Here is a 55,820-nt window from a genome sequence, read left to right on the forward strand (position 1 = left end):
GGCGGAGTAGAGCCATGGCCGCAAAGCTCGGTACGCACTCCGGATCGCCGCTCAAGCGCGGCGACCAGGGCGATCTCGACGTCACCCATGAGATCAACGTCACGCCGTTCATCGACGTGATCCTGGTGCTGCTGATCATCTTCATGGTGGCCGCCCCGCTCGCCACCGTCGATATCGGCGTCGAGCTGCCGGCAACTGCGGCCGAGCCGGCGCCGCGACCGGACAAACCGGTCTTCCTCACCGTCAAGCCGGACCTGTCCGTCGCGGTCGGCGAAGACGTCGTACCCCGCGACGCGCTCGGCACCTCGCTCGATGCCGCCACCAAGGGCCGTAAGGACGAACGCATCTATCTGCGTGCCGACAAGGCGGTCTCCTATGGCGACCTGATGGAGGTGATGAACGCCTTGCGCAACGCCGGCTATCTCAAGGTCGCGCTGGTCGGCCTCGACGGACGCAGCTGATGGCCGCGAACGCCTTCGCCCTGCACGATCCGCTCGCCGAGCGCGAAGCGGCGCGTTGGGGCATGTCGGCGGGAGCGATCGTGGTGCTCCATGTGGCTGCCGCGCTGCTCGCGATGAATTGGCAGAGGTCGCAGCCGGAGCAGGGCGTCAGCCTGCCGGCAATCATGGTCGATATGGCGCCGCTGACCTCGGCGCCGCGGTCGACGCAGGATGACATCGCACCTGGGCCGGTGATGCAAGAAGCCGATGCCTCGCCCCCGGAGCCCGTGCAGCAGCAGGCCGTCGAGGAGACGATCGTGCCGACGCCGCCTCAGGATAAGCCTGACGTCGTGGCGCCGCCGGAGCAAAAGCTCGAGCCGACACCGGCCAAGCCGGAACCCGCGAAGATCGTGCCGGTCGAAAAGCCGGCGCCCGCAAAGCCGAAGGTGGTTCGCCGCGAGGCGAAAAAGCCGTCGGAGGCGACGCCTGCGCCGCGCACCAGCGCAGCCCCGCGCGCCGAGCGAGAGGCGCCGATGGCATCGGCCCAGAGCGCCGGGGCGGTGGCCGCCGCGATCGCGTCGTACAACCAACGCGTCCGTGCGCATCTGATGCGCTTTCACTCCTATCCTGCCGGTGGTGGCGGCCAGCGCGGCGTCGCCAGGCTGAGCTTCACCGTCAGCCGCAGCGGGCAAGTGACATCCAGCCGCCTCGCCGGTTCATCCGGCGTTGCTGTCTTCGACGCCCAGGCTACGTCGATGGTCCGCCAGGCCTCGCCGTTTCCCCCCATACCCGACGAGATCAAGAACGGCACGATGAGTTTTACGATTCCTGTGGAATTTACTGTGAGGTGAGGGGGCGCGTCTCCACAAACTCCGGCCGTCGTCCCGGACCAGCGCAAGCGCAGGTCCGGGACCCATAACCACAGGATCGAGTTTGACGAAGGCTCGTCATCGCCATCTCGTGCCACGACTCCGGTTTGGGGTTATGGGCCCCTACGTTCGGGACGACAGTGGAGTGTATGGCGGCCGAAGAGAATCGCTCTGCTACTTCGCCTTCAGAAAATCCGCGACCTCCAGCAGCACGAACTCGTCGTCGTCGGCCTTGTTGGGATCGCGGCTGGAGGAGAACGGCAGGTTGTTGTCGTTGCCGACGATGATGTGGGTGTCGTCGACCCGATCGACGTTCTCGATGGTGAAGAACGGGAAGGTGTAGGCGCCGTCGTTCAGCGGCTTCCGTGCTTTCTTGTCGGGATCCCGGATCTTCATGAGGTCGATATAGCCGATCTTGCGCGCGGGCTTGCCGACATTGGCGTGGGTCAGCTCGATCTTGTAGACGCGCTTGAACTTGGCGAGATCCGGGAAGCAGTTCTCGCCGCGGGTACCTTGCGGGCAAGCCTTGTCGGCGGTGCCTTCGCCGTTGTCGCGCTCGATGACGAGGCCGGAGGCCGGGTCGATCATGTTGAAGTCGCCGATGGCATTGCCGTTCTGCTCGAACACATAGTGCCAATAGCGGCCGGTGAATTTCTCTGCGGCGACGTCGAATTCGAGGATGCGCGAGGCTTCCTTGCCGTCGACCTTCTCCCAGTCCTTCTTCTCGGCGTCCCACAGCGGACCCTCGAGCAGGCCGTAGAGGAATTTGCCGTCCTTGGAGGACGCAAAGCCTTCATAACCCTTGGAGCGGCGGAGATTGACATTGGTGTAGGTCGCGCCCGGCGCGCCCGGCGTTGCCACCGCCCAATTGTCGGGCGACCGCACCGGCTTGCCGTCGGCGACGGTCTCGAACACGCCGAGGATCTTGCCCGATTTGTCGGCCTTCAGGATGTAGGGGCCGAACTCGTCGCCGATCCAGAAGACATCGCCGATGATCTGAAAACCCTCGGTGTCGAAGTCGGAGCCGGTGAGATAGCGCTTCTGGGTGTCCTCGTGCACGATGCGGAAGGGCACCTTCTTGTCGGGGTCGTGCAGGAAGATGGTCTCCAGCCGCTCGATCTTGCCGCCCGCCCAATCCAACTTGTGAAGCCGGGCCAAACGCCGCAGCGGGATCTACTCCTTCACCGCGCCGGTCAGCGAAGACACGTAGTAATCCACGAACAGCGAGTAGAACACCGCGACCGGCAGCGATCCCAGCAGCGATCCCGCCATCAGCGCCCCCCACTGATAGACGTCGCCGGTGACGAGCTCGGTCAGGATCGCGACCGGCACGGTCTTGTTGGCGCCGCTCTGGATGAAGGCGAGCGCGTAGATGAACTCGTTCCAGGACAGCGTGAAGGAGAAGATGCCGGCCGAGATCAGCCCGGGCACCGCCAGCGGCAGCGTGATCCGGCGCAGGATCTGCAGGCGCGTCGCGCCGTCGACCAGCGCGCATTCCTCGAGCTCGTAGGGGATCGACTTGAAATAGCCGATCAGGAGCCAGGTGCAGAACGGCACCAGGAAGGTCGGGTAGACCAGGATCAGCGCCAGCGGCGAGTCGAACAGGCCGAACTGCACCACGACGGTGGCGAGCGGGATGAACAGGATCGACGGCGGCACGAGATAGGCGAGATAGATGCCGAGGCCGACATAGGGGCTGCCGCGGAAACGCAGGCGTTCGATGGCGTAGGCGGCGAGCGTCGAGGCGACCAGGGACAGCGTGGTCGAGCCGATCGCGACCAGCATCGTCGTCTTCAGCCAGCGTGGATAGGAGGTATCGAACAACAGATGCTTGATATGGGCGAGCGTCGGCGAGGAGATCCAGAACGGGTTGTGATCCCGGTAGTTCATCAGCTCCGCGTTCGGCTTGAACGAGGTGATCGCCATCCAGTAGAACGGAAACAGCAGGATCAGCACGAAGCAGCCGAGCGGCAAGTAGATCATCATCAGCCGCCGCAGCCCGGAATCCCAGGCCATGGTGTCGGGTGCGGCCTTGGCGTCCGCGACGCCGGTTTGCGCGACGGTATCAGTCATTGGCCTCTCCCTGCTGCCATTTGCGGCGCGCCAGGCCGAAATAAGAGAACAGCGTCGCGAACACCAGGAACGGTATCATCGACACCGCGATCGCCGCACCTTCGCCGAGCTCGCCGCCGGCGATGCCGCGCTGAAATGCCAGCGTCGCCAGCAGGTGGGTCGAGTTGACGGGCCCGCCGCGGGTGATGGCGTAGACCAGCTGGAAGTCGGTGAAGGTGAAGATGATCGAGAAGGTCATGACGATGGCGAGGATCGGCATCATCATCGGGAAGGTGATGTAGCGGAAGCGTTGCCAGGCGCTGGCGCCATCGAGCATCGCGGCCTCGTAGAGCGAGGGTGAGATGGTCTGCAGGCCCGCCAGCAGCGAGATCGCGACGAAGGGAATGCCGCGCCAGACGTTCGCCGCGATCAGCGAGAAGCGCGCCGGCCAGGGCGAGCCGAGGAAGTCGACATTGCTCGACCGCCAGTGCAGCACGTCGACGAGCAGATAGGAGATGATCGAGAATTGCGGGTCGTAGATCCACCAGAACGCCAGCGCCGAAAGCACCGTCGGCACGATCCAGGGCAAGAGGATGATGGCACGCAAGAGGCTCTTGAACGGAAAATGGTTGTTGAGCAGCAGCGCGAGCCAGAAGCCGAGCGCGAACTTCCCGAAGGTCGCGATTCCCGTATAGACCACGCTGTAGAACACCGCGTTCCACCACAAGGGATCGGTGAGCAGATACTGGAAGTTCTCGAAACCGACGAAAATGCCGCGCCGGCCGATCGTGGTGTCGGTGAAGGCGAGCCAGATGCCGAGGCCAAGTGGATAGGTGAGGAATACCGAGAGCAGCCCGATCGCGGGCGCGAGGCACATCACGATGAGGAACGGCTTGTAGTCGAACAATCGCACCAGCCAGGAGGGCTGCCGATGCGCCAGGGCGGTGGAGGAGAGTGTCGTCACGGACATCAGTGTGTTGTCCCGTCTTTGAAGACCACCACGGCCGTCATTGCGAAGAGCCCGTGACAAAATTGCGGAGCAATTTTGCACTGGTGCGACGAAGCAATCCGGACCATCTCCGCGGAGGGGACCTTGGATTGCTTCGCTGCGCTCGCAATGACGACGCTTCTATCCGGCGCTACTTCTGCCGCCGGAAGTACCGCTTGCAGCGCTGCTCCGCTTCGGCGGCCGCGGCCTCCGGCGTGGCCGCGCCGGTGGCGACAGATGCGCACATCTGAATCAGCACGTAATCGGCGCTGACGGCGCCGGTCGCCGTCGAGATCGGCCCCTTGTAGCCGTCATAATAGGTGCTGTTCATCGTGTCCTTGAACAGCTTCACCTTGGGATCCTGCGACCACACGGCGGCCTCGGCATAGGCGGCCAGCGGCTGCGACCAGTAGCCGGAATTGGCGTTGAGCCACGGCTCGTACTGGTCCTTTTCCAGCATGTATTGCAGGAAGGCCTTGGCGGCGTTGGGGTAGGGGCTGTGCTTGAACACCATGGCGTTCAGCGTCAGGCCGGCCATCGGAGAGACCTTGGCGAGGCCTTTGGGCAGCAGCTGGTGCTCGCTGTCCTCGGCGATCGCCTTGGTCGCCGGGTCGTTCTTCAGCGAGAAGTACAGCGAGACGCCGTTGGCGGTCAGCGAGATCTCCTGCGAGGAATAGGCGCGATTGTTACTGACGTCGTTCCACGATGGCGTGCCCGCGATGAAGGTGGGGTAGATCTCCTTGACCCAGTTCAGCGCGGCGATCGTCTCCTTGCTGTTGATGACGACATTGCCTTCCTCGTCGAGCAGGGACGCGTTGTGCGACCACAGAGCCCAGTTGGCGAAGCCGTTGCCGTCGCCCTTGGCATTGCCGAGCGCGAAGCCGGCCGGCTTGCCGGCCTTGTGCAGCTTGCGGCAGAGGTCGAGGATTCCGGCATGGTCTTCCGGCACCTTGTCGAAGCCGACCGATTGCAGGATCGACTTGCGGTAGATCAGGGGCCCCGCGGTGGCGCCGAACGGCAAGCCGATCCAGACGTCGCTCTTGTTCTTCTTGCCATAGCGCTGCGCCAGCGGCAGCCAGCCGCCATAGCGCTTGCCCACATAGTCGGCGACGTCGGTGAGCTCGATCAGCTTGTCGACGTAGATGTGGGGGGCGTCGGAGAAGCCGATGATGATGTCGGGGCCCGCACCGGAGTTCGAGGTGACCGCGGTCTGCTGGTTGATGTCCTCCCAGCCGACGAAGTCGACCTTGACCTCGACGCCGGTCTCCTTGGTGAACTTCGCCGCATTGGCGCGGAACACATCCTCGTCGGCCTGGACGAAACGCACCGGGCGCAGCATGCGCAAGGACGCGCCCTTCTCGATCTCGCGCTTGGGCGCCGCCACGTCGGCGGCCTTGATCGTGGATGTTTGCGCTGCAGCACCGGTGGCCGCGAGCGTTGCAGCGGATAGGCCCAGCGCCAAGGCATCACGACGTGTGATGTCGTTCCTCATCAGTACCTCCCTATGATGTTCCCCTCCCGGCGTTGATCGCCGGTGAAGGGTCGTTTCGGTCGTAGGCGCCTTTGCGCCGGCCGCCTAGCTGTTCGGCCCGCGATCCATGCTGACGGGTTGCCAGCGGCGGAGCGAGGTGGTCTGCAGCACCGACGGATTGACGCAGCTTACCGGCCACATGCCCTGCAGCACCAGTGACAATTCGTAGCCCACCCGGCGCTTGCGCGCCTCGTCAAACCGTGCCGAGGCCGAGGCGACGTGGGCCGTCAGCGTCACGTTCTCCATGCCGAGCAGGGGATTGTTGTGCGAGGGCGGCTCCTTCTCCAGCACGTCGAGGGCGGCGTGCGCGATCCAGCCCTCCTGCAGCGCCTTGATCAGGCTCTCCTCGTCCACGGTGGCGCCGCGCCCGGTGTTGATGAAGATCGAGCCCTTCTTCATCTGCCGAAAGTGCTTCTCGGTCAGCATGTGATGCACCTCGGGCCTTGCCGGAGCATGCATCGAGACGAAGTCGGATTGCGACAGCACCTCGTTCAGCGTCGCCGGGATCACGCCGTGATCGTACATCAGCGTTTCCTGGATGAAGGGATCGTAGGCCATCATGCGCAGGCCGAACGGCGCCGCACGCTTCGCAACCGCACGCGCGACGCGGCCGAACGAGACGAAGCCGAGCGTCTGGCCCATCAACCTGGGAACCTTGAGCAGCGCCGGTCGGCCCTCGGCCCAGCGGCCATCGCGCACCATGCGGTCCTGCTCGACCAGGCGGCGGAAGCCGGCAAGCAGCAGCATCATGGCGTGGTCAGCAACTTCCTCGATGAAGGTGTCGGGGATGTTGGTCACCGGGATTCCACGGGCCGTGGCGGCCTTGACGTCGACGCTGTCGACGCCGACCGAGCCGAGCGTGATGACCTTGCAAGTCTCCAAGCTGTCGATGATCGACTTGGTGATGGGGATGCCCTTGGCATAGATGGCGTCGGCGTTCTTCGCGGCGGCGATGAACCCGGCCTCGTCGGCGGGGGCCTCGACGATCTCGGCATCGATCGGATCGAGCGCTTCGCGCTCGTAGGAATAGTCGCTGCCAGCGACCGTGAAGCTCGCGCCCTTCGGCGTCACCACCCTGTATTTCGGCATTGTCTTGCTCCCGATTTGGTTTGTCGGTTCTTGTTGTGACCCGTCTCCGCGGGCGGGCCTTTGCGTCTTTTACGCGAAATCGGGGTGATCACGTACAATTCCCGGTTGTCGGCCTGCAGATAAATCGCCATTTTTCGCGGCTCCGTCCGGGCTTCTACGGAGGCACGTAAGTAACTTGCTAAGGGGTGTCCCACTAAAGGTTGATTCAAATCAAAGAGGTCTGCGGTGCGTCCGCACCATTCGAGGAGCCCACGGTGAAGTTGAGCAATCTGAAGATCGCCCCGAAGCTCGGCATCCTTGTCGGCGTCACCTTGTTTGGCCTTTGCATCTCCGGCGTCCTCGCCGGCTATTTGATGAAGCGCGAGATGGTGAATGCGCGCATCGAGCAGGCTAAGGCCATCGTCGAGATGGGACGCAATTACGCCGTGGCGCTGAAGAAGCGCGTCGATGCTGGCGAGATGACGAAGGACGCTGCTATGGCTGACCTTCGCCGCTACGGCAATGCGATGACCTATGACAAGGGTGCCGGCTACCTGTTCGGTACGTCCTACGACGGCATCACCCAGTTGGCGCCGGACCCCAAGCAGATCGGTACCAACCGTATGGAGGTCGTGACCAACGGCCGCAAGCTGTCCTGGGAGCTGATGAACGGCGCGAAAGCCAACGGTTCGATCCTGCTGACATACGAATACGCAAAGCCGGGTCAGGAAGGCTTGATCCGGAAGATGGGCTACGCGGTAGCCGTTCCCGAGCTCGAGATGTATCTCGGCACCGGCGCCTATCTCGATGACATCGACGCCAAGATGGGCCCAGTCTACTGGATGCTCGGCCTCGCCATGCTTGGCATCGTCATCGTCGCCGGCGGCGTCGCCTGGTTGATCGGCCGCGGCATCAGCCGTCCTTTGGCGCTGCTCGGCGCCCGCATGAAAGACCTCGCCGACGGCAAGCTCGATGGCGATATTCCAGGCGTCGGTCGCGGCGACGAGATCGGCGCGATGGCAGCCACCGTCCAGATCTTCAAGGACAATGCCGTCCGCATCCGCGACCTCGAGAAGACCGAAGCCGATGCCAAGGAACGCGTCGCGGCGGAACGCCGCAGCGCGATGGAGGGGATCGCCAACGATTTCGAACGCAGCGTCAACGGCATCGTCCGCTCGGTCTCTTCGGCCGCGGCCGGCATGCAGACCACGGCGCAGTCGATGACCGCGACCGCCAGCGACGCCTCGTCGCGCGCGGCAACGGTCGGTGCGGCCTCGCAAAAGGCTTCCGGCAATGTCGGCACGGTCGCGGCGGCCGCCGAAGAGCTGTCGAGCTCCGTTGCGGAAATCTCCCGCCAGGTGACGCGTTCGACGGAAGTGGCGAGCCGCGCCGTCAGCGACGCCGAGCGCACCAATGCCACGGTGCAGGAGCTCTCCACCGGTGCCGAGAAGATCGGCGAGGTGGTCAAGCTGATCCACTCGATCGCGGCACAAACCAATCTGCTCGCGCTCAACGCCACCATCGAGGCGGCCCGCGCTGGCGAGTCCGGCCGCGGCTTCGCCGTGGTCGCCTCCGAGGTCAAGGCGCTCGCCAACCAGACCGCCAAGGCCACCGAGGAAATCTCCGCCCAGGTTGCGGCGATGCAGACCTCGACCAGCGATGCGGTGGCGGCGATCGGCGGCATCACGCAGACGATCGCAGAGATGAGCGAGATCACGGCAGGCATTTCCGCCTCGATCGAGCAGCAGGGCGAGGCCACCCGCGAGATCGCCCGCAACATCCAGTCGGTCGCGGCCGGATCGAGCGAGATCAACGCCCATATCGGCAGCGTTACCTCGGCCGCGGAAGCGACCGGCACGGCGGCAGGCGATGTGCTGACCAACGCCCGCGAGCTGGACAACCAGTCCGGCGCGCTGCGCAGCGCCGTCGACAGCTTCCTCGCCAAGGTGCGCGCGGCGTAAGCCGGCGCTCGAGCGTTACCATCAACTACGACGTCATGCCCGGGCTTGTCCCGGGCATCCGCGTTCTTGGACATCGAACACGCCGTTGGGCGTGGATGGCCGGGACAAGCCCGACACTGACGGAAAATGCGGAGAGCGCAGCGCGCGCAAGCGCTCCTACTGCTTCTCGATCTTCGCGTTGGTGATCAGCTTCTCCCACAGCACCAACTGCTCGTTGACGAACTTGCCGAGATCTTCCGGCGTGCCGGAAAATGCGTCCATGCCGAGCGTGGCGAGCTGGGCCTTGATTTCCGGCTTCTCGACGATCTTCCTGATCTCGGCGTTGAGCCGCGTCACGATCTCCTTGGGCATGCCGGCCGGGCCGAAATAGCCCTGCCATGAGGTGATGTCGAAATCAGGCACGCCGGCCTCCTGCATCGAGGGCAGGTGCGGCACCAGCGGCGAGCGCTCCTTGGTGGTGACGGCGAGCGCGCGCAGCGCGTTGCCGTTGACGTGCGGAAGGCCGGTCAGGATGTCGACGAACATCATCGAGACGCGGCCGCCCATGACGTCGTTGAGCGCCGGCGGCGAGCTCTTGTAGGGCACGTGCAAGAGGTCGAGCCCGGCATTGTGCGCAAAGGTCGCGCCCGACACGATCGCCGAGGATGATCCCGAGGCGTAGCTCAGCTTGCCCGGATTGGCCTTGCCATAGGCGACAAGCTCGCCGACGGTCTTGGCCGGCACCTCCGGATTGACGACCAGCATGAAGGGCAGGTCGCCCGTGCGCGCGATCGGCGTGAAGTCCTTGACGGGATCGTATGTGAGGGTCTTGAGCAGATAGGGATTGGCCGAATGCGTGGTGTTGGTGGTCACCAGCAGCGTGTAGCCGTCGGGGGCGGCCTTCGCGACATAGCTTGCGGCGAGCATGCCGTTGGCGCCCGCCTTGTTCTCGATCACGATGCCGACGCCGAGCGCCTGCGACAGATGCTGCGAGATCAGCCGCGTCGTCGTGTCCGTGCCGCTGCCGGCCGCGAACGGCAAGACTAGCGTGATATTGCGGCTGGGATAATTGTCGGCTTGGGCAGCGGATGCGGCGGCAACACACAATGCGGCCGTCGCGACGGCGCGCAGGTTTCGAATCAGCCCTGAAATCATCTTGAGACGTTCCCTCTTTTTGGTTGGCGGGGAACCTATCTTGTCTGGACAGAAATCAAAAGACGCGAGTTGACTCGGTCTCGTGCCCCGGACGCAGCGCAGCGCTTCTTCAGCGATGCGCGACACGAGACCCGTCGTGTGTCCGCCGCGCGGAATTATTTCACGGCCGAACCCTGGCGCGAGGCGATCACGACGCCGGCGAGCACCAGCACGTAGCCGGTCAAGTGAAACGGCTGGAGCTTCTCGCCGAGCAGCAGGATCGCCATCGCCGAGCCGAACACCGGCACCAGATGGAAGAACGGGGCCGCCCGGTTCGGCCCGATCAGCGCCACCCCGCGGTTGAAGAAGAGGTAGGCCAGCGTCGACGGAAAGATCAGGATGTAGCCCAGCGTCGCCAGCGTCATCCCGTCGAGCTGCAGGACGCGGCCGCTTGCCGCCTCCCAGACCGCTGTCGGCAGCAGCATCGTCGCGCCGCAGCAGGTGGTGAAGGACAGGAAGGACAGCTGATGGATCTTTGGCCGGCGCGGGATGAAGGCGGAGTAGATCCCGAACGCCACCAGCGAGGAGGCGAACATGATGTCGCCCCTGTTGAAGCTGATGCTCGCGAGCGCGGCGAGATCGCCGCGCAGGATGATGATCAGCACGCCGAGAAGCGAGATCGCGATGCCGGCGAATTGCGCACCCGTCAGCCGCACGCCGAACAGCACCAGCGACCACAGCGCCACGAACAGGGGACCTGCCGACTGGATCAGCAGGGCGTTCAGCGCCTCCGTATATTGCATCGCCCAGTACGAGATTGCGTTGTTGAAGGCGAAGCCGACCAGCGACAGGAACAGCATCAAGGGCAGGCTGCGCCGCAAGGCCGGCCAGTCCCGCTTCAGGTGCGGCCAGGCGAACGGCAGCAGGATCAGGAATACGCCGAACCAGCGGATCGTGGTCACCGTCAGCGGCGGCACATGCGCGCCGACATGACGTGCGAGCACGATGTTGCCCGCCCAGAACAGCGAGCTCAGGCTGAGCAGCAGATAAGGCTGGTTGTTGAGCCAACTGGCCGGATTGGCGGCCTTTGGCGCGGGCGAAGCGATCGTCATTGGCGTTGGACGGGAGCTTGCGCCGGATTGGCGTTGGGGCACAAGTCACAGGGCCGCAATGCTACAATGCAGGCAAACCCCGAGGAGGTGCGATTGGCGGTTAATATGTTGAACGTCGAGGGCCTGGAGCAGCTCGATCCGCAGGCGCCGGTGGTGATGCTGAACCTGATGCGTTTCCACGCGCGCTCGCGCGACGGTGACGGGTCCGGCTGGGACGCCTATTTGCGCTACAGCGCCGTCACGGTGCCGATGATCAAGGCCCGCGGCGGCACCTTGCTCTGGACCGGCGAGGCCAAGGCTGTCGCGCTAGGACCGCACGCGGGCCATGACTGGGATTTCGTCGCGCTGGTCTATTACCCGTCCGTTGCGGCCTTCCTCGACATGATGACGTCGCACGCCTACGAGCGTGAAGCCGATCCGCATCGCGTCAACGGCTGCGCCGAGCACGTCATCATCGCGACGCGCGAGGCCTACAGCAAGTTCACCCCGCCCGGCTCGCGGCCTTGATCTTGATCAATGGTCCGTCACCGCTTGCCAGCAAGGAATCGGGGTCAGCCTCCCGCGCGCCATCGGAGAATCCCATGCATCGTCTTGCCCTGGTCAGTCTGTCCGCCCTTGTCCTGTCGTGCGCCGCGGGGACCACCCCGGCCCATGCGGCGCGCTATTGCCTACAGGGGGATCAATGGGGCTATCCGGGAAATTGCAGCTTCAATACTTATGAGCAGTGCCGGGTCACGGCGTCCGGCACGCGTGCCTCCTGCGGCATCAATCCGAAATACGCGCACAGAAAAAAGGTCTCGTATTGAGGCGTCAGCTCGCCTGCTTCCGTGACGCCACGAACACGCCCGACAGCACCAGCGCAAATCCGACGAAGTGAAACACCTGCGGGTGTTCGCCCAGGAACGCCATCGCCATGATCGAGCCGAACACCGGCACGACGTGGAAGAACGGCGCGGCGCGGTTGGCGCCGATCAGGCGCACGCCGCGATTGAAGCACAGATAGGCGAGCGTCGAAGGGAACACCGCGACGTAGAACAGCGTCAGGAGGTTCGGCCCGTCGAGCTTCATCACGGGACGCGCGGACAATTCCCATATCTCCAGCGGAATGAGGCAGGCCGCGCCGACCCCGAAGGTGAAGGCGAGGAACGACAGGCCATGCATTGGCGGCCGCTTCAGGGTCAGCACCGAGTAGAGCGCGAAGATGACGAGCGCGACGATGAAGATGAGGTCGCCCTTGTTGAATTCGATGTTCGACAGCGTGGTGAAATCGCCATGCAGCAGGATCGTGAGCACGCCGCACATCGACAGCAGCACGCCGAACGCCTGCCCCGCGGTGAGGCGGATGCCGAGGATGGCCAGCGACCACAGCGCCACGACCAGGGGCGCAGCTGATTGCAGCAACAGCGTGTTGAGGGCCTGGGTATGCTCCAGCGCCCAATATTGCAGCGTGTTGAAGGCGCCGATGCCGGTGATCGAGAGCGTGACCATCAGGCCGAGCTTGCTGCGGATCGCGGGCCAGTCCTGGGCGAGATGCTTCCAGGCGAACGGCAGCACCAGCAGGAAGGCGAAGAACCAGCGCAGGAACGATAGGGTGACCGGCGGGATGTGGCCGGCGGCGAGCCGCCCGACGATGGCGTTGCCGGCCCAGCACAGTGCAGTGATGCTCAGCAGCAGGTATGGCTGGTTGGTGATCCAGCTCGGACCGGATGTTTCCGCGCTCGTGGTCTGACCGGTGGCGGACATTGTGATTGATATGGCCCCGCATGCACCGGGGCTTCCGGCCCGGCGGGATCCGGGCCGGCTGATCGCCCGGCGATACCCAAAGACACGGAAATCGGGGCTGCATCAACGGGGGGCGGACGCATCGCGACCATGCAGCGGGTCAAATCGGTCTCACGCTTTGGTCGAAGCCTGCCGAGCCGCCCTGGAACGTTTCTGGATTTTCCGGGGATATCAAAGGCTTAAACTGCCTCTTGAGCCCCGAAAAACCCCCGTTCTTGCTTGCCTAGAGCGGCCGCTTCCTTTATCCGGTTGGCTGCCTTGCGTGCGAACGGCTTCCCGGCCGTCAGCTGGGCTGGCGCATCTAAAATCTTCGAAGGATTACCCGCGAATGGCCAATGTTGTCGTCGTCGGCGCCCAGTGGGGCGACGAGGGGAAGGGCAAGATCGTCGACTGGTTGTCGGAGCAGGCGGACATCGTCGTCCGCTTCCAAGGCGGTCATAACGCCGGCCATACGCTGGTGATCAACGGCAAGACTTACAAGCTTGCGCTGCTGCCCTCCGGCGTGCTGCGCGAAGGCAAGCTGTCGGTGATCGGCAATGGCGTGGTGTTCGATCCCGCCGCCTTCCTCGACGAGGTCACCAAGTTGCGCTCGCAGGGCGTCGCGGTCTCTCCGGACAATCTGCGCGTGGCGGAGAACGTCACCCTGATCCTGCCGCTGCACCGCGAGCTCGATGCGCACCGCGAATCCGCCAATGCGGCGACGGCGATCGGCACCACCCGCCGCGGCATCGGCCCGGCCTATGAGGACAAGGTCGGCCGCCGCGCCATCCGCCTGATGGACCTCGCCGACCTCGACACGCTCCCGCACAAGATCGACCGGCTGCTGGCCCACCACAATGCGCTGCGCCGCGGCCTCAACCTGCCGGAGTTCGACGGCAAGGATATCCTGAAGGAACTGACCGGGCTGGCGCCTCAGCTTCTTCCTTATGCCGAGACCGTGTGGCGGCTGCTCGACATCAAGCGCCGCGAAGGCAAGCGCATGCTGTTCGAGGGCGCGCAAGGCGCGCTGCTCGACGTCGACCACGGCACCTATCCGTACGTCACCTCGTCCAACACGGTGGCGGCGCAGGCCGCGACCGGTGCCGGCCTCGGGCCGGGCGCGGTCGGCTACGTGCTCGGCCTGTGCAAGGCCTACACGACCCGCGTCGGCCAGGGCCCGTTCCCGACCGAGCAGGACAACGAGACCGGCCGCAAGATCGGCGAGCGTGGCCGAGAGTTCGGCACCAACACCGCCCGTCCCCGCCGCTGCGGGTGGTTCGACGCGGTGCTGGTCCGCCAGGCCGTCCGGACTTGCGGCATCAACGGGCTGGCGCTCACAAAACTCGACATCCTCGACGGCTTCGACACGATCGAGGTTTGCACCGGCTATAAGCTCGACGGCAAGGAGATCGACCATTTCCCGGCCGGCGAGGGCGCCCAGGCCCGGGTCGAGCCGATCTACGAGACCATCGAGGGCTGGAAGGAGCCGACCGCCAGTGCGCGGTCCTGGGCCGACCTGCCGGCCCAGGCCATCAAATATGTCCGGCGGATCGAGGAATTGGTGGGGTGCCCGGTCGCACTGCTTTCCACCAGCCCCGAACGCGAGGATACTATCCTGGTGCAAAACCCGTTTGAGGCTTAACGATCTCTTACCAGGACGCGGGTATAGTTGAGTTGAAATGGCTGATTACTATCCGCTGATCGCCCGCGCTATTGCCGCCCTGGACCCCAACGCTCCCGGCGAGAGCCGTCGCGCGCTTTATGAGCGGGCGCGCACGGCCCTGATCGCGCAGTTGCGCAGCGTGCAGCCGCCGCTCTCCGAATCCGAGATCACCCGCGAGAGGTTGTCGCTGGAGGAGGCCGTCCGCAAGGTCGAATCGGAGGCGGCCCAGCGCGCCCGCGAGGCCTCGCGCCCCGGTGGCGGCGGGCGCAGCGGCGGCAGCGGCGATGCGTTTCGCCGCGCCAGTACAAGAGCCACCGAAGGCAATGCGGCTGCAGCCGCGCCGTCCCAACCGCGGGCGCGTCCGGCTCCGCCGCCGCCACGGGCCGACCGTCCGTCCTTCAATGTCGACGACCAGGGCGATACCCAGCGTCCGCCGCGCGCGCCCCGCTTTGACGCTTCGCGCCAACCGGCACCGTCTGCGCCGCCACCGATGCCGGAGCCGCCGGCGGCCGGACGCGATCGCGCCGGTGGGCGCCGTCCTCCTGATGTGGGACCTCCGCCATCGCTGCCGCCGGCACCGGGCGTGCGCGGCTTCCGTGACATCACGGCCGATGCCAATGATCTCGGCGGCGCGGCCGCGCAGGCCAGCCGCGCCGCGCGCCGTACCTACGCCAACGTGCCTTCGCCTTCGCCGGAATTCGACCGGCTCGAGCCGAGCCTGGAAAACCGCGCCGGCGAGCAGGACGCACCCTATTCCTACGACGAGTCGGTCGAGGAGGCGGAGCGCTACGCGCCGCAACCGCCTTCGCCGCGTCCGCGCATCGCGCCCGAGCGCGACGCCAAGAAGCGCGTGCGCACCGGCTCCGCCTTCCCGTTCAAGAGCGCGATCGCCGTCGGCATCGTGCTGATCCTGGTCGGTGCTGGCATCCTCTGGGGCAAGCCGCTGCTCCAGATCGCGACCAACCTGATCAAGTCCTCGCCGACCCAGGTGGTGGAGGCGCCGAACAATCCCGCGCAGCCGCAGAGCAAGCCGAAGATCCCCGATCGGGTCGGTCAGCCTTCGGCCAGCGACCAGCCGGTCGCGCCGGTGGCGCAGAAGGTCGTGCTCTACGACGAGGATCCGTCCGATCCGAAGGGCAAGCAATATGTCGGCTCGGTGGTGTGGCGGCTGGAGCCGATCAAGGCCTCGGGCGCCCAGAAGGCCGACGTCGCCGTGCGCGCCGACATCGAGATTCCCGATCGCAAGTTCAAGATGACGATGTCGTTCCGCCGTAACACCGATTCCTCGCTGCCGGCGAGCCACACGGCGGAGCTGACCTTCATCCTGCCGCCGGACTTTCCGGGCGGCAGCGTCTCCAACGTGCCGGGCATCCTGATGAAGTCGAACGAGCAGGCGCGCGGCACGCCGCTCGCAGGCCTCGCGGTGAAGGTGACCGACGGCTTCTTCCTGGTCGGCCTGTCCAACGTCGATGCCGACCGCGCCCGCAACGTCCAGCTCCTGAAGGAGCGCTCGTGGTTCGACGTGCCGCTGGTCTACGCCAACCAGCGCCGCGCCATCATCGCCATCGAGAAGGGCGCCCCCGGCGAGCGCGCCTTCAACGACGCCTTCGCGCAGTGGGGCGATTAGGTCAGGTGCGCAATTGCGCACCTGAGAATCCATTTCCACGAATACCGTGCAGCACGATGGATTCCGGGCTCGACGCTGACGCGTCGCCCCGGAATGACGAGTGCAGCTACTGCGCCGCCGCTTCCCGCTTGCGCGATGCGGTGCCGGCAGCCGCTTCGCGGTCCATCACGGCGCGGCAGCCGGGGCTGACCTGCGCCTTGTTCCGCACCATGCAGGCTCTGACCCGCGGGATATCAGGGATTTCACTGGAGCACAGCCGCATCGCATCGCCCGTGCACATCTGCTGCGCTTCGGACGAAAAGGCGAGGCCGGGTGAGGTCTGGAGCGCGATGGCGGTGGTTGCGACGGCCAACAGCGAAGCGGTGGTCTTCAACAGCGAAGCGATGGTCTGAGTGCGTGTCATGCAGAATGGGTCCCCGATATCCCTGGGCTTGAGCCACTTGGTTTTTGGGGCGCCGCACGCGACTTGATTTGCCGCATGTCACAGCCTTCACGCCGGGAACTCTGGTCCCGCATGTGGTCGCTCGATCTCTTGATTGTTCGAATCGAAAAGTGCTGCGCCGCCCGAGCGAAGTATGCGCCATTGCCGCGCGACCGCAATGGTCGGCATGAATGAAATTGCAGTTGTTGCGTGAACGTCACGCAGAAGGCGTGCGCGCGCGATCGGATCAGCCGATGGGAGTACGCGCCGCTTGTTCCACGTCGCTCGCACCAAGCGCGGCAGCGTGTTCCTCGACGGCGGTGACGCCTTTGGCGGTGAGCTCGAACAGGTCACCGTCCTTCATCACATAGCCATCGGCGATCAATTGCCCCATCTTGCCTTGCCGGTCGTCGGCGAAGGCAACGGACTGGCTGATGTCCCGCAGGATCGAGAGCTGTTCGTCGCGCAACATGGCTTCACTCTCCGTTCGCCGGGGACTGGGGTCCTCACATGCCGTGGCTCTGAAAGACCTTGCTGCACGACTTCGACAGCTTGGCCCGGTTGGCCTGCAGGCAGCCTTGCACCGCGCCGTCATTCCCGAGGTCCTTGCGACAGAAGCGCGATGCGTCCCGCGAGCAGGCCTGCTGCTCCTGCGGCGAGCCCATGTGGCCTTGCGCAAGTGCAGATGCGTTCGGCAGGCCGGTCAGGGCCGCCAGCGTGATTGTCGCCAGTAGAAATTTGCGGGCCATCGGCGGCTCCAGTCTGCCAGGGATGATTCAGGTCCTGTCTGAACTCGTCGCCTTGTCACTTGTTCCCCCAAAGGCAGAGCCCGCCCCGCTATTCAAGGTTCCCGTGGCGCTGCTATAATCACGGGACAAGTGTGAGGGTTTGATGAAACGCTATCTGGTGTTTGCGCTGGTCGGCCCGTTCGTCGGCGGGTTCCTGCTGCTGCTGACGACGACGTATCAGTCCGGCTATTGGGCCCAGACCAGTCTCGGCGAGGTCGGCAAGCTGTTCGCGGTGTTCTTCAAGACCCTGCAATACAGCTACCTGTTCGGCGTCCTGCCCTCGCTGATGATCGGCGCGGTCGACGACATCCTGGTCCATATCAGGCGGATCGGCCCGGGCTTGCGGATGCTGCTGGTCGGCCTGTTCGCGTTCGTGCTGGCCTCGCTCACCTACAGCTCGCGCGGGCCGGATTCGGGTGCGGTGCAGTTCATCCTGTACGGCCTTGTCGGGTTTGTACCGGCGGTGATTTCGTCCTGGCTCGTGCATAGATACATCAAGGAGCCGCAGGCGGTGGCGGCGCCGACCTGAGCGCGCGACGTTCGGGCGCGGCGCAGCAACTTCCGCCGCGCCGGTGCGTTCTTGAAGGCCATGACCATGTCCGACGACGATATCATCGCTCCGCGCAGGTCCCGTTCAGGGAGCGGTTCGCATGCGACCTCAGGCAAGGCGGCGCGCGGCCCGATCATCGACCAGGAGGGCCATGAGATCCGCCCCGAAACGCTTGAGCAGGGATTTCGCGAGTTTCGCTTCGATCTCGGGCAAGGCAATCCATTCGGCAATCTGACGCGCGAGCAACGGATCGCGCGGCTCGAGGCGATTGCAAAGCTGCTCGACGTCGCCTTCATCCTGCCCGGCACCAACATCCGCTACGGCATCGACGGCCTGATCGGTCTGATCCCCGTGGTCGGCGACATCATCACCACGGCGATCTCGCTGTGGCTGGTGCGCGAGGCCCGCGCGCTGGGCGCGCCCTGGTACCTCACCGCGCGCATGCTCGGCAACGTCGCGCTCGATGGCGTGGTCGGCATGGTGCCGTTCGCGGGCGACGCTTTCGACGTCATGTTCCGCGCCAACATGCGCAACGTGCGTCTGCTCCGCCGCTGGCTCGACAAGCAGCCGCGGATTTAAAGCGGTCGTTCCCTGCAATCGAACATGCCCGAATGGTCGTCATGCCCTGGCTTGTCCCTGGCCATGACGGGCGCGGAAACGCCGCGTTCAAAAACGCAAAAAGCGCGACAACCTTTCGGCCGTCGCGCCTTCTGCGCACATCGGAGGCTTGCGAAAACTTACGCCGCGTCGGCGTCGGTCTCTGCCGTCTGCGCCGGCTTGGGGCGGCGGGGCAGCGGGAAGGCTTCGCTCTCATAGAGCGAGCGGATGCCGTTCTGGTCGAAGCGCGCTTCCTCGACCTGGAGATAGGCGCCGTTCAGCGAATCCGTCGGCAACTGCTCCATCGCGAACTGCACGGCTTCCGCCGCGGTCCCGAACCGGCGATAGGTGAAGCCCGCACGCTTCTTCTTGCGGATCGCGGCGGGGAAGAGTTCGGCGGAGGTGTTGAAGTTGAACGGACGCAGTGGACGCATGGTCAAAGACCTCGTGATCTTCTCTGGGGCTTTAAGCGCGTGGGGTTTGGGAGGGCAGGGCCGCAATCGAGCGGGCCCGCCGCACATGCCATTTTCGCCCTCTAATATAGGCCGTTTTGACAAAAATGCGACCCCTGCGATGGGAGATGATGAATCCACGCATGGCAGCCCCGCAGCCGCAATAAATGTAGCAATTTCAATATTTTATATGATTTACAATTTTCCAAGAAGCAGCAGGACGACCAGCACCACGAGCACGACGCCCCCGATCCCCATGCCGGAATGGCCGAGGCCATAGCCATAACCGCCCATGCGGCCGGACAGGCCCCCGAGCAGATAAATGATCACCAGGATGATTAGGATGGTTCCGAGCATGGCTTCCTCCCTGGCGGCCGCCAAGATGCGATGATCGGCCGCACCGCCAGAGAAGAAAAGCACATCGGGCGGTCGGGTTCCATGAAGGAACCCGACCGTACAGGCCGATTATTTCGGCTCCAGCTTCAGCGCCGCCGAATTGATGCAGTAGCGCAGGCCGGTCGGCCCCGGGCCGTCGGGAAAGACATGGCCGAGATGGCCGCTGCACTTGGAGCAGAGCACCTCAGTGCGGATCATGCCGTGGCTGGCATCCCGCTCCTCGTCGATATGGCTCTCGACGGCAGGCGCGGTGAAGCTCGGCCAGCCGCAGCCGGAATCGAACTTGGCGTCTGACTCGAACAGCACATTGCCGCAGCCGGCGCAGACATAGGTGCCGGCGCGGTGGTCGTGCTCGTATTCGCCCGAGAAGGGACGCTCGGTCGCCTTCTCGCGCAGCACCGCGTACTGCATCGGCGACAATTCGCGCCGCCACTGCTCTTCGCTCTTGATGACCTTGTCGTCGGTGGTCTTCGTCTTGGTGTCGGGCATGGGTCTCCCGTTCTTGAAGTGATCTTGCGATCAGTTGGTGGCCTTGCTGGCACTGACCAGCGTCGGCTTTTCAATGTAGTTATCCGCGAACAGCTTTTTGAGGTTCTCGACCTTGGGCAGGTCGTTATAGGCGATGTAGGGCTGGTTCGGGTGCAGGGTCAGATAATCCTGGTGGTAGGCCTCCGCCGGGTAGAACGCCTCCAGCGCGCCGACCTTGGTCACGATCGGCTTGCTGAAGACCTTGGCGCCGTTGAGCTGGGCGATATAGGCCTCCGCCACCTTCTTCTGCTCGTCCGAGGTAGTGAAGACGGCCGAGCGATATTGCGGGCCGACGTCGGGACCCTGGCGGTTGAGCTGGGTCGGGTCGTGCACCACCGAGAAGTAGATCTGGAGGATCTTGCCGTAGGAGATCTTCTTCGGGTCGTACTTGATCTCGACCGATTCGGCATGGCCGGTCCGGCCGCTCGAGACGGTCTGGTAGTCGGCGGTGGCCTTGGTGCCGCCGGCATAGCCGGAGACCGCGTTGACGACGCCCGCGGTGTGCTGGAAGACGCCCTGCACGCCCCAGAAGCAGCCGCCAGCGACCACGGCGGTCTGGATCCCGCTCGCGGGGGCCGCATCCATGGCGGGGGCGGGAATCACGACCGCCTCCTCGGCGGCCCGGGACGGCGCCGCAAAGGTGAGCGAGAGGGCAGTGGTTGCGGCCAGCAGGGAGGCGAGGGCAGGTCGGCGCATGGCGGATCCTCTTTCGGAAGGTCTGACAGTCTAGGACGGTCGGGGCCGGACGAACAGTTGTCCGGCCCCTTTCGCATCATCCGAGGTACGGACGCAGCCGCCGATTGTTACGACGGGACGGACACGACTCCGTGACGTGAGCCGCGCGGGGGGCCAGCGCGACCTTGGCGAGGCCGGGAACTCCGCGTTAGATGAACCCGGGCGATCGATCATCGACTCAAGAAGACTTTGCTGGCTGGAGCAGGCCTGACACCATGCTGCGCGCCGTTTCCCTGACCCTCGTCCTCCTGGCCGCCGGCGTGCCGGGCGCGGCGGCCGACCCGCAGGCCGACGACCTCACCATCTGCCGTGACCGCCAGGCAGAGGCCCAGGCCCGCGCGAGCGCCTGCGAAAATCTGCTGAAGGCCGACAAGGTCAGTGGCAAGGACAAGGCGATCGCGCTCTCCGTGCGCGGCACCACGCAGCTCAACAAGCGCGACTACGACCACGCGATCGAGACCCTGTCCATCGCGCTCGATCTCGATCCGGACTACGTCATCGCCCTCAACCTGCGCGGCCTCGCTTATGAGCGCAAGGGCCAGGACGACCTCGCCATGGCGGACTACAATCTCGCGCTTCAGAAGCGCCCGGCCTATGGCGTTCCCTACAACAACCGCGGCGTCATTCACGCACGCCGCGGCGCGCTGCAAAGCGCGATCGACGATTTCAGCCTGTCGATCAAGTACACGCCGAAATTCCTGCTGGCCTGGACCAACCGCGCCCGCGCGCGGACGCTGCTCAAGGATTTCGACGGCGCGATCGCCGACTTCGCCGAGGCCGAGAAGATCGACCCGGCCGCCCCGCAGATCGCCGGCAACCGCTGCGTCACCTACGGCATGATGAGGCAGTTCGATCAGGCCTTTGCCGACTGCAACCGCCTGATCGAGAAGCAGCCGACGAACGTGTTCGTGATCAACAATCGCGCCGATGTCAGCATGATGAAGGGCGACTTCGATGCCGCCCTGAAGGACTACAACGCGGCCCTCCAGATCAACCCGAACAATGTCCGCGCCCATTCCGGCCGCGGCCAGATCTACGAGCGCCGGAAGGACCTGGCGCAAGCCCGCGCCGACTATCGCGCCGCGGCCTATTCGCTGACGAAGTTCGACGACACCGAAGTTGCGCGCGCCCGCGCCATCGCGCAGGAGCGGCTCGCCGCGCTGACGCCGGGGAGCGCACCCACCGGCCGCCGCGTCGCGCTGGTGATCGGCAACGGCGCCTACAAGAACGTCCATGCTTTGCCCAATCCGCCGCGCGATTCCAGGCTGATCGCGAGCGTGCTGCGCGACGTCGGCTTCCAGACAGTGATGTCCGTCAGTGACCTCACCCGCGACAAGTTCTTCGACGCGTTGAAGGCCTTCGCGGAGGAAGCGGAGAAGGCCGACTGGGCCGTGGTCTATTACGCCGGCCACGGCTTCGAGATCGGCGGGGTGAACTATCTCGTTCCCGTCGACGCCAAGCTCGCCGCCGACAAGGACGCCGAGGCGCAGGCGGTCGCCCTCGAGCAGGTCATCGCCGCGGTCGGCGCCGCGCGAAAGATGCGCTTGGTGGTTCTCGACGCCTGCCGCGACAATCCGTTCGCGCCGACCATGCAGCGCACGCTGTCGCTGAAGCTGGTCGACAAGGGCTTTTCCAACATCGAGCCCGGTGCCGGCTTCATGGTTGTCTACGCCGCCAAGCACGGCGAGACCGCGATGGACGGCGACGGTGCCGCCAACAGCCCGTTCGCTACTGCGCTGGCCCGCGAGATCAAGCAGCCCCGCGTCGAGATCAGAAAGCTGTTCGACATCATCCGCGACGACGTCTGGGCCGCGACCAAGCACGAGCAGCAGCCCTTCACCTACGGCTCGCCGCCGGGACGCGAGGATTTTTACTTCGTGGCGGGGAAATGACGCAGTGGCTTTACACCACGATACTCAATCGTTTCGCCGCCCGCGTGATGCCCGTGTATAGCCACCGCGCCCGCGAATCCTGGAACGCAAAGCTCTCGTCGAACAGCACGACGTCGTCCCATTGCGAGCCCTGCGACTTGTGCACGGTGAGCACGTAGCCGTAGTCGAACTCGTCGTACGGCTTGCGCTGCTCCCAGGCGATCTGCTCGATGCCGCCTTCGAAGCAATCGGCGCGCACCGAGACCTTGGTCACCTTGTGGCCGAAATCCTCGTCCGGCGACAGCCGCATCGAGAGAATGCGGGACTTCGAGCGCGAGGTGTTGCGCGACTTCACCCGCCACAGACCGCCGTTGAACAGGCCCTTCTTGCGGTTGTTGCGCAGGCACACCAGCTTGTCGCCGGCGACCGGAAAGGCGTCCTCGATGTTCTGGCGCTGCCGCACCCGCATGTTGTAGGCGCGGCGGGTGTTGTTGCGGCCGACCAGGACCTGGTCCGCGCCCATGACCCGGTCAGGATCGAGCTCCTTGCGCGAGACCACCTCGCTCTCGCCGTAGCGGCCGATGTCGAGCTCGCGGCCTTCGCGGACGTCCATCGACATCCGCACGATCGGATCGTCCTGCGCCTGGCGGTGCACCTCGGTCAGCATCGCATCGGGTTCGGTATTGGTGAAGAAGCCGCCGCCCTGGATCGGCGGCAGCTGCGCGGGATCGCCCAGAACCAGCAGCGGGCAGTCGAACGACATCAGGTCGCGCCCCAATTCGGCGTCGACCATCGAGCATTCGTCGATCACGATCAGCTTCGCCTTCGAAGCCGGCGCGTCGTCCCACAGCTCGAAGCTCGGCTGCTCCTCGCCGGATTCGCGGGCGCGATAGATCAGCGAGTGGATGGTGGAGGCGTCGTCGCAGCCCTTGTTGCGCATGACGAGGGCGGCTTTGCCGGTGAAGGCGGCGAATTTCACCTCGCCGTCGACGCCTTCCGCGATGTGCCGGGCCAGCGTCGTCTTGCCGGTCCCGGCGAAGCCGAACAGGCGGAACACCGGCGGCGTGCCGTTACGGCCGGGCTTGGCCTTGAGCCAGTCGCCGACGGCCTTGAGCGCGGCATCTTGATGCGGGGTGAAGCTTGGCATTGTTGTCTTGAGAAAGGGGCGACGCGCGGCGATTCGCCGCTCTCCAAGGTAACCATTCGACCCGTCCTTTCAAGGCGGATGCGGCCCCGAGAATCGAGGCCGGCAGCCCTTCCTGGTCGTGCCTTCTCGGCGCGTGAACCGGCTTCGTCGGCTCAAACATGAAAGCCGGGTAAACGCCCTGATCGATCGGCGCAATTTCACACCGCATTGGACTCGCGGGTTAATCGTTCGTTGCGCGCAATGACGATGCGCCCTTGATCTAGCGCAATGCGATCTGGACAGCACGAACCTATGGTCCGCAGCGGTGACAATGGCGTCGACCGAGGTGTGCCCGATGGGGCGCATTCTCCTGGAAAATTCCTGAACACGGGGCTGCCCGTGGGGATTCGGATATGCCGAGACCAATGTCACGACGCTCGCTGTTTTCTGCCGTTCTGCCGTTCGCATCCGGCCGCGACGCACTTGCGCCGCAGCTGGAAGAGACGCGCCCCGAACAGGTGGCGACGGTCTCCAGCGCGAGCGCCTGCGTCGAAAGACATGGCGTGGTCTGTCGCCGTTGCGTCGAAGCCTGTGAGCATTCCGCCATCCGCATTCTCGCGCGCGAGAAGCTGGGCGCCGTGATCGATGCTGCGGCCTGCACCGGCTGCGGCGACTGCATCCCGGTCTGCCCGGTCGAAGCCATCGCGCTCGCGCCGCGGGACCGCATCGCGCTCGTATCCGAACTTGCAAACCTGGTCGTGCACAATGGCTGAAGCCACCAACATCTGCGGCGTTGCCGTCTATCTCGCACCGAATGCGGAGCGCGATCTGACGGACCGAATCCTGGCGCTGCCCGGCGTCGAGCTGGAGGCTGCATCCGGCGAAAGCCGGCTCGCGCTGACCGTGATCGACACGCCGGCCTCGCTGGCGATCGACCAGATCGCCGCCATGCATCGCCTGCCCGGCGTCGTCAGTGCCTCGCTGATCTTTCACGCATTCGATACGGCCGATGACGAGAGCGCCGTCGAGACCGAGCCGTCCGCGTGCTGCGGCGGCACCTGCCAGAATTCCGGCGCGCATGCGCGCGCTTCCGCAATTTGAGATTCGTTGAGCCGGAGAGACCGACGATGGTTACGAAACTGACGAACGGAAATGAAGCCACGGCGACGCGCCGCGATGCGCTGAAGGCAGCTGCAGCGGTTGCTGCCGCCTCGACGATCGGGGTCACGCTGCCGGAAGCGGCGACCGCCCAGCCGGGCAAGACCGACGGCATCCGCTGGGACAAGGGCGTGTGCCGCTTCTGCGGCACCGGCTGCGGCGTGATCGTCGGCACCAAGAGCGGCAAGGTCGTGGCGACGCAGGGCGATCCCGATGCGCCGGTCAATCGCGGCCTCAACTGCATCAAGGGCTACTTCCTGTCCAAGATCATGTACGGCGAGGATCGGCTCACCCAGCCGATGCTGCGCATGAAGAACGGCAAGTTCGACAAGAACGGCGACTTTACGCCGATCTCCTGGGACGCGGCCTTCACGCTTATGGCCGAGAAGTGGAAGACGGCGTTGAAGGCGGGCGGGCCGTCGACCGTCGGAATGTTCGGCTCGGGCCAGTGGACGATCTGGGAAGGCTATGCCGCCGCCAAGCTGTACAAGGCCGGCTTCCGCAGCAACAACCTCGATCCAAACGCGCGTCACTGCATGGCCTCGGCCGTCACCGGCTTCATGCGCACCTTCGGCATCGACGAGCCGATGGGCTGCTATGACGATATCGAGCATGCCGATGCGTTCGTGCTCTGGGGCTCGAACATGGCGGAGATGCATCCGATCCTGTGGTCGCGCCTCACCGACCGCCGGCTGACCCATGAAGGCTGTGAGGTCCACGTGCTCTCGACCTTCGAGCACCGCTCGTTCGAGCTCGCCGACAATCCGCTCGTGTTCACGCCGCAGAGCGACATGGCGATCCTCAACTACATCCAGAACTACATCGTCAATTCCGGTGCGGTGAACAAGGACTTCGTCGAGAAGCACGTCGAGTTCGCATCCACGGTGACCGACATTGGCTACGGGCTGCGCCCGACCCACGCGCTCGAGGTGAAGGCGGTCAACGCCTCGCACAAGGCCGGCAAGGACGGTGCGCTCGATCCGGCCGGCTTCAAGGACAAGATCGGGTTCGAGGAGTACAAGAGGCTGCTCGAGCCCTATACGCTCGACTACGCCCACAAGATGTCGGGCGTTCCGAAGGAGAATCTCGAGCGGCTCGCAAAACTCTACGCCGATCCCAAGAAGAAGGTCATCTCCTACTGGACGATGGGCTTCAACCAGCATGCGCGCGGCACGTGGGTCAATAACATGATCTACAACGTGCACTTGCTGGTCGGTAAGATTTCCGAGCCCGGCAACGGCCCGTTCTCGCTGACCGGCCAGCCATCGGCCTGCGGCACCGCGCGCGAGGTCGGCACCTTCGCGCATCGCCTGCCCGCCGACCTGGTCGTCACCAACCCGAAGCACCGCGAGACGGCCGAGAAGGTGTGGCAGCTTCCCGAGGGCACCATCCCGGGCAACATCGGCTACCACGCCGTGCTGCAGAACCGGATGCTGAAGGACGGCAAGCTGAACGCCTATTGGGTTCAGTGCAACAACAACATGCAGACGGCCCCGAACATGAATGAGGAGGGCTATCCCGGTTATCGCAATCCGGCGGCCTTCGTCGTCGTTTCCGATCCCTATCCGACTGTGACCACGCTGGCCGCGGACCTCATCCTGCCGACGGCGATGTGGATGGAGAAGGAGGGCGCCTATGGCAATGCCGAGCGGCGTACCCAGTTCTGGCGCCAGCAGGTGAAGGCGCCGGGCGAGGCGCGCTCGGATCTCTGGCAGGTGATGGAGTTCTCCAAGTACTTCAAGATCGAGGAGGTCTGGCCGGAGGAATTGATCGCCAAGAAACCGGAAGTGCGCGGCAAGACGCTGTTCGACGTGCTCTATGCCAACAGCGAGGTGAACAAGTTTCCGATCACCGAATGCCAAAAGGGCTTCGAGAATTCGGAGAGCGCTGCATTCGGCTTTTACGTGCAGAAGGGCCTGTTCGAGGAGTACGCGAAGTTCGGCCGCGGCCACGGCCACGATCTCGCGGATTTCGAGCAATATCACCAGGCGCGCGGCCTGCGCTGGCCCGTCGTCAACAACAAGGAGACGCTGTGGCGCTTCCGCGAGGGCTATGATCCCTACGTCAAGCCGGGCGAAGGCGTGTCGTTCTACGGCAAGCCGGACAAGAAGGCGCGTATCATCTTCTGTCCGTTCGAGCCGGCGGCCGAAACGCCCGACAAGGAGTTCGATCTGTGGCTGTGCACCGGCCGCGTGCTGGAGCACTGGCATTCCGGCTCGATGACGCGCCGCGTGCCCGAGCTGCACCGTGCCGTGCCGGCCGCGACGCTGTTCATGCATCCGGATGACGCGGCCGAACGCAAGCTGCTGCGCGGCCAGCCGGTCAAGATCCAGACGCGCCGCGGCGAGGTGGTCACGCGGGTCGAGACCAAGGGACGCAACAAGCCGCCGCGTGGCCTCGTCTACTTCCCGTTCTTCGACGAAAGCCAGCTCGCAAACCAGCTCACGCTCGATGCGACCTGCCCGATCTCGAAGGAGACCGACTTCAAGAAGTGCGCCTGCCGCGTGACGTCAGCCTAAACCCCTCGATGGACGAGCCATGTCGGATTCCAGCCCAGGCATCCCGCGCGATCCGCGCCGCCGCAAGGCGCTGCAGGATATGACGCGTTTCGGCGGCGGCGCAGCCGTCGCCGCGACGATGCTGACGGGATTCGGCGTGTCCTCGCGGGCCAAACCTGCGCAGGCGCTGCGGCCTCCGGGCGCGTTGCCCGAGAAGGATTTCCTGGCGGCCTGCGTCCGTTGCGGCCTTTGCGTTCGCGACTGTCCCTACGACACCCTGAATCTCGCGGACTGGGCCGACGGTCCCGCATTGGGCACGCCGTTCTTCCAGGCGCGCAACGTCCCTTGCGAGATGTGCGACACCATTCCCTGCGTCAAGGCCTGCCCGACCGGCGCCCTCCAGCATGCGCTGACGGACATCGCCAAGGCCAAGATGGGCGTCGCCGTGATCACGAGCCGCGAGACCTGCCTAAATCTGCAGGGTTTGCGCTGCGACGTCTGCTATCGGGTCTGTCCGGCCATCGACAAGGCGATCACACTCGAAGTTTCGCACAACGCGCGCACGACCAAGCATGCGATCTTCGAGCCCGTCGTTCACGCCGAATATTGCACCGGTTGCGGCAAGTGCGAGAAGTCCTGCGTGCTGACCGAGTCCGCGATCAAGGTGCTGCCGATCGAGCTCGCCGCGCTGAAGCAGGACGAGCACTACAAGCGCGGTTGGGAAGAGAAGACCAAGGCCGGCGGAGCCCTCGTCGATGCGCCGCTCAAGCTGCCGGTGCGCAGACCCGAGGGAGGCGCGCCATGACGGCGAATGCCAGACCCTATGTCGAAGCGCGCGCGCAGAAAGGGCTTTGGGCCGCCTCGCGGTTTCTCGTGCTGCGCCGGAGCAGCCAGCTGGTCTTCCTCGCATTGTTCCTGTCGGGACCGCTTCTCGGCGTCTGGATCGCCAAGGGCACGCTGGCCTCGTCGATGACCCTCGGCACGCTGCCGCTGACCGATCCCTTCGTCTTCCTGCAGTCGCTCGCGGCGCGCCATTGGCCCGAGGGCCTCTCGGTGATCGGCGCGGCCATCGTGCTCGCCTGCTATCTCCTGTTCGGCGGCCGGACCTATTGCTCCTGGGTCTGCCCGATCAATCCGGTAACCGATCTGGCCGGCTGGTTGAGGCGGCGGCTAGGCATCACCTTCACGGCCAAGATCCGCCCGGACCTCAGGCTCTACTTCCTCGGCGCAGTGCTCGCGGCCTCGGCGCTGTCAGGGTCGATCGCCTGGGAGCTGATCAACCCGGTGACGGCGCTGCATCGCGCGCTGGTGTTCGGGCTCTGGTTCGGCGCCGGCGGAACGGCGGCGATCTTCGTGTTCGACCTGCTCGTCGCCAAGCACGGCTGGTGCGGTCATCTCTGTCCCGTCGGTGCGTTCTACGGTCAGATCGGCAAGGTCGCGCTGCTGCGCGTTACGGCCGACAACCGTGCGGCCTGCAACGACTGCATGGATTGCTTCGCCGTCTGTCCGGAGCCGCACGTCATCAGCCCCGCGCTCAGGGGTGAGCGGAGCGGCGCCACGCCTGTCATCACCGCGGGCGACTGTACGGTCTGCGGCGCCTGTATCGACGTCTGCTCCAAGCAGGTCTTCCATCTCGGTCTGCGCGGCCGCAATGCGGTGTGCCCTGACCCCTCCATGACCGCGCCATCGCCAGCGGCGCGCGTCGTCACTTCCCAGCCGGCCGTCCTTGAAAGGGACCTTCCATGACGTTTGTTCGACTGATTCCGTTGATTGCGGTGGCGGCCGTGACCGTCGCGCTTGCAATTCCGTTCGCGGCGTCGGGCCCGCTTGCGCAAGAAGCCAAGCCGGTCAAGGCGTTGCGCGAGGCCCCGCTGACCGAAATGTCGGCGCCGCCCGACGTGACCAAGCAGTCCGTGCCGGCGAGCGGCTTCGAGCGCGCCTATCGCCAGCAGCCGCCGCTGATCCCCCACAAGGTCGACGGCTACCAGATCACCACGCAGAACAACGCGTGCATGGGCTGCCACGACTGGCCCGGCAATACGCGGGTCAACGCGCCGAAGATCTCCGAGACGCATTACGTCGACCGCCAGGGCGTGCGGCTCGATAAGGTCGCCGGCACGCGCTACTTCTGCCAGCAATGCCACGTGCCGCAGGCCGATGCGAAGCCGCTGGTCGGCAACATCTTCCAGAACGCGACGCAGGCGAAGTGAGGCTGACATGCAGGACTCCAGCACTTCTGCCGCAATAGCCGCCGCACGGCCGGGACGCCTGAAGCGGCTGTGGCGATGGTTCTTCTCGCCGACGGCGCGCTATGCCTGGGGGCTGATCGTCGTCGTCGCGTTCGCCGCCGGCGTCCTGTTCTGGGGCGGCTTCAACTGGGCGATGGAGATGACGAACAACGAGCAATTCTGCATCTCCTGTCACGAGATGAAGGAAAACGTCTATCTCGAATATCGCAACACGGTTCACTATTCGAACCGCACCGGCGTTCGCGCGAGCTGTCCGGATTGCCACGTGCCGAAGGAATGGGGACACAAGGTCGTCCGCAAGATCCAGGCCTCCAACGAGGTGCTGCACAAGATCCTCGGGACCATCGGCACGCCGGAGAAGTTCAACGCGCACCGTATCGACCTTGCCAAGAGCGTGTGGCGCGGCATGAAGACGACGGATTCGCGTGAATGCCGCAACTGCCACAAGTTCGACCACATGGAGTATGCGGTGCAGGAGCCGCGCGCCTCCAAGCTGCACCAGACTGCGTTCGCGCAAGGCAAGACCTGCATCGATTGCCATCAGGGCATCGCGCACAAGCTGCCGCCCAAAGCGCAGGAGGGATATCGCGACATGCTCGACCATATCGACGAGGTCGGCCCCGTGCAGCGCATGATCGACTTCCTGCAGGATGCCGACGTCGCCAAGGCAAAGGCGGCGAGGTGATGGACATGCTCCAGCAATCTCGCGATACGGCGGATAGCGCCGCAAGGCCTTCCGCCGCCATCAGCGTTGCCTTGGTCTATGATTCGGGCCCCGCCGTGAACCGGTGGTTCTCAGGTCTCGTCACCGAGCTCCGCCGCTCCGACAAGAGCCTGGCCGGCCTGATCCAGGAGGATGTGCCCCAGCCCGGTCGCACACGCTGCGACATGGTTCTGCACGAGCTCGCCACCGGCCGGTCGATGTCGATCTCCGAGGACCTCGGCGCGGGCGCGACCTCCTGCCGTCTGTCGACGCCGCGCCTGCTCGAGGCGGCGCAACTTGTCGAGGCCCAGCTCGCCGACGCCGAGATCGTCTTTCTCAACAAGTTCGGCAAGGCCGAGGCGGAAGGCGGGGGCTTGCGCGACCTGATCGCCCATTGCATCGAGTCCGGCAAGAGCCTCGTGATCGGCGTTCCCAGCGGCAACCTCAAGGCCTGGAAGGATTTCTGCGGCGAGTATTTCAGGACGGTCGAGGTGACGGCAGAGCCGCACCACGACGCGATCGCGGCGCTTGCAGCTCTGCTCGGTCAGCATCCGCTCGGCAGCGAGCATCTGCAAATGATCTGAGTCTGCGCGCCGGCCCGCGATCCCTGTTCTTCCACGCCGCGGAATGACGTCGTGGTGGACAGGATCGCCTCGCTCAATACAATGCCCGCAACAACAAGACAGTAGCGGGAGAGCGACGCCATGAAGTTCGGCATCTTCTACGAGCTGCAACTGCCGCGGCCCTGGGTGGCCGGCGACGAGCTCGCCCTTTATCAGAACGCGCTCTCGCAGATGGAGCTCGCCGACAAGCTCGGCTACGACCATGCCTGGGTCGTCGAGCATCACTTCCTCGAGGAATATTCGCACTCGCCCTCGCCCGAATCCTTCCTCGCGGCGGCCAGCCAGCGCACGAAAAACATCCGGCTCGGCCACGGCATCCTCCAGCTCACGACCAACCATCCGGCGCGCGTCGCCGAGCGTGTCGCGGTGCTCGATCTGCTTTCGAACGGCCGCTGCGAGTTCGGCATGGGCGAGAGTGCGTCCATCACCGAGCTGACGCCGTTCGGCCGCGACATGGAGACCAAGAAGGAGGTGTTCGAGGAGGCGGTCGCCGCGATCTTCCCGATGTTTAGGGACGCTGGCAGCGAGCATCACGGCAAATATTTCGATATCCCCTTGCGCAACGTCGTGCCGAAACCGGTGCAGAAGCCGCATCCGCCGCTGTGGATGGCGTGCTCGCAGCTGCCGACCATCGAGCGTGCCGGCCGTCACGGCTTTGGCGCGCTCGGCTTCCAGTTCGTCAGCGCCGACGCCGCGCACGCCTGGGTGCACGCCTATTACAACGCCATGACCAAGCGGCTGCACAAGCTCGCCGACTACGAGATCAACCCCAACATGGCGCTGGTCTCGTTCTTCATGTGCGCCAAGACCGACGAGGAAGCGCGGGCGCGCGCGGACGGTGCCACCTTCTTCCAGTTCGCGCTGCGCTTCTACGGCGCTTCGCAGAACCGCCAGCGGCCCGCGCCCTACACCGTCAACATGTGGGACGAGTACAACAAGTGGAAGCGCGACAATCCCGAGGCGCAGGAGGCGGCGCTGCGCGGCGGCCTGATCGGCTCGCCCGAAACCATCCGCAAGAAGCTGAAGCGCTTCCAGTCCTCGCATATCGACCAGGTCATCCTGCTCAACCAGGCCGGCAAGAACAGCCACGAGCACATCTGCGAATCGCTCGAGCTGTTCGGCCGCGAGGTGATGCCGGAGTTCCAGAACGATCCGGCGCAAGCCGAGTGGAAGCAGGGCGTGATGAGCGGCGAGATCGAGCTGGAGGAGATCGATACGGAAGCCTTCACCGACCGCTACGGCAAGCTCGCCATCAACGTCGCCCCGGCGAAGGCGGCAGCGGGGTAGGGGGCTGTGCGCCTCCGATGGGCCCCGGCTCAGCAGCGCACCGCCGAAATGGCGCTGCGCTGCGTCCGGGGCACGGGACCGACAGTGGGGCACGTGTCCCGGACGCGCCGCAGCGCGTAGCGCTGCCGCGCAGAGCCGGGACCGAGAAGTGGCAGGCGCGTCCGACTTTCAGTCAAATCCCATCACTGCTATCCTCGCGCAAGAGAACGTCTGGCGGAGGAAACCAATGCGGCCCGAAGGGATGGCCTCGAATCTGGCGGCCGGCGACGTCACGCCGGCGGTGCTCGCCATCGGTCGCCCCGACTTTCCGAACGTCCTCATCGACACGCTGCGCCGCCACGCCGATGTCGGCCATTGCATGGTGTTCGCGCTGGATCGCGCCGGGGCCGCGTCCTGCCTGCTCGATGCCGGCAACATCCCGATCGGCGGCGACCTCGGCGCGGCCTATGCCGGCCAGTTCCACGAATCCGATCCCAATCGCGATGCGCTGTTCGAAGGCGAGGGCGGCGGGCCGATCATGCTGCCGGCATTCGCGCCGCGGATGTATGGCGCGCGCTACCGGAAAATCTTCTTCCACGATTCCGGCATCGTCGACAAATGCGCCACGGCGATCTGGGCCGGCGACACCTGCTTCTACGTCAACTTCTATCGCATCGCAGCCCAGGGCCGCTTCACCGCCGCGCAGCGCGAACGGCTTCAGGCGATCGCACCGGCGGTCGGCGCAAGCGTTGCGCGCCATTTTCAGCAGAAGGCGACGCCCGAACAGTCTCTCGCCACATTGTTCGCGACCCGTGCGCCGCTCGCTTCTCTCACACCGCGCGAGCAGGAGGTCTGCCGGCGCATCCTCGCGGGTTTCAGCTCCGAGGCGATCTCGCAGGGACTCGGCATCAGCCTGCATTCGACGCTGACCTACCGCAAGCGCGCCTATCAGCGGCTCGGCATCTCCTCGCAGGGCGAGCTGTTTGCGATCGTGCTGCAGCTGCTGACGCGCAGCCTGAACTGAGCCACGTCCTCGACGTCAGCGACGTCTGCTTCCGCCTGTCAAAAAAGTATCAGTTGCACCTTCAAATCGTGGTGGCGTGCGGGGGTACCGGTCGTTACTCTCGCCGGGAGAGGAAGCGCTGAGCAAATTCAGCCGATAGGGAACAGGGGCGGTCATTGCAAACCGCACCGGCCTGAAGGGAGCGGATATGGAACCGGACCTGGAAGTTGTCCAGATACGGCGCGGCGAGTCGTTCAAGGCGTGGTCGCACGGCTACCCATTCCACACGGTCCGCTGGCATTTCCATCCCGAATACGAGCTTCATCAGGTCGTGGCGACCAGCGGTCGCTATTTCGTCGGCGACTTCATCGGCGAGTTCGAGCCGGGCAATCTCGTGCTCACCGGTCCCAATCTGCCGCACAATTGGGTGAGCGATCTGCCGGCGGGGGGCACCATTCCGCTGCGCGGGCGCATCCTCCAGTTCAGCGAAGAGTTTATCGGTGACATGATGAAGGTCATGCCCGAACTGTCGGGCCTCGCCACGCTGCTGGAATTCTCCCGCCGCGGCGCGCTCTTCACCCGCTCTACCAGCGACAAGCTCGCCCCGCTGATGGAAGAGATCGTGACGGCGAACGGCGTGCGCCGGATCGAGCTGTTCCTGGTGATCCTGGGAACGCTCAGCCGCGCCCGAAATTCGCGCCCGCTTTCCAGCCCGAATTATCTGCCCGACCCGTCCGGATACATGTCTGCGGGCATGAACAAGGCGCTCGCGTTCATCCGGCAGAACCTGACGCAGCCTTTCGGTGAAGCCGAGCTCGCGGCCATCGCCGGTCAGTCGCAGAGCGCGTTTTCGCGCTCCTTCCGCCGGCACACCGGCATGTCACTGGTGCAATACGTCAAGCGCCTGCGCATCAATCTCGCCTGCCAGATCCTGATGAGCGACGAGCAGGCGTCCATCACGGACATCTGCTTCGAGGTCGGCTTCAACAATCTCTCCAATTTCAACCGGCAGTTCTTGGCCGAGAAAGGCATGCCGCCTTCGCGCTTCAGGCGATTGCTCGCGCAAAACAGCGATACGGCGCGCGCTGCCTAGGCGGCGAAAAGCAAAGGAGGACGACCAACGGGAAGAAGAACGTGGGCATGCCGATGGCAGCCCGCGACAGGAATCGCTTGTCCAGGAGTTTCGCGCGGCTTCGCAGCGCCAGCACTTGTCTCCGCCGGCAAGGGAAGCAGCGATTGCTCATCGTTAGGGATCAACCACGCACTCCAGTTCTGGAAAGGAAAGTCCGAATGAAAAGCCTCTCCCCGAAATATACGGGCACACTTGCTCTGGCCCTGTCGCTGCTCGGCACGACGGCCATGCTCTCGCAGGCCGCCGAGGTGAAGGACGCCACCGTTGCCTTCCTGATGCCGGACCAAGCCTCCACCCGTTACGAACAGCACGACTATCCGGGGTTCGCCGCGGAGATGAAGAAGCTCTGCGAGAGCTGCAAGGTGATCTACCAGAACGCCAGCGCGGATGCGGCGCGGCAGCAGCAGCAGTTCAACTCGGTGATCTCGCAGGGCGCCAAGGTGATCGTGCTCGATCCCGTCGACTCCACCGCCGCGGCCTCGCTGGTCAAGATGGCACAATCGCAGGGCATCAAGGTCATTGCCTATGACCGGCCGGTCCCCGACGCCAAGGTCGATTTCTACGTGTCCTTCGACAATCAAGCCATCGGCAAGGCCATCTCCGAATCGCTCGTCAAGCATCTCAAGGCCGCCAATGTCACGGCGAAGGAGGGCGAGGGCGTACTTGAAATCAACGGATCGCCGACCGATGCCGCTGCGGGACTCATCAAGAAGGGTATCCATGAGGGCCTTGATAAGAGCGGCTATCCCATTCTCGCCGAATACGACACGCCGGACTGGGCGCCGCCGAAGGCACAGCAATGGGCGAGCGGCCAGGTCACCCGCTTCGGCAAGAAGATCCTCGGCGTCGTGGCCGCCAATGACGGCACGGGCGGCGGCGCAATTGCCGCTTTCAAGGCCGCAGGCATCGATCCGGTGCCGCCGGTCACGGGCAACGATGCGACGATTGCCGCGCTTCAGCTCGTCATCGCCGGCGATCAGTACAACACGATCTCAAAGCCCAGCGAGATCGTGGCCGCCGCGGCGGCCCAGGCGGCGGTGAAATTCCTCTCCGGCGAGACGCCCAAGGCGGAAACCACGCTTTTCAATGCGCCGTCGAAGCTGTTCGTGCCGGCGGTCGTCACGCAGGAGAACCTGAAGGCGGAGATCATCGACAAGAAGATCCAGACGGCAGACCAGCTCTGCACGGGCCGATATGCCGCGGGTTGCAAGAAGCTCGGCATCACGCAGTAAACTGTGTTCGTCCCGGCCGCTCGGGCGGCCGGGACGAACGTCGAGAGGGCGGACTGACAAATGACTGCGATCCCGGATGTCGAGCACGTGCAGGGCGATCCGCGTCAGCCGGTCCTGAGTCTTCGCGGAATTTCCAAGCATTTCGGCGCCGTGTCCGCCCTGACCAATGTTGATCTCGACGTGCATGCCGGCGAGGTCGTGGCGCTCGTGGGTGACAATGGTGCAGGAAAATCCACGCTGGTGAAGATCCTTGCCGGCGTGCACCAGCCGACCTCCGGCACGATCGCTTTCGGCGGCGAGCATGTCGTCCTGTCCGATCCCTCCACCGCGCTCGGCCTCGGCATCGCAACCGTTTTCCAGGATCTGGCGCTCTGCGAGAATCTCGATGTGGTCGCGAATATCTTCCTCGGTCGCGAGCTCAATCCGCTGCGGCTCGACGAGGTCTCCATGGAGCTTCGTGCCTGGACCTTGCTCAACGAATTGTCGGCGCGGATCCCGAGCGTGCGCGAGCCCGTCGCGTCACTGTCCGGCGGGCAGCGCCAGACGGTTGCGATCGCGCGTTCACTGCTCACCGAGCCGAAGCTCATCCTGCTCGACGAGCCAACCGCCGCGCTTGGCGTCGCCCAGACCGCCGAGGTGCTCGACCTCGTCGAGCGCGTTCGCGCCCGCGGCCTCGGTGTCATCATGATCAGCCACAACATGGAGGACGTCCGCGCGGTCGCCGACCGGATCGTGGTGCTGCGCCTCGGCCGCAACAACGGCGAATTCGGGCCCGACGTCTCCAACCAGGATCTCGTCACGGCGATTACCGGTGCGGACGAAAACTCGGTCTCGCGCCGCGCCAGCCGGCGCCGCGCCCATCAGTCGCCGGAGCTTGGGCGATGACCGACGACACGCAACAAGTTTCGGCGGCGCGGCTGCTCGACCGCAGTGACGAACGGGTCAAGCACGCGGACACGCTTGGAAATACGATCCGCGGCTTCGTCGACCGTGTGCGGTCGGGCGACCTCGGTTCGCTGCCCGTGGTCGTCGGGCTCATCGTCATTTGCACGGCATTCGAGAGTCTCAATCCGGTTTTTCTCGCGCCGAACAATCTGGTCAATTTGCTGTTTGATTGCTCGACGGTGGGCGTGATCTCGCTGGGCATCGTCTGCATCCTGATGGTCGGCGAGATCGATCTCTCGGTCGGCTCGGTGAGCGGGTTTGCATCGGCACTCGTCGGCGTGCTCTGGGTCGGCCAGGATTGGCCGGTGGCCGTTGCCATCGTCACGGCCCTGATGCTGGGCGCGGCCATCGGCGCGCTCTATGCGTTTCTGTTCAATCGCCTGGGGATGCCGAGCTTCGTGTCGACGCTGGCCGGCCTGCTGGCGTGGCTCGGCCTGCAGCTCTATCTGCTCGGCTCCTCCGGTTCGATCAACCTTCCGTATGGATCGCCGCTGGTCAATTTCGGGCAGATGCTCGTCATGCCGCCGGTCGTGTCCTACGTGCTGGCGGCGCTGGCGAGCCTGATCATGTTCGTGGCCGGCTATCGGACGGCCGCGCGCCGGCGGGCGGCGGGGCTGTCGGCCAGTTCGCTTAGCCGCATGGTGCTGAAAGCGCTGCTGGTCACCATCGTGCTCGCATTCGCCGTCTATTATCTCAATCTCGGGCGCGGCATTCCCTGGATGTTCGGCCTGTTCGTCGGCTTGTGCGTGGTCATGAACTACGCGTTGACGCGGACCAAATGGGGCCGCTCGATGTCTGCCGTCGGCGGTAATCGCGAGGCGGCGCGCCGTGCCGGCATCAACGTTCGGCGCGTCTATCTGTCCGCGTTCGTGCTGTGCTCCACGCTGGCCGCCGCCGGCGGCATTCTCGCCGCGGCGCGGCTGGCATCGTCCAGCCAGCAGGCCGGGACCGGGGATGTGAACCTCAACGCGATTGCCGCTGCGGTCATTGGCGGCACGAGCCTGTTCGGTGGCCGGGGCAGCGCCTATTCCGCACTGCTCGGCGTCATCGTCATCCAGTCCATCGCAAGCGGCCTCACGCTGCTCGATCTCTCCTCGTCGCTACGGTACATGATTACGGGCGCGGTCCTTGCCATTGCGGTCATCGTTGATTCGCTGGCACGGCGCTCGCGTCTCTCTCATGGCCGAGCTTGAATAACTCGAACAAGAAAAGGACAAGCCTTGGCCCAGGAACTTGCAGGAAAAGTTGCCGCGATCACCGGCGCGGCGTCGGGCATCGGTCTGGAATGCGCCAGAGCATTGATCGGGGCGGGCGCGCGGGTGGTGCTGATCGATCGGGCGGAGGAGGCGCTGAGCAGCGCCTGCGCCGGGCTGGGCGATCAGGCGATTCCATTGCGTATCGATCTCACCGATCCCGCGAGTGTGGCAGCCATGATGCCGCAGGTACTGGAGAAGGCAGGCCAGCTGGACATCTTCCATGCCAATGCAGGCGCCTATGTCGGCGGCGAGGTGCTTGGCGGCGATCCCGACGCCTGGGACCGCATGCTCAATCTCAACATCAATGCGCTGTTCAGGTCGATCCATGCGGTACTGCCGCACATGGTCGAACGCAAAAGCGGCGACATCATCGTCACCAGTTCGATCGCAGGTCTCGTCCCCGTCGTCTGGGAGCCGATCTACACCGCCTCCAAGCACGCCGTGCAGGCTTTCGTGCACACGCTGCGCCGGCAGGTCGCCAAACACGGTTTGCGTGTCGGAGCCGTTGCGCCCGGTCCGGTCGTGACCGCGCTGATCAAGGACTGGCCCAAAGCGAAGATCGAGGAGGAAATGGCGGCCGGCGGCTTGATGCAGCCGGTGGAGGTCGCAGAGGCGGTGCTCTTCATGCTGACGCGTCCGAGAAACGTCACCATCCGCGACCTCGTCATTCTCCCGCAGAGCAACGATCTGTAGCGTCTTCATGACCAGACAATCCGATCACCGCCATTTCCTTGGCATCGATGTCGGCACCGGCAGCGCACGGGCCGGCGTATTCGACCGCTCCGGCAGACTGATCGCGAGTGACAGCGCCCCTGTCGCGCTGTGGCGGGAGGCCGGCGACGTCGTCGAGCAGTCGAGCGAAGATATCTGGCGTGCCGTCTGCCGCAGCGTGCGGAGCGCGGTGGCACAGGCCGGCCTCGCGGCGGATGGCATTGCCGGCATCGGCTTTGACGCGACCTGCTCGCTGGTGGTGCTTGGCGAGGGGGGCGCGCCGCTGCCGGTTGGCCCGTCGGGCGATCCTGCCCGCAACGTCATCGTATGGATGGATCACCGCGCCGCCGATCAGGCGCGCCGGATCAACCAGACCGGCGAGAAGGTTCTCGATTATGTCGGCGGCACGATCTCACCCGAGATGGAGATGCCGAAACTGTTGTGGCTCGCCGAGAACATGCCCGAGACATTCTCCCGGGCGTGGCAGTTCATGGACTTGACGGACTTCCTCACCTGGCGCGCGACAGGCAGCTTGTCCCGCTCCATCTGTACCGTGACGTGCAAGTGGACTTATCTCGGTCACGAGAACCGTTGGGATGACAAATTCTTCCACAAGGTCGGCCTCGGCGTGCTCGCCGACGAACAGTTCCGCAGGATCGGCACCGAGATCGTGCCCGGCGGAACAAGGCTGGCGGCGGGCCTGACCGCGGAGGCCGCGGCCGATCTCGGTCTCGCGATCGGTACGCCGGTCGCCGCAGGCTTGATCGATGCGCATGCCGGCGGCGTCGGCACGGTGGGCGCGCGCGGTACGGCCGGCACGGTGCTGACGCGCATGGCCTATGTGTTCGGAACCTCAGCCTGCACCATGACGACCACGCCGGACCCATCCTTCGTGCCCGGCGTTTGGGGGCCCTATTTTTCCGCCATGGTGCCCGGGCTTTGGCTCAATGAAGGCGGGCAGTCGGCCGCCGGCGCCGCCATCGAGCATCTGTTGCAGATGCATCCGCATTCCGCGCGAGCGGCCCAGGCCGCAAGCCGGAAGCAGCAGACGCTTGCCGATTGGCTTGCCTCGGAAACTGAATCCCGCGGCGGTGCCGAAATGATTCCGCAGTTGGTCGGCGAGGTTCATGTCGTCCCCGAGTTTCTCGGCAATCGCGCGCCATTCGCGGATCCCGACGCGCGTGCGCTGATTGCTGGGCTCGATATGCGCTCGGATCTGGAGAGCCTGCTGGCGCTTTATCTGGCCGGGCTGTGCGGTCTCGGTTGCGGGGCGCGCCAGATCGTTCGCGCTCAGCAAGACAAGGGCATTGCGGTCGACACGATCGTGGTCAGCGGCGGCGCCGCAAAGAGCGGTCTCGTGCGGCAAATCCTCGCCGATATGACGGGCCTGACGGTCGCTGCGTCGGCCTCCCCGGAGGCCGTCCTGCTCGGCTCCGCGATGCTTGGGTCGGTTGCCTCAGGCGATCATGCCGATCTCGGCGAGGCGATGCAGGCGATGTCGGTTTTGGGAGACGTCCATCGGCCCCAGGCCAGTTTGGCAGGCTGGGCCTATCGGCGCTTCGCCGCCTTTGAGGCCCTGCAAAAAGTCGGTCGGGCAATGAGAAGCGCTTCTTAGCCGCTTTGCCAACTGAACCCGCTAGCCAGGCCCGGCTTGCGTCTGACCCGGCAATGCCTGCTGGAGAAGAGGGCGCCCGACCCTCTTTCATCATCTCGACACATATGTCATGATAGAAGTACAAATGTATAGGCCGGCTTGTTTGCCCGGCGAGGGAGGGCTGCCCATGAGTAGGAAAGTCGCATTCATTGCGGCCTTGTTCGGTGCGTTGGCATTGGCTGGTCCGGCGCAGGCGCGGGTCGAGGTCCAGTGGTGGCACGCCATGAGCGGCGTCCTCGGCGACCGGCTCAATGAGCTGGTCGAGAAGTTCAACAAGTCGCAGGACAAATACACGGTCGTCGCGGTTGCCAAGGGCAACTATGACGAGGTGACCAACGGGGTGATCGCCGCCTATCGCGCCAAGCGGCCGCCGGAGATGGTGCAGATCGCCGAGCGCGGTTACATGACCATGCTGCTGTCAGGGGCCATCGTTCCCGTGCAGGATCTGGTGGAGCAGAAGGGTTACAAGATCGACTTTTCGGACTTCATCAAGCCCGTGGCGAGCTTCTGGAGCTACAAGGGGCGGATGTCGGCGATGCCCTTCAACTCGTCGACGCCGATCTTGTGGTACAACAAGGATCACTTCCAGAAGGCCGGTTTCGACAAGCCGGCCGAGACCTGGCAGGAGCTGGAGAAGCAGCTCTACGCCATCAAGTCCAAGGGGATCAGCGAATGCGGCACGGTGCTGCCCGGCGACTTCTACTGGAGCCTGCTCGAGAACTACAGCGCCATCAACAATCAGCCCTACGGTACGCTGGCGAACGGCTTCGACGGGCTCGGCACCGAGTTCGTGTACAACAAGACGAAGGTGGTGTCGCAAGTCGCGCGGCTCAAGAAATGGCTCGATGACGGCGTGATGCAGATCGCGGGCCAAGGCTTCAGTCCCGAGCAATTGTTCACGTCGGGCCGGTGTTCGACCTTCGTCAATTCGACCGCATCGCATGGCAACATCGAGCGCAACGCGACCATCAGCTGGAGCGCCACGTTCCTGCCGCACGAAAGCGACATCAATCCGCCTCTCAACAGCACCATCGGAGGCGGCGCCATCTGGGTCATGAAGGGTCACACGCCGGAGCGCTACGAGGCCGTCGCGGCTTTTCTGGATTTCGTCGCCCAGCCGGAAACCCAGGTCTGGTGGCACGGCGCGACCGGTTATGTTCCGGCGACGAATCGCGCCTATGCGCTCGCGCGGGAGCGGGGTTATTACAAGGATCATCCGACCAGGGAGATCGCGGTGCTGCAGCTCTCGCGGGGCACGCCGAACGAGAACTCGCGCGGCTTCCGCTTCGGCAATTTCGTGCAGACGATGCTGGCCCAGCGCCAGGAGGTCGAGGCTGTGTTCTCCGGCCAGAAGCAGCCGCAGCAGGCCATGGATGACGCGGTCAAGCGGGGTAACGAGATCCTGCGGCAGTTCGAGAAGCTGAATGCCGGAAAGACTCCGGAAACCGAGCGTCCATGACGCTGCGCCTGTCCATCCCGTGGCGTGACGCGCGCGCGCCCGTGCTTTTGCGAAGGCACGGGAGCGGCGGGTCCAAGGCCCTGCCGGCGGCGGCCGCCGGCAGCTCGCGCAGGTCGGGAAAGACGCGGCGGCGCGAGGAGGCCGGACTGAAGCGCGCCAATTTCGGCGATGGTCCGGGCCTGCCGACGCTGCTGTTGCTGCCGCAATTGCTGATCCTGCTGTTCTTCTTCTTCATTCCGTCGCTGCGGGCGCTGATGCAATCCGTCCTGCTCAGCGATCCCTTCGGCAATAACGTCCAGTTCGTCTGGTTCGATAATTTCAAGGCGCTGCTTGCGAGCAGCGACTACCGCCAGTCGATCGCGGTGACGTTCTGGTTCACGGTGGCGCAGAACGTGCTGACATTGGGCAGCGCGCTCGTGCTGGCCTTTGCCACGGACAGGATCGTGCGTGGCCGCTCGGCCTATCGCACGATCATCCTGTTGCCCTATGCCATAGCGCCCGCGATCGCCGGCATCCTGTGGGCCTTCCTGTTCAATCCGGCAGTCGGCCCGCTCGCGCAGGTGCTGCACAGTTTCGGCATCGCATGGGACCCCAACCTCAATCCGACCGATGCGCTGATCCTGGTGACGCTCGCCGCGTCCTGGAAGCACATCTGCTACGACTACATCTTCCTGGTCGTGGGCTTGCTCGCGGTACCGGTGTCGCTGATGGAGGCCGCCGCCGTGGACGGCGCGGGGCCGATCCGCCGCTTCGTCTCGATCGCGCTGCCGATGCTCGGGCCCACCATCTTCTTCCTCACGGTGATGAACTTCATCTATGGCTTCTTCGAAACCTTCGCCATCATCGATGCCGTGACGAAAGGCGGGCCGGCCGGTGCGACCAATATCCTGGTCTACAAGGTCTTCGTCGACGGCTTCGTCAATCTCGATCTCGGCTCTTCGGCAGCACAATCGGTTCTCTTGATGAGCTTTGCGCTGATCTGCACGCTGCTGCAATTCCGCTACTTCGACCGCAAGGTCAATTACGGGGTCTAGCCGCATGGTCGAACGCTCGCCGGTCCTCAACATGGTCTGCCACGCGATCCTGATCGCGGGCGCGCTGATGGTCTGCGTACCCCTGTATTTCGCGTTCGTCGCCGGCTCGCTCACGGTGGCCGAGGTGCAGAAGGTGCCGTTGCCATGGCTGCCGGGAGGCCAGTTCTTCGACAATCTGCAGCTGGCCTGGAGCAAGGGCAATTTCAGCCGCACCTTCGCCAATTCGATCATCGTTGCGCTCGGCATCACGGCCGGCAAGATCGCGGTGTCGTTGCTCTCGGCCTTCGCCATCACCTACTTCCGCTTCCGCTACCGAATGCTCGCATTCTGGCTCATCTTCATGTCGCTGATGCTGCCGATCGAGGTTCGGATCGTGCCGACCTTCGAAGCCGTGGCCAATGCGGCGCTGCCGCTGCAATGGCTCCTGGAGACCCTGCATGTCGCGGAGATCTGGACCTGGATCAGCGGGCATGAGGTCGCGATCGCGCTCGAATGGAACATGGTCAATACCTATCCCGGGCTGATCCTGCCGCTGATCGCCTCGGCCACTGCCACGTTCCTGTTTCGCCAGTTCTTCCTGACCATCCCGGAGGAGCTGTGCGAGGCGGCGCGGCTGGACGGCGCCTCGCCGCTGCACTTCTTCTGGAGCATCCTGCTGCCGCTGTCCGTCCCGAACATGGTGGCGCTCGCCATCATCCTGTTCCTGTTCGGCTGGAATCAGTATCTCTGGCCGCTGCTGTTCACGACCGACAAGGACATGGCAACGGCGGTCATCGCGTTGAAGGGCCTGATCCCGCGCTCCGACAGCGAGCCGGCCTGGAATATTGCCATGAGCGGTGCGCTCCTCACGATGTTGCCGCCGGTACTGGTCGTTCTGCTGTTGCAACGCTGGTTCATCAAGGGTCTTGTCGACAGCAGCAAATAGGAATTGATCATGGTTTTCATCGCCGGGCATCGCGGCGGACGCAATCTTTGGCCGGAGAACAGCCTGACCGGTTTCCGCAATCTGTGCCGGGAAGGGGTCGACGCAGTCGAGTTCGACGTGCATCAGAGCACGGACGGCGGGCTTGTCGTGATCCATGATCCGCTGCTCGATCGCACCACCTTCGAGACGGGACCGGTGGGCGCGCGCAGCCTGCGACAATTGACGGCAACGCGTCTGCGTGATGCCGGCGATGAGTGCATTCCGACCCTGGACGAGGTGCTCGATGTGTACAGCGAAACCACGCTCGAACTGCATATCGAGATCAAGACGGATGCGCTCGGCAATCCCTATTCGGGCCTCGAGGCGCGGCTGATCGACCATATCAAGCGCCGCGGCCTGGAACGGCGCGCGGTCATTACCTGCTTCGTGCCGGGGGTGATCGAGACCATTCGTCGGCTATGGCCGGAAGCGCGGGTCCTGGTTTCGCTCGACCGGCGTTCGGCAGAGATGATGGGCGGGATCGAGCCCGCGCTGGCGCAATTGGCCGCCATTCCCGGCTGCATCGTCGCGGTCGAAAAATCGCTGCTGGGGCTCGCCTTGCCGCTTGCCCTCGAGATGCTCGGCTCCGAGCGTCTCGGTGCATGGGTGACCAACGAGCCCGAGGATATCGCTTACTGGCTCGCCCAGCCGGTGCGGCAGATCACGACCGATCGGCCGGATCTCGCCGTGAGCATTCGTCGCAGGCTCGAAACGATGCCGGCGCGGCCATGATTGCCCGCCGCCGCTTTCTCGTGGGATCGCTGGCGAGCGCCGCCTTGGCTGCGCCCGCCGGCTTTGTCCGGGCAGCGCCGGTCTCGTTCCGTGCAGATCCCTTCACGCTCGGTGTTGCCTCCGGATGTCCGCGTGAGGATCGCGTCGTCCTGTGGACCCGCCTTGCGCCGCAGCCGCTCGAGGACGGCGGCATGCGGGACGCGTCGGTGGACGTCGAATGGCAGATTGCGGAGGACGAGGCCTTCTCGCGTATCGTCTCCCGCGGCGTCGTGCGGGCCACGGCCGAGCTTGCGCATTCCGTGCATGCCGAGGCGACGGGCTTGCTGCCGGATCGCGTCTACTGGTACCGCTTCCGTGCCGGTCCGGCGCTCAGCCCGGTCGGACGCACCCGGACCGCGCCCGCCGGGTCGTCGCGGCCTTTCCGTTTTGCCTTCGCATCCTGCCAGCAATACGAGCAGGGCTATTTTGCCGCCTATCGCGACATGGCTGCACGCGATCTCGATCTCGTCGTGCATCTCGGCGACTACATCTACGAGAAGTCCTGGGGATCGCGCCACGTCCGCCAGCACGACGTCGGAATTCCGACGACGCTCGAGGAATTCCGCAACCGCTACGCGCTCTACAAGAGCGATCCCGACCTGCAGGCGGCGCACGCCGCCTTGCCCTGGCTTTCGGTCTGGGACGATCACGAGGTGATGGACGACTATGCCAATGATCGCTCCTACACCGTGCACGACGCCGGTCAGTTCCTGAAGATCCGCGCGGCCGCCTATCAGGCCTATTACGAGCACATGCCGCTGCCGCTTTCGGCGCGCCCGCGCGGCGCGAACGCCACGATCTACGAGCACTATCGCTTCGGCGAGATGCTCGACGTGCTCCTGCTCGACGACCGGCAATATCGCTCGGCATCTGCCTGTGTCGGAAATGGGCGGCCGACCTGGGTGACGGACTGTGCAGGCCGCACCGACGAAGCGCGGACGATGTTGGGCCGGGACCAGGAGCAATGGCTGGATGCGCGCCTGCGCGACTGTCGCGGCCGCTGGACCATCGTCGCGCAGCAGACCTTGATGGCGCAGGACAAGCGCGAAGCAGACGACGGCGCGCGTTTCTGGATGGATGGCTGGGACGGCTATCCCAATGCACGCCGCCGGCTCCTTGATTCGCTTATGGCGCATCGCCGGCGCAATCCGATCGTGATCGGCGGCGACCGCCACGCCTTCTTTACCGCCGATCTCAGGCGTGATGACGCCCGCCCGGATGGCCCGACCATCGCGACCGAGTTCGTCGGCACGTCGATCAGCTCAGACGGGCCGAGCGAAGCCAGCGTCCGCAAGGCGCTGGCGGAGAACCCGCATCTGCTCTATGCGCGTGGCGACAAGCGCGGCTATGCGACCGTCCAGCTCGACACCCGGCATTGCACCGTGGGATTCGAAGCGCTCGACGACGTCAAGGACGCCGCGAGCGCCGTGCGCCGGCTGACGAGCTTTGTGGTCGAGGATGGCGTGCCGGGCGCGAAGACCGCATGACGACATCCGCATGCTGCAGATTTGACGGCCAACGAAAGATCGCCTCAAATGCTTCGACATCTGATTGTGCCTTGAGGCCGCTGCGGGGGGCTGCGCCGTGACTGATCAAACCATCCTGCGGGTCGCCTGGCTCTACTACATGGAGAACCTGACCCAGGCCGAGATCGGCGAGCGGCTCGGGCTGACCCGCGCCCGCGTCAACCGCATGCTGTCGGATGCGCGGCAGACCGGCATCGTCAACATCCGCCTCAACTCCGCCTTTGCGAGCTGCACGGAGCTGGAGCACCGCTTGCGCCGGGAATGCGGCCTCGAGGATGCCGTCGTCATCCCGAGCCCGGAGAATCCCGAGCAGGTCGGCAGCCTGATCGGAATGGCGGCCGGCGCGTATCTGTCCAAATTCCTCGAGCAAAAGCGTCCGCGCATCATCGGCATCGGATGGGGGGCGACCTTGCGCGAGACCATCCGTTACGTCACGCCGGCGGACTATCCCGATCTCTCCATCGTCTCCATGATGGGCGGCCTGTCGCGCGGACTCGAGCTCAACACCTTCGAGATCGCCGGTGAGCTCGCGCACCGGCTGCACGCCCAGTGCAGCTATCTGGCCGCACCGATCTTCGTCAGCAGCCGGCGCTCGCGCGACACCTTTTTGGCCCAGGAGGTCTATCAGGAGGTGCTGAACAGCGTTGAAAAGATCGATCTGGCGCTTCTGAGCATGGGAGACATGACGCCGCGCTCGCTGTTGATGCGGCATGGGCTGCCGCCGGACGTGCGCGCTGAGCAGCTGCGGGCGGCTGGCGCCGTCGGCGACGTCCTGGCGCAATTTCTCGACAAGACCGGCCGGCCCATCGATCACAACATCAATAGCCGCGCCATTGCGATGCCGCTCGACAAGCTGGCGCGCGTGCCGACGTCGATGCTGATCGCCGGAGGGCTCAACAAGGCGCCGATCATCGCTGCGGTGCTGCGCGGCCGGATCGGCAAGGTGCTGGTGACCGACGAGAACACCGCCATCGCGGCGCTGAAGCTGATCGACAAGCAGAAATAGCCGTACTTTCCGCCTATGACATCCGCCGTGGGCCCCCCTGTCCACGCGCGGCCGACGTGCGCCGAAAGGCCTGCAAAAGCATTTGTCACCGTGCTGTTACATATGTAATATGCCGGAGACAATTGCTCAGAAGGATGGCGTCGACATGCGCGCTGCGGTGCTCCAGGACATTCGTGATATCCGCGTCCTCGATATTCCCGAGCCGAAGCCGCTCGCGGAGGACGAGCTCATCATCCGCGTCAAGGCAGTCGGCGTCTGCGGCAGCGATCTGCACTCCTATCTCGAGGGCGGAACAACCGGTCCGACGCAAGTCAGGCCGTTCGTCCTGGGTCATGAATTCTCGGGTGTCCTCACGCCGGACTCGGCGCGCAAGGCGGGGTTCTCGGCCGACGCGCTGGTGGCGGTCGATCCTTCCATTCCCTGCGGCCGTTGCGAATGGTGTCACCGCGGGCACACCAATCTCTGCCCCAATGTGAAGTTCCTGGGTTACGCGCCTCACAACGGCGCCATGGCCGAATTCGTCTGCGTGCCCAAATCGGCCGTGCATCTGGTGCCCGACAGCATCGATCCCGCCGGCGCAGCGATCCTGGAGACGCTCGGTGTCGCGATCCATGCGATGGATCTGGCGCGTCCGCGGCTGCTGGAAAGTGTGGCGGTGCTCGGCTGCGGGCCGGTGGGACTGCTGCTGGTGCAACTGGCGCGGCTCGCAGGCAGCGGCAAGATCATCGCGATCGACCCGGTCGAGCAGCGTACCGCACTGGCCTGCGACCTCGGTGCGGACGTGGCATGCCGCAGCTACGCCGAGGTCGGCGAGGCCACCGAAGGCCGCGGCGTCGATCTGGTGATCGAGGCGACCGACTCCTCGCACGGCTTCGAGCATGCGGCGCGTTGCGCCCGTATCGGTGGTCGGGTGGTTCTCGTCGGCATCCCCGAGAACAACCAGTACATCCTCAGCGGCGCGGAATCGCGCCGGAAGGGCCTGTCGATCAAGTTTTCACGCCGCATGCCGGAGGTCTATCCGCGGGCCATTGCCCTTACGCAGTCGGGGAAGATCAAGCTGGCGCCGCTGGCCACGCATCGCTTCTCGCTCGACCAGACGCCCGCCGCATTCGAGCAGCAGGTCGCGCGGCGCGATGGAATCATCAAGGCGATCATCTGCCCGTAGACGGAGCGTCATCGTCAAGAGCCTGGTGCAGTGGAGCAGGCACAGAAGCAGGACCGGTCGTGATGGCGAAATCGTCGAAGTTGGTCGTCGCCCGAAAAGGGCGCGTGCTGATGGTGAGACGCAAGCGCGACGGGCTCTGGATGTTTCCCGGCGGCCGCAGGCGGGCAGGCGAGAGCGACAGGAGCTGCCTTCGTCGCGAGATCAAGGAGGAGCTTCCCAAGCTGAAGCTCGGGCCGTTGAAACTCTGGAAGGAAGTCAAAGCGAGGAAGAGCCGGACCGGCCGGCGGATGAGCGATGCGATCTTCCTGGCCAAGAAGGTGTCGGGGCGCCTGAAAGTCGGCGACAAGAAGGAGATCGACCGGGCGGTCTGGCGCAAGCCGCGCGGCGCCAGACTGACGCCGACCTCGCGCTACATCCGCGACAAGCTGTTTCCAGGGCGCGGCCGCCGCTAGGTCGCTTGCGCCAGACGATGAGCGAAGGTTCGTCGTCCGGAACTGCTCGTCATTGCAGCGCCCGGCGCAGGAGGGCGAGCAGCTCCTCGTGGATCAATCCGTTTGAGGCGATCTTGTCGAGATCGTCGTTGCGGCACGGCCGCCCCGTCAGTGTCGTGACCTTTCCGCCGCCGGCCCACACCATCGGCATCGCGGCCGCGTGCGAGACGATGTCGGCTTTCAGGGAGACAAAGCCGTCCAGGCGACCCGAGGCGACCATGGTCGTCTCGAAGGCGCCGGAGACGACGATACGCACGCCGCGCACCACTTTGCCGAGCAGTTCGATCACGCGCGTCGTCCGCTGGACCTCGTCGGGCGAAAAATGCGAGGTCAGGATCACCGAGATCACCGCATCCGACAGTGAACGTGTCGTGGAAACGCGTGCCGGCAAGCCGTCGATGGTCGTGCCTTCTCCCGCGAGATAGCGCGCCGTCAGTCCGATCTTGGGCGCGTTGATCAGGCCAAGCTTCGTCTCGCCGTCGACCTCGTAGGCGACCGTCACGGAAAACCACGGCAGCCCCCGCGCGTAGTTGATTGTGCCGTCGAGCGGATCGATGATCCAGCGCGCAGCATGGTCCCCGGGGCTCGCGCCGCTCTCCTCGGCCAGGATGCCGGCCTCCGGCGTCAGCGCCTTCAAGCCCGCGACCACGATCGCTTCGGACGCGAGATCCGCCTCGGTGACGATGTCGAGATGGTCCTTGCGCTCCGTGCGCAGCGGCGTGGATTGCATCGCGACCAGCCTGGCCGCCGCCTCGCCGACGACGGCCTCTGCTCGCCTCAGCAGTGCCGGGAGGCCGTCGCCCCGGTCCGTTCCCGGATGGTCTTGGCCGGCCGCGATCTCGAATGGGCGACCGTAGTCTCCGACCGGAACGAGGTGGCTGCTGATGCCCGTGTCCGGCCGCCAGCAGTGCAAGGCAAATCCCGGCGGCTCCATGATGAAGCGATTGCCGTGACCGGGCCGCAGGTCGAGCGCAACCTGGTGCGCCGTGCTGGGCGCCACATAGCCCACGGTTCCCGCATAGCGCGCCGTGATCGAGCGGTGATAGTGACCGCACAGCACGCGTTCGATTTCGGGATGGTCTTTGATGATTGCGTCGAGCGCGTCGGCCCCGAGGAGGCGTAGATCGTCCATCCCGTCGGCCCCGACCAGGAACGGCGGATGATGAATCACGACGACCGTCGGCTTGCCGCGCCCGGTCGCGAGCGCGTCGCGCAGCCATTGTTGCCGGGCCGCGCAGAAGGTGCCGTGGATCTTCCCGGCCTCGACGCTGTCGAGGAAGATCAGCCGGACCGGAAAATCGTCCACGACGAAATTGATGAAGCCGTCGGACGGAAGATAGCGGTGACGAGAGCGTAGCGAAGATATCAGCTGCTCGCGGCGGTCGTGGTTGCCGGGAATGACGAACACCGGCATCGGCAGCCTGGTCAGGCCGGCGGCGACGATCTCATATTCCTCTTCGAGCCCGCCATCCGTGAGGTCGCCGCTGACCACGACGCAATCGGGCCGCGGATCGAGCCTCAGCACGGCGTCGATGGTGTCGTGAAACATCGCGTTGGTATCGACGTCGCCGTAAGCGAGCTTGCCGAGCGGTCGGACGTGCAGATCGCTCAGCTGGGCAATGATGAACACAGAATTCCGCCTCCGAAGGGAACAGTAGCGGCCAGCGCCAGGCCGCTTGCCGCAATCGATCGTCCGCTGCCTACGAACTCTTCATCAAGGCGTTGCTTTCCTTGACCATGCGATCGAGCCCTGCCTCGGCGGTCGTTTCGCCGCGCATGACGGCATGGATGATCTCGCGCTGCGTACGCCAGATCTTCACGGATTGTCCGCCTGGATAGCCCTGCCACGGCTTCGCGCGCTCGATCTGCTGCGACACGGTACGGAAGTTCGGGTTCTTGTCGTAGAACGGGGCCAGGAATTCGGGCCCTGAAGCGCGCAGATTGGTCGGCATGTAGCCCGTCGTCTCGACCACGATCTTCTGCGCTTCCGGTCCGCTCACGAATTTCAGGAACTCCCAGGCGGCCTGCTGCTTCGCCGGATCCTTCGCCGTGATGATCGCCGCGTTGCCGCCGGTGGGCAGCCCACCCTTCTGCTTGTCGTCGATCGGGAAGGTGCAGGTGCGCAAGGTGAACTTGTCGCCGATCAGGTCGGTGACCTGGCGCAATCGGGCCGGCGTGTCGGCGAAAATGCCGATCTTCCCGGCGATGAACTGCTGGCGCGAGGAGTCCCAATCGATCAGCGGCATCTTGGCATCGGCCACGAACCGCCGGCAATGGGTCAGGGCCTTCAGTCCGGCGTCGTTGCCGAATCCGGCTGCGGTTTCCGACGCATCGAGCATCTGGCCACCACCTTGCAGGATCAGCGAACGGAACAGCCAATCGTCGGGCCAGTCGTGGATGTTGTAGGCGATGCCGGCGACGTCGGCCCCCTTGCTCTTGATGCTGACGGCGAGGGCGATCATGTCCGTCCAGTTGTCGGGCATCTTGTCGGGATCGCCGCCCGCTTCCTTCACGAGCTGCGCGTTGAAATAGATGATCGGCAGCGAGGCGTTGAACGCGAGGCCGTAGATCTTGCCGTCGACCGCCCCGAGCGCCAGGATCCCGTCGGAATAATTGGCCTTGCGCCAGGCGGCGTCCTCCTTCTGCAGCATCGGAGCAACCTCGGTGATCTGGTTGCGTTTCACCAGCGTGCGCACCAGCTCGGCGAGCAGGTGATAACCGGAATAGTAGACGTCCGGCAGCTGGTTGGTGACGGCCTGCCGCAGCATGGTCTGATGACCTTCGTCATAGCTCGCCGCCGGCGCCCGGAACTGAATCTTGATGCTCGATTGCCGCTTCATGAACTCCTGGGCGATCGGCTCATGGAATTTCGCGAAGGCGGGAAAGGCATAAAGCACATCCAGCGTCACGTCTTGCGCGTGGGCCGACCGTGTCAGGAACGGGCTGGAAAGTGCGCTCGTCCCGACGGCGGCGGCGCTCTTCAGGAGGTCTCGGCGATGCAGCATGACGGTGTCTCCCCTGGCAGTGGTTGAAGTCATTTGATTCCGGTCATCGTGATGCCGGCAATGAAATGCCGCCGCGCGATCAGGAAGGCGATGACGAGCGGTGCCGTGATGATGGTGGCGCCGGCGGCGAGCGCCCCGTAATTCGAGCCCAGCTCGGAATCGGCGAAATACATCATGCCGAGCGGCGGCGTCGCGAGCTTGGTGTCGGAGACGACGATGAGCGGCCAGTACAGGTCGTTCCAGTGCGCCACGACGGAGAAGATCGAAAACGCCGCGATGGCCGGCCAGGCGCTCGGCACCACGATGCGCCACACGATCTCGAACTCGCCGACGCCGTCCAGCCGCGCGGCCTGGATGATCTCGTCCGGATAGGACTTGAAGAACTGGCGGAACAGGAAGATCGCGAACACCGACAGGAAGAACGGCATCATCATCGAGAGGTAGGTGTTGAGGATGCCGAGCTCGGCGAATGCGATGTAGAGCGGGAGGGAGGGCGCCTGGACCGGAATGCAGAGTCCGAGCAGGACCAGCGAAAACAGGATCGGCCGTCCCGGAAACCTCAGCTTGGCGAGCGCATAGGCGCAAGGGATCGCGACCAGAAGCTGGACGACGAGGATGCCGCCGCAGACGATGAGGCCGTTGAGCAGGAAGCGCAGCAGCGGCGCCGTGCTCAAGGCAGATTCGAAATTCTGCCATCCGTAGAACTGGCGCGGCCAGAGCCGGAACGTCGCCTCGAAGATCTCGCCCGGCGGCTTGATCGCGCTCGTCAGCATGAAGACGAATGGCAGCAGCATGAAGACGGCGCCGCCGATCAGCACCGCGTGGACGAACGCAAGCGACACGAGGCGCCGTATCCGGATCGTGACCGGCGCAGGCGGGCGGGCGATCGTGGCCGATATGCGCGTCAATAGTGCACCCGTCGGTCGAGGATGAAGGTCTGCAGCACCGAGAACACCAGGGTGAACGCGAGGAAGACCAGCGTGAGCGTCGCCGCATAGCTCATGTGAAAGTACTGAAACCCCTCCAGATAGATGGCATAGAGCAGCACTTCCGATGCGCCTCCGGGGCCGCCACGCGTCATCACCGCAACCGTGTCGAAGATCTTGAACGCCGTGATGAACGTCGTCACGGTCACAAACATCGTCGTTGGACCAAGCATCGGCCAGGTCACTTTCAGGAAGCGGTCGATGGGATGGCTCGCGCCGTCGATATCGACGGCTTCATAGAGGTCGCGAGGGATCGCCGAGAGACCGGCAAGGAACAGCACCATGTTGAAGCCGATGAGCTGCCAGATGCCGATCGCGGCGAGCGTCGGGATGACGAGGCGCGGCTCGCTCAGGAATGCCGTCTCGGCGAAACCCAGCCCCTTGAGGGTCTGATTGATCAGTCCCAGGGTCGGGTGCAGCAGGAACTGCCACATCGTGGCCATCGCGATGAGCGTCGAGGTGACGGGAAGAAAATAGATGACCTCATAGAGGCTGCGCGTGCGCTTGCGCTGGTGGATCAGGATTGCGACGAGCAGCGAGATCAGGACGCCGCCGGGCACGACGATCGCCACGTAGAGCAGCGTATTGGTCACCGAGCGGCGGATCACGGGATCCTGCAGCGCCGTGCTGAAATTCTTGAGGCCCACGAACGCGAAGTCGAGAGCGCCCAGCTCGTAATTGGTGAAGCTCAGAAAGCCGAGAGCCGCCAGCGGCGCCAGATTGGTCAGGACCAGCAGGATGAAGGCGGGTGCTGCGAAGCCCAGGCCCGCGAACCGTTCGATCCAACGCTGGCGGCTGGCTGGCGGCGCCGCGGTGAGCGGGGTGATTTGAGCCGCGACCGCGTTCATCGGGCCTCGCTCGCGCGGCGTGCGTCGCGGCCGGCCGCATTGCGGCTCTCCACCTCGATACGGCGGCCTTTGTTGTCGAACACGTGACAATCCCGCGCCTCGAAGGCGAGCGTGACCTCGCCCTCGGGAACGGGCATGTCATTGTCGATCCGGCAGAGTACCGGCACCTCCGGAGAGGTCACGAGGTCGAAGTGGAGGATGCTTTCCGAGCCGAGGTTTTCTCGGCGCCGGAACCTGCACGGAACGGTGCACGGACCGCCCCCGATTCGCATCGCTTCCGGACGCACGCCGATCGTCAGTTCCGCAGCCGGCACGTTGCGGATATCGATCGGCAGCGTCCGGCCGAGCAGCTCGACCCGGCCGTCGGGGCCCACGCAGGCCGGAAACAGATTGATCGCCGGACTGCCGATGAACTGCGCGACCGCGGTCGTGGCGGGCCGTTCATAGACCTCGGCGGGTGTGCCGAGTTGGAGGATGTCGCCGTGATCCATCACGGCCAGCCGATCGGACATCGTCATCGCCTCGATCTGGTCGTGTGTCACGTAGACCATCGTGGCGCCGAGACGCGCGTGCAGCTCGGTCAGCTCGCCGCGCATGTGCACACGCAGCTTGGCGTCGAGATTCGACAATGGCTCATCCATCAGGAAAGCTTGCGGATGACGCACCATGGCGCGGCCGAGCGCGACGCGCTGCCGTTGTCCGCCCGAAAGCTGTCCGGGACGGCGATGAAAGAAGGTGTCGATGCGAAGCTGCTCCGCGACGGCCCGCACCTCACGCGCGATCTCGTCAATCACGCGCCTGCGGCGCAGCGACAGATGACGCATCAAGGGCAAGCGCTCGAACAGGTTCAGGCGCGTCATGGTGAGCGGCAGCGCGATGTTGTCGAACACCGACATGTGGGGATAGAGCGCGTAATTCTGGAACACCATGGCGATCCTGCGCTCGTGAGGCCGCAAATGGTCGACCGAGGTCCCGCCGATCGACACCGAACCGCGATCCTGCGATTCCAAGCCGGCGATGATGCGCAGGAGCGTGGACTTGCCACATCCGGAGGGACCGACCAGTGTCAGAAACTCGCCGTCCGCAATATCGAGATCGATGTCGTTGAGGACCGCCGTGTCGCCGAAAGTCTTCCCGATGCCGCGCAATGTGAGGCCGGCCATCGCGGATCACGCCTCAGCTTCGCGCGGCGGATACACCTCGTGCACCACGTCGTCGATCCAGTAATCGGTGAGGCCCGGCACCGGGCGAATGCTCACGTCGATGTTGTCGCCGTCGATGTCGTAGATCACGGCTCCGAGCCGCGCGGCGCCGCCCATCGGCGGCGCCAGTTTCTCGCCGACCAGAAAGCCGGCCGCCGGGCCCCAGACGTAGTGCGTGCCGTTCAGCCGAATTTCGTGCCAGCGATGCAGATGTCCGCTGGCCACGATCTCGACCCGATGGCGTTGCAGCAAATCGAGAAGGGCCCGACGCGGCTCCGGCTTGACCGACCAGTATCCGGTGTCGGCCTCGGTCGGTGACTCGATGAACAGCGGCCGATGCGTGAACCAGGCGATGCGACGCCCCGCGGCATCGGCCATCGCGGCCTCGAGCCATTCGGTCTGCCGCGCCTCCTCGGGGCCGCCGCCGAAGATCATCGAATTGAGCCCGATCAGGCGCCAGCCGTCCACATCGCGCAGCCAGTGGTCGTCACCGAAGTGGCGGCGAAAGCGATCGAGCCGCTCCTCGTTCACGGGCTGGTGTGGATTGCCGACTTCGCCGACGTCATGATTTCCGGGAACCGCCACGACGGGGACACCGAGCGAGGCCAGTTGGGCGGCGCAAAATGCCGCGTCTGTCTCCTGATCCGCCGCATCGACGGTCACGTCGCCGGTGTGGATGACGAGATCGGGCTTCTGTTGCGTGATCCAGCGCGCAAGGGGCGCCCAGTTTGCCTCGAAGTGCTGCTTGCTCGGGCTGAGATGCGTATCGGAAATCTGAACAACTCGGACCATGACGCCTCTGCTGTGGGTCGCGTGTCACGCCGTGCGTCGACCGCGCAGCGGTCTCTCGCTCGTTTCGAAACGCGCTGCTTCTCGCCGCGCGGGTTGGCGGTGATTGCCATCGTGGGATCTGAGGTTTTTGGCGCACTCCCTAGCTGACGATCGTTTTGGCGGATCGTGCTCTTTTGATCGAATATACATATGATCTAGCGCCGTGACAAATGTAATATGCCGGCGACCATCCGCGTCGGCGCGCAGGCAGGCAACGTCTTGCGCATGCGAGGGCGACCCCCGCGCTTTGCCGCGAATTGCTCAGCTCCGCATTGCCGTGGACATCATTCGGCGTCCACATGGCCGAACAGACGGGATTGAAGCGGATCTCCAAGCGCGCGTGCTCGAGGGCCGACGATGCGCGTCCTGCGAGTGGCGCGTGCGCTCCCGCTGCACAAGCGTAACGGCCTGCACGAAGACGCGATTTCCGCTTCCAATTCATGCCTATATGGT

At 64.8% G+C, this 55,820-nt stretch carries 56 protein-coding genes and 1 pseudogene (1 of these 57 only partly in view); 35 read left to right on the forward strand and 22 right to left on the reverse strand.

What is annotated here, in order from left to right; translation table 11 throughout:
* The 3 genes in view from exbB to RPS27_RS00545 are tightly spaced (at most 4 nt apart) and all read left to right on the forward strand, a layout consistent with a single transcriptional unit that may run on beyond the window.
* Positions 1-10, forward strand: the 3' end of a protein-coding gene (gene exbB, locus RPS27_RS00535) for a tonB-system energizer ExbB (protein ID WP_212067361.1). 767 nt of this gene lie to the left of the window's left edge; 10 of the gene's 777 nt are visible here — the last part of the coding sequence; its start codon lies off the left edge, out of view; the stop codon is at positions 8-10.
* A 4-nt stretch (positions 11-14) separates the two neighbouring features.
* Positions 15-461, forward strand: a complete 447-nt coding sequence (exbD, locus tag RPS27_RS00540) for a TonB system transport protein ExbD (protein WP_212067360.1) — start codon at positions 15-17, stop codon at positions 459-461.
* Positions 461-1,291 carry a TonB family protein gene (locus RPS27_RS00545; protein WP_212067359.1) on the forward strand — a complete coding sequence of 277 codons (831 nt, stop codon included), beginning with the start codon at positions 461-463 and terminating at the stop codon, positions 1,289-1,291. Before exbD ends, RPS27_RS00545 begins: the two co-directional genes overlap by 1 nt.
* A gap of 192 nt (positions 1,292-1,483) precedes the next feature.
* Here RPS27_RS00545 and RPS27_RS00550 read toward each other — a convergent pair.
* From RPS27_RS00550 to RPS27_RS00570, 5 genes and pseudogenes are all read right to left on the reverse strand, one after another.
* A pseudogene (locus tag RPS27_RS00550) lies at positions 1,484-2,455 on the reverse strand (esterase-like activity of phytase family protein); the annotation flags it as partial.
* Between the two features lie 27 nt (positions 2,456-2,482).
* The gene (locus tag RPS27_RS00555; protein ID WP_212067358.1) at positions 2,483-3,382 is read right to left on the reverse strand and encodes a carbohydrate ABC transporter permease; all 900 of its coding nucleotides are present in this window, start codon (positions 3,380-3,382) and stop codon (positions 2,483-2,485) included.
* On the reverse strand, positions 3,375-4,331 hold the full coding sequence (locus RPS27_RS00560; RefSeq protein ID WP_212067357.1) for a carbohydrate ABC transporter permease: 957 nt from the start codon (positions 4,329-4,331) through the stop codon (positions 3,375-3,377). The genes RPS27_RS00555 and RPS27_RS00560 overlap by 8 nt, the downstream gene beginning before the upstream one ends.
* 169 nt (positions 4,332-4,500) lie before the next feature.
* Complete coding sequence (locus RPS27_RS00565; protein ID WP_212067356.1) at positions 4,501-5,841, reverse strand: ABC transporter substrate-binding protein; 1,341 nt, start codon at positions 5,839-5,841, stop codon at positions 4,501-4,503.
* Positions 5,842-5,925: 84 nt separating this feature from the next.
* The gene (locus tag RPS27_RS00570) at positions 5,926-6,969 is read right to left on the reverse strand and encodes a C-terminal binding protein (protein ID WP_194404268.1); all 1,044 of its coding nucleotides are present in this window, start codon (positions 6,967-6,969) and stop codon (positions 5,926-5,928) included.
* Between the two features lie 254 nt (positions 6,970-7,223).
* Between RPS27_RS00570 and RPS27_RS00575 the strand changes: the two genes are divergently transcribed.
* On the forward strand, positions 7,224-8,909 hold the full coding sequence (locus RPS27_RS00575) for a methyl-accepting chemotaxis protein (protein ID WP_212067355.1): 1,686 nt from the start codon (positions 7,224-7,226) through the stop codon (positions 8,907-8,909).
* Between the two features lie 156 nt (positions 8,910-9,065).
* Here the strand turns inward: RPS27_RS00575 and RPS27_RS00580 are convergent, their stop codons facing one another.
* Positions 9,066-10,043 (reverse strand): Bug family tripartite tricarboxylate transporter substrate binding protein, encoded by a 978-nt coding sequence (locus tag RPS27_RS00580; protein WP_211416022.1) that lies wholly within the window; start codon positions 10,041-10,043, stop codon positions 9,066-9,068.
* Between the two features lie 155 nt (positions 10,044-10,198).
* A complete protein-coding gene (locus RPS27_RS00585; RefSeq protein ID WP_194404266.1) occupies positions 10,199-11,134 on the reverse strand; it encodes a DMT family transporter in 936 nt (311 codons plus the stop codon).
* Between the two features lie 105 nt (positions 11,135-11,239).
* On the opposite strand from RPS27_RS00585, the gene RPS27_RS00590 reads away from it, so the two are divergent.
* The gene (locus tag RPS27_RS00590) at positions 11,240-11,641 is read left to right on the forward strand and encodes a DUF1330 domain-containing protein (RefSeq protein ID WP_212067429.1); all 402 of its coding nucleotides are present in this window, start codon (positions 11,240-11,242) and stop codon (positions 11,639-11,641) included.
* Positions 11,642-11,715: 74 nt separating this feature from the next.
* Positions 11,716-11,940: a DUF3551 domain-containing protein gene (locus RPS27_RS00595; RefSeq protein WP_212067354.1), complete on the forward strand. Its 225-nt coding sequence runs from the start codon at positions 11,716-11,718 to the stop codon at positions 11,938-11,940.
* Between the two features lie 4 nt (positions 11,941-11,944).
* Here RPS27_RS00595 and RPS27_RS00600 read toward each other — a convergent pair whose 3' ends face one another.
* The gene (locus tag RPS27_RS00600; RefSeq protein ID WP_194404264.1) at positions 11,945-12,877 is read right to left on the reverse strand and encodes a DMT family transporter; all 933 of its coding nucleotides are present in this window, start codon (positions 12,875-12,877) and stop codon (positions 11,945-11,947) included.
* A 367-nt stretch (positions 12,878-13,244) separates the two neighbouring features.
* Between RPS27_RS00600 and RPS27_RS00605 the strand changes: the two genes are divergently transcribed.
* Positions 13,245-14,537 (forward strand): adenylosuccinate synthase, encoded by a 1,293-nt coding sequence (locus RPS27_RS00605; RefSeq protein ID WP_313753840.1) that lies wholly within the window; start codon positions 13,245-13,247, stop codon positions 14,535-14,537.
* 37 nt (positions 14,538-14,574) lie between these two features.
* Positions 14,575-16,185, forward strand: coding sequence for a hypothetical protein (locus RPS27_RS00610; protein ID WP_212067353.1), 1,611 nt, complete (start codon positions 14,575-14,577; stop codon positions 16,183-16,185).
* 106 nt (positions 16,186-16,291) lie between these two features.
* Here the strand turns inward: RPS27_RS00610 and RPS27_RS00615 are convergent, their stop codons facing one another.
* From RPS27_RS00615 to RPS27_RS00625, 3 genes are all read right to left on the reverse strand, one after another.
* Positions 16,292-16,588: a hypothetical protein gene (locus tag RPS27_RS00615; protein WP_249131858.1), complete on the reverse strand. Its 297-nt coding sequence runs from the start codon at positions 16,586-16,588 to the stop codon at positions 16,292-16,294.
* A gap of 265 nt (positions 16,589-16,853) precedes the next feature.
* Positions 16,854-17,078 carry a hypothetical protein gene (locus RPS27_RS00620; protein ID WP_194404261.1) on the reverse strand — a complete coding sequence of 75 codons (225 nt, stop codon included), beginning with the start codon at positions 17,076-17,078 and terminating at the stop codon, positions 16,854-16,856.
* Between the two features lie 34 nt (positions 17,079-17,112).
* Entirely contained in the window at positions 17,113-17,355 is a 243-nt protein-coding gene (locus tag RPS27_RS00625; RefSeq protein WP_212067352.1) for a hypothetical protein, read from the reverse strand.
* A gap of 142 nt (positions 17,356-17,497) precedes the next feature.
* On the opposite strand from RPS27_RS00625, the gene RPS27_RS00630 reads away from it, so the two are divergent.
* A complete protein-coding gene (locus RPS27_RS00630; protein WP_194404259.1) occupies positions 17,498-17,923 on the forward strand; it encodes a DUF5413 family protein in 426 nt (141 codons plus the stop codon).
* 60 nt (positions 17,924-17,983) lie between these two features.
* Positions 17,984-18,523: a DUF4112 domain-containing protein gene (locus tag RPS27_RS00635; RefSeq protein ID WP_194404258.1), complete on the forward strand. Its 540-nt coding sequence runs from the start codon at positions 17,984-17,986 to the stop codon at positions 18,521-18,523.
* A 158-nt stretch (positions 18,524-18,681) separates the two neighbouring features.
* Here the strand turns inward: RPS27_RS00635 and RPS27_RS00640 are convergent, their stop codons facing one another.
* The 4 genes from RPS27_RS00640 to msrA all read right to left on the reverse strand — a co-directional run bounded on the left by RPS27_RS00640 (position 18,682) and on the right by msrA (position 20,613).
* The gene (locus RPS27_RS00640) at positions 18,682-18,975 is read right to left on the reverse strand and encodes a hypothetical protein (protein ID WP_194404257.1); all 294 of its coding nucleotides are present in this window, start codon (positions 18,973-18,975) and stop codon (positions 18,682-18,684) included.
* Between the two features lie 213 nt (positions 18,976-19,188).
* On the reverse strand, positions 19,189-19,350 hold the full coding sequence (locus RPS27_RS00645) for a DUF3309 family protein (RefSeq protein ID WP_194404256.1): 162 nt from the start codon (positions 19,348-19,350) through the stop codon (positions 19,189-19,191).
* Positions 19,351-19,458: 108 nt separating this feature from the next.
* Positions 19,459-19,878, reverse strand: coding sequence for a peptide-methionine (R)-S-oxide reductase MsrB (msrB, locus tag RPS27_RS00650; RefSeq protein ID WP_194404255.1), 420 nt, complete (start codon positions 19,876-19,878; stop codon positions 19,459-19,461).
* 30 nt (positions 19,879-19,908) lie between these two features.
* Positions 19,909-20,613 (reverse strand): peptide-methionine (S)-S-oxide reductase MsrA, encoded by a 705-nt coding sequence (msrA, locus tag RPS27_RS00655; protein ID WP_194404254.1) that lies wholly within the window; start codon positions 20,611-20,613, stop codon positions 19,909-19,911.
* A gap of 254 nt (positions 20,614-20,867) precedes the next feature.
* On the opposite strand from msrA, the gene RPS27_RS00660 reads away from it, so the two are divergent.
* Positions 20,868-22,544 carry a caspase family protein gene (locus RPS27_RS00660; RefSeq protein ID WP_212067351.1) on the forward strand — a complete coding sequence of 559 codons (1,677 nt, stop codon included), beginning with the start codon at positions 20,868-20,870 and terminating at the stop codon, positions 22,542-22,544.
* A 10-nt stretch (positions 22,545-22,554) separates the two neighbouring features.
* Here the strand turns inward: RPS27_RS00660 and RPS27_RS00665 are convergent, their stop codons facing one another.
* Positions 22,555-23,670, reverse strand: a complete 1,116-nt coding sequence (locus tag RPS27_RS00665; RefSeq protein WP_212067350.1) for an ATP-dependent RecD-like DNA helicase — start codon at positions 23,668-23,670, stop codon at positions 22,555-22,557.
* Positions 23,671-24,074: 404 nt separating this feature from the next.
* On the opposite strand from RPS27_RS00665, the gene RPS27_RS00670 reads away from it, so the two are divergent.
* The 24 genes from RPS27_RS00670 (at position 24,075) to RPS27_RS00785 (ending at position 48,456) form a co-directional block, all read left to right on the forward strand.
* The gene (locus tag RPS27_RS00670; RefSeq protein ID WP_194404251.1) at positions 24,075-24,422 is read left to right on the forward strand and encodes a 4Fe-4S dicluster domain-containing protein; all 348 of its coding nucleotides are present in this window, start codon (positions 24,075-24,077) and stop codon (positions 24,420-24,422) included.
* Positions 24,415-24,750, forward strand: coding sequence for a chaperone NapD (locus RPS27_RS00675; RefSeq protein WP_194404250.1), 336 nt, complete (start codon positions 24,415-24,417; stop codon positions 24,748-24,750). The genes RPS27_RS00670 and RPS27_RS00675 overlap by 8 nt, the downstream gene beginning before the upstream one ends.
* Before the next feature lie 26 nt (positions 24,751-24,776).
* Positions 24,777-27,326 (forward strand): nitrate reductase catalytic subunit NapA, encoded by a 2,550-nt coding sequence (gene napA / locus RPS27_RS00680; protein WP_212067349.1) that lies wholly within the window; start codon positions 24,777-24,779, stop codon positions 27,324-27,326.
* Between the two features lie 19 nt (positions 27,327-27,345).
* Positions 27,346-28,110 (forward strand): ferredoxin-type protein NapG, encoded by a 765-nt coding sequence (napG, locus tag RPS27_RS00685; protein WP_313753841.1) that lies wholly within the window; start codon positions 27,346-27,348, stop codon positions 28,108-28,110.
* On the forward strand, positions 28,107-29,051 hold the full coding sequence (gene napH, locus RPS27_RS00690; protein WP_212067347.1) for a quinol dehydrogenase ferredoxin subunit NapH: 945 nt from the start codon (positions 28,107-28,109) through the stop codon (positions 29,049-29,051). The genes napG and napH overlap by 4 nt, the downstream gene beginning before the upstream one ends.
* On the forward strand, positions 29,048-29,515 hold the full coding sequence (locus tag RPS27_RS00695; protein WP_194404246.1) for a nitrate reductase cytochrome c-type subunit: 468 nt from the start codon (positions 29,048-29,050) through the stop codon (positions 29,513-29,515). Before napH ends, RPS27_RS00695 begins: the two co-directional genes overlap by 4 nt.
* A 7-nt stretch (positions 29,516-29,522) precedes the next feature.
* Positions 29,523-30,239 carry a NapC/NirT family cytochrome c gene (locus RPS27_RS00700; RefSeq protein ID WP_194404245.1) on the forward strand — a complete coding sequence of 239 codons (717 nt, stop codon included), beginning with the start codon at positions 29,523-29,525 and terminating at the stop codon, positions 30,237-30,239.
* 5 nt (positions 30,240-30,244) lie between these two features.
* On the forward strand, positions 30,245-30,841 hold the full coding sequence (locus RPS27_RS00705; RefSeq protein ID WP_212067346.1) for a DUF2478 domain-containing protein: 597 nt from the start codon (positions 30,245-30,247) through the stop codon (positions 30,839-30,841).
* 120 nt (positions 30,842-30,961) lie between these two features.
* Complete coding sequence (locus RPS27_RS00710) at positions 30,962-32,167, forward strand: LLM class flavin-dependent oxidoreductase (protein ID WP_211416035.1); 1,206 nt, start codon at positions 30,962-30,964, stop codon at positions 32,165-32,167.
* Between the two features lie 226 nt (positions 32,168-32,393).
* Positions 32,394-33,170, forward strand: coding sequence for a LuxR C-terminal-related transcriptional regulator (locus RPS27_RS00715; protein WP_212067345.1), 777 nt, complete (start codon positions 32,394-32,396; stop codon positions 33,168-33,170).
* Between the two features lie 187 nt (positions 33,171-33,357).
* On the forward strand, positions 33,358-34,242 hold the full coding sequence (locus tag RPS27_RS00720) for an AraC family transcriptional regulator (protein ID WP_212067344.1): 885 nt from the start codon (positions 33,358-33,360) through the stop codon (positions 34,240-34,242).
* A 197-nt stretch (positions 34,243-34,439) separates the two neighbouring features.
* On the forward strand, positions 34,440-35,513 hold the full coding sequence (locus RPS27_RS00725; protein WP_211416038.1) for a sugar ABC transporter substrate-binding protein: 1,074 nt from the start codon (positions 34,440-34,442) through the stop codon (positions 35,511-35,513).
* 60 nt (positions 35,514-35,573) lie between these two features.
* A complete protein-coding gene (locus tag RPS27_RS00730; protein ID WP_212067343.1) occupies positions 35,574-36,398 on the forward strand; it encodes an ATP-binding cassette domain-containing protein in 825 nt (274 codons plus the stop codon).
* Positions 36,395-37,651 (forward strand): sugar ABC transporter permease, encoded by a 1,257-nt coding sequence (locus RPS27_RS00735; protein ID WP_212067342.1) that lies wholly within the window; start codon positions 36,395-36,397, stop codon positions 37,649-37,651. Before RPS27_RS00730 ends, RPS27_RS00735 begins: the two co-directional genes overlap by 4 nt.
* Before the next feature lie 27 nt (positions 37,652-37,678).
* On the forward strand, positions 37,679-38,407 hold the full coding sequence (locus RPS27_RS00740; RefSeq protein ID WP_212067341.1) for an SDR family oxidoreductase: 729 nt from the start codon (positions 37,679-37,681) through the stop codon (positions 38,405-38,407).
* 7 nt (positions 38,408-38,414) lie between these two features.
* Positions 38,415-40,040 carry an FGGY-family carbohydrate kinase gene (locus RPS27_RS00745; RefSeq protein ID WP_212067340.1) on the forward strand — a complete coding sequence of 542 codons (1,626 nt, stop codon included), beginning with the start codon at positions 38,415-38,417 and terminating at the stop codon, positions 40,038-40,040.
* 166 nt (positions 40,041-40,206) lie between these two features.
* Positions 40,207-41,538, forward strand: a complete 1,332-nt coding sequence (locus tag RPS27_RS00750) for an extracellular solute-binding protein (protein WP_212067339.1) — start codon at positions 40,207-40,209, stop codon at positions 41,536-41,538.
* The gene (locus RPS27_RS00755) at positions 41,535-42,572 is read left to right on the forward strand and encodes an ABC transporter permease subunit (protein WP_212067338.1); all 1,038 of its coding nucleotides are present in this window, start codon (positions 41,535-41,537) and stop codon (positions 42,570-42,572) included. Before RPS27_RS00750 ends, RPS27_RS00755 begins: the two co-directional genes overlap by 4 nt.
* Positions 42,573-42,576: 4 nt before the next feature.
* Complete coding sequence (locus tag RPS27_RS00760; RefSeq protein WP_211416045.1) at positions 42,577-43,497, forward strand: ABC transporter permease subunit; 921 nt, start codon at positions 42,577-42,579, stop codon at positions 43,495-43,497.
* Between the two features lie 9 nt (positions 43,498-43,506).
* The gene (locus RPS27_RS00765) at positions 43,507-44,268 is read left to right on the forward strand and encodes a glycerophosphodiester phosphodiesterase family protein (protein WP_212067337.1); all 762 of its coding nucleotides are present in this window, start codon (positions 43,507-43,509) and stop codon (positions 44,266-44,268) included.
* Entirely contained in the window at positions 44,265-45,794 is a 1,530-nt protein-coding gene (locus tag RPS27_RS00770; protein WP_212067336.1) for an alkaline phosphatase D family protein, read from the forward strand. Before RPS27_RS00765 ends, RPS27_RS00770 begins: the two co-directional genes overlap by 4 nt.
* A gap of 97 nt (positions 45,795-45,891) precedes the next feature.
* A complete protein-coding gene (locus tag RPS27_RS00775; RefSeq protein WP_212067335.1) occupies positions 45,892-46,839 on the forward strand; it encodes a sugar-binding transcriptional regulator in 948 nt (315 codons plus the stop codon).
* A 145-nt stretch (positions 46,840-46,984) separates the two neighbouring features.
* Positions 46,985-48,004, forward strand: coding sequence for a zinc-dependent alcohol dehydrogenase (locus RPS27_RS00780; RefSeq protein ID WP_194404231.1), 1,020 nt, complete (start codon positions 46,985-46,987; stop codon positions 48,002-48,004).
* A 62-nt stretch (positions 48,005-48,066) separates the two neighbouring features.
* Entirely contained in the window at positions 48,067-48,456 is a 390-nt protein-coding gene (locus tag RPS27_RS00785) for an NUDIX hydrolase (protein WP_212067334.1), read from the forward strand.
* A gap of 49 nt (positions 48,457-48,505) precedes the next feature.
* On the opposite strand, the gene RPS27_RS00790 is transcribed toward RPS27_RS00785, so the two are convergent.
* The 6 genes from RPS27_RS00790 to RPS27_RS00815 all read right to left on the reverse strand — a co-directional run bounded on the left by RPS27_RS00790 (position 48,506) and on the right by RPS27_RS00815 (position 55,328).
* Complete coding sequence (locus RPS27_RS00790) at positions 48,506-50,125, reverse strand: inositol monophosphatase family protein (RefSeq protein ID WP_212067333.1); 1,620 nt, start codon at positions 50,123-50,125, stop codon at positions 48,506-48,508.
* 70 nt (positions 50,126-50,195) lie between these two features.
* The gene (locus tag RPS27_RS00795) at positions 50,196-51,500 is read right to left on the reverse strand and encodes an ABC transporter substrate-binding protein (RefSeq protein ID WP_211416052.1); all 1,305 of its coding nucleotides are present in this window, start codon (positions 51,498-51,500) and stop codon (positions 50,196-50,198) included.
* 29 nt (positions 51,501-51,529) lie between these two features.
* Positions 51,530-52,342, reverse strand: a complete 813-nt coding sequence (locus RPS27_RS00800; protein ID WP_374762339.1) for a carbohydrate ABC transporter permease — start codon at positions 52,340-52,342, stop codon at positions 51,530-51,532.
* Positions 52,343-52,404: 62 nt separating this feature from the next.
* A complete protein-coding gene (locus RPS27_RS00805; protein ID WP_212067332.1) occupies positions 52,405-53,334 on the reverse strand; it encodes a carbohydrate ABC transporter permease in 930 nt (309 codons plus the stop codon).
* The gene (locus tag RPS27_RS00810) at positions 53,331-54,497 is read right to left on the reverse strand and encodes an ABC transporter ATP-binding protein (protein WP_211416054.1); all 1,167 of its coding nucleotides are present in this window, start codon (positions 54,495-54,497) and stop codon (positions 53,331-53,333) included. The genes RPS27_RS00805 and RPS27_RS00810 overlap by 4 nt, the downstream gene beginning before the upstream one ends.
* Positions 54,498-54,503: 6 nt before the next feature.
* Complete coding sequence (locus RPS27_RS00815) at positions 54,504-55,328, reverse strand: metallophosphoesterase (protein ID WP_212067331.1); 825 nt, start codon at positions 55,326-55,328, stop codon at positions 54,504-54,506.
* Positions 55,329-55,820: the final 492 nt, after the last annotated feature.

The sequence above is a fragment of the Bradyrhizobium sp. WYCCWR 12699 genome, from assembly GCF_032144035.1.
Classification (GTDB): domain Bacteria; phylum Pseudomonadota; class Alphaproteobacteria; order Rhizobiales; family Xanthobacteraceae; genus Bradyrhizobium.

Bases quoted from the DNA above. Each gene is read 5' to 3' on its own strand.
- RPS27_RS00700 (WP_194404245.1), top strand. From the start codon at position 29,523: ATGCAGGACTCCAGCACTTCTGCCGCAATAGCCGCCGCACGGCCGGGA.
- RPS27_RS00730 (WP_212067343.1), top strand. From the start codon at position 35,574: ATGACTGCGATCCCGGATGTCGAGCACGTGCAGGGCGATCCGCGTCAG.
- msrA (WP_194404254.1), bottom strand. From the start codon at position 20,613: ATGCGCCGACCTGCCCTCGCCTCCCTGCTGGCCGCAACCACTGCCCTC.
- msrB (WP_194404255.1), bottom strand. From the start codon at position 19,878: ATGCCCGACACCAAGACGAAGACCACCGACGACAAGGTCATCAAGAGC.
- RPS27_RS00705 (WP_212067346.1), top strand. From the start codon at position 30,245: ATGCTCCAGCAATCTCGCGATACGGCGGATAGCGCCGCAAGGCCTTCC.
- RPS27_RS00805 (WP_212067332.1), bottom strand. From the start codon at position 53,334: ATGAACGCGGTCGCGGCTCAAATCACCCCGCTCACCGCGGCGCCGCCA.
- RPS27_RS00640 (WP_194404257.1), bottom strand. From the start codon at position 18,975: ATGCGTCCACTGCGTCCGTTCAACTTCAACACCTCCGCCGAACTCTTC.
- RPS27_RS00625 (WP_212067352.1), bottom strand. From the start codon at position 17,355: ATGGCCCGCAAATTTCTACTGGCGACAATCACGCTGGCGGCCCTGACC.
- RPS27_RS00750 (WP_212067339.1), top strand. From the start codon at position 40,207: ATGAGTAGGAAAGTCGCATTCATTGCGGCCTTGTTCGGTGCGTTGGCA.
- RPS27_RS00695 (WP_194404246.1), top strand. From the start codon at position 29,048: ATGACGTTTGTTCGACTGATTCCGTTGATTGCGGTGGCGGCCGTGACC.
- RPS27_RS00630 (WP_194404259.1), top strand. From the start codon at position 17,498: ATGAAACGCTATCTGGTGTTTGCGCTGGTCGGCCCGTTCGTCGGCGGG.
- RPS27_RS00590 (WP_212067429.1), top strand. From the start codon at position 11,240: ATGTTGAACGTCGAGGGCCTGGAGCAGCTCGATCCGCAGGCGCCGGTG.
- RPS27_RS00720 (WP_212067344.1), top strand. From the start codon at position 33,358: ATGGAACCGGACCTGGAAGTTGTCCAGATACGGCGCGGCGAGTCGTTC.
- RPS27_RS00620 (WP_194404261.1), bottom strand. From the start codon at position 17,078: ATGTTGCGCGACGAACAGCTCTCGATCCTGCGGGACATCAGCCAGTCC.
- RPS27_RS00770 (WP_212067336.1), top strand. From the start codon at position 44,265: ATGATTGCCCGCCGCCGCTTTCTCGTGGGATCGCTGGCGAGCGCCGCC.
- RPS27_RS00595 (WP_212067354.1), top strand. From the start codon at position 11,716: ATGCATCGTCTTGCCCTGGTCAGTCTGTCCGCCCTTGTCCTGTCGTGC.
- RPS27_RS00815 (WP_212067331.1), bottom strand. From the start codon at position 55,328: ATGGTCCGAGTTGTTCAGATTTCCGATACGCATCTCAGCCCGAGCAAG.
- RPS27_RS00710 (WP_211416035.1), top strand. From the start codon at position 30,962: ATGAAGTTCGGCATCTTCTACGAGCTGCAACTGCCGCGGCCCTGGGTG.
- RPS27_RS00585 (WP_194404266.1), bottom strand. From the start codon at position 11,134: ATGACGATCGCTTCGCCCGCGCCAAAGGCCGCCAATCCGGCCAGTTGG.
- RPS27_RS00670 (WP_194404251.1), top strand. From the start codon at position 24,075: ATGTCACGACGCTCGCTGTTTTCTGCCGTTCTGCCGTTCGCATCCGGC.
- RPS27_RS00660 (WP_212067351.1), top strand. From the start codon at position 20,868: ATGCTGCGCGCCGTTTCCCTGACCCTCGTCCTCCTGGCCGCCGGCGTG.
- RPS27_RS00600 (WP_194404264.1), bottom strand. From the start codon at position 12,877: ATGTCCGCCACCGGTCAGACCACGAGCGCGGAAACATCCGGTCCGAGC.
- RPS27_RS00755 (WP_212067338.1), top strand. From the start codon at position 41,535: ATGACGCTGCGCCTGTCCATCCCGTGGCGTGACGCGCGCGCGCCCGTG.
- RPS27_RS00715 (WP_212067345.1), top strand. From the start codon at position 32,394: ATGCGGCCCGAAGGGATGGCCTCGAATCTGGCGGCCGGCGACGTCACG.
- RPS27_RS00665 (WP_212067350.1), bottom strand. From the start codon at position 23,670: ATGCCAAGCTTCACCCCGCATCAAGATGCCGCGCTCAAGGCCGTCGGC.
- napH (WP_212067347.1), top strand. From the start codon at position 28,107: ATGACGGCGAATGCCAGACCCTATGTCGAAGCGCGCGCGCAGAAAGGG.
- RPS27_RS00635 (WP_194404258.1), top strand. From the start codon at position 17,984: ATGACCATGTCCGACGACGATATCATCGCTCCGCGCAGGTCCCGTTCA.
- RPS27_RS00725 (WP_211416038.1), top strand. From the start codon at position 34,440: ATGAAAAGCCTCTCCCCGAAATATACGGGCACACTTGCTCTGGCCCTG.
- RPS27_RS00675 (WP_194404250.1), top strand. From the start codon at position 24,415: ATGGCTGAAGCCACCAACATCTGCGGCGTTGCCGTCTATCTCGCACCG.
- RPS27_RS00795 (WP_211416052.1), bottom strand. From the start codon at position 51,500: ATGCTGCATCGCCGAGACCTCCTGAAGAGCGCCGCCGCCGTCGGGACG.
- RPS27_RS00580 (WP_211416022.1), bottom strand. From the start codon at position 10,043: ATGATTTCAGGGCTGATTCGAAACCTGCGCGCCGTCGCGACGGCCGCA.
- RPS27_RS00610 (WP_212067353.1), top strand. From the start codon at position 14,575: ATGGCTGATTACTATCCGCTGATCGCCCGCGCTATTGCCGCCCTGGAC.
- RPS27_RS00645 (WP_194404256.1), bottom strand. From the start codon at position 19,350: ATGCTCGGAACCATCCTAATCATCCTGGTGATCATTTATCTGCTCGGG.
- napA (WP_212067349.1), top strand. From the start codon at position 24,777: ATGGTTACGAAACTGACGAACGGAAATGAAGCCACGGCGACGCGCCGC.
- RPS27_RS00785 (WP_212067334.1), top strand. From the start codon at position 48,067: ATGGCGAAATCGTCGAAGTTGGTCGTCGCCCGAAAAGGGCGCGTGCTG.
- exbD (WP_212067360.1), top strand. From the start codon at position 15: ATGGCCGCAAAGCTCGGTACGCACTCCGGATCGCCGCTCAAGCGCGGC.
- RPS27_RS00760 (WP_211416045.1), top strand. From the start codon at position 42,577: ATGGTCGAACGCTCGCCGGTCCTCAACATGGTCTGCCACGCGATCCTG.
- RPS27_RS00745 (WP_212067340.1), top strand. From the start codon at position 38,415: ATGACCAGACAATCCGATCACCGCCATTTCCTTGGCATCGATGTCGGC.
- RPS27_RS00765 (WP_212067337.1), top strand. From the start codon at position 43,507: ATGGTTTTCATCGCCGGGCATCGCGGCGGACGCAATCTTTGGCCGGAG.
- RPS27_RS00615 (WP_249131858.1), bottom strand. From the start codon at position 16,588: ATGACACGCACTCAGACCATCGCTTCGCTGTTGAAGACCACCGCTTCG.
- RPS27_RS00780 (WP_194404231.1), top strand. From the start codon at position 46,985: ATGCGCGCTGCGGTGCTCCAGGACATTCGTGATATCCGCGTCCTCGAT.
- RPS27_RS00810 (WP_211416054.1), bottom strand. From the start codon at position 54,497: ATGGCCGGCCTCACATTGCGCGGCATCGGGAAGACTTTCGGCGACACG.
- napG (WP_313753841.1), top strand. From the start codon at position 27,346: ATGTCGGATTCCAGCCCAGGCATCCCGCGCGATCCGCGCCGCCGCAAG.
- RPS27_RS00735 (WP_212067342.1), top strand. From the start codon at position 36,395: ATGACCGACGACACGCAACAAGTTTCGGCGGCGCGGCTGCTCGACCGC.
- RPS27_RS00605 (WP_313753840.1), top strand. From the start codon at position 13,245: ATGGCCAATGTTGTCGTCGTCGGCGCCCAGTGGGGCGACGAGGGGAAG.
- RPS27_RS00560 (WP_212067357.1), bottom strand. From the start codon at position 4,331: ATGTCCGTGACGACACTCTCCTCCACCGCCCTGGCGCATCGGCAGCCC.
- RPS27_RS00570 (WP_194404268.1), bottom strand. From the start codon at position 6,969: ATGCCGAAATACAGGGTGGTGACGCCGAAGGGCGCGAGCTTCACGGTC.
- RPS27_RS00545 (WP_212067359.1), top strand. From the start codon at position 461: ATGGCCGCGAACGCCTTCGCCCTGCACGATCCGCTCGCCGAGCGCGAA.
- RPS27_RS00565 (WP_212067356.1), bottom strand. From the start codon at position 5,841: ATGAGGAACGACATCACACGTCGTGATGCCTTGGCGCTGGGCCTATCC.
- RPS27_RS00555 (WP_212067358.1), bottom strand. From the start codon at position 3,382: ATGACTGATACCGTCGCGCAAACCGGCGTCGCGGACGCCAAGGCCGCA.